The sequence below is a fragment of the Nocardiopsis coralli genome (genome assembly GCF_014892575.1).
GTDB lineage: Bacteria > Actinomycetota > Actinomycetes > Streptosporangiales > Streptosporangiaceae > Nocardiopsis > Nocardiopsis coralli.
On sequence record NZ_JADBGI010000024.1, the window covers coordinates 57,672 to 102,470 of the forward strand.

Below are 44,799 nucleotides of genomic sequence, written 5' to 3' on the forward strand. Positions count from 1 at the left end.
CGTACACCTACGAAGCGATCACCGCGATCGAGGACGCGGGCAAGCAGCCCACGTTCGATCTTGTGCTCCCGGAGACCCACAGCTTCGTGGCCAACGGTGTGCTCTCGCACAACACCACCGTCGCCCTGCACGCGGTCGCCAGTGCCCAGAAGCAGGGCGGTATCGCCGCGTTCGTCGACGCCGAGCACGCCCTCGACCCCACCTACGCCGCCAAGATCGGCGTCAACACCGACGACCTGCTGCTCTCCCAGCCCGACACCGGTGAGCAGGCGCTCGAGATCGTCGACATGCTGATCCGCTCCGGCGCGATCTCCATCATCGTCATCGACTCCGTGGCCGCCCTGGTGCCCCGCGCCGAGATCGAGGGCGAGATGGGCGACAGCCACGTGGGTCTGCAGGCCCGCCTCATGTCGCAGGCGCTGCGCAAGATCGCCGGTGCGCTCAGCTCCACCGGCACCACCGCCGTCTTCATCAACCAGCTGCGCGAGAAGGTCGGCGTCATGTTCGGGAGTCCCGAGACCACCACCGGTGGCCGGGCGCTGAAGTTCTACTCCTCCGTGCGCCTGGACGTGCGCCGCATCGAGACGCTCAAGGACGGCACCGACGCGGTCGGCAACCGCACCCGCGTCAAGGTCGTCAAGAACAAGGTCGCCCCGCCCTTCAAGCAGGCCGAGTTCGACATCCTCTACGGGGTGGGCATCTCCCGCCAGGGCAGCCTCATCGACCTGGGTGTGGAGCACGGCATCGTGCGCAAGTCCGGTGCCTGGTTCACCTACGACGGCACCCAGCTCGGGCAGGGCAAGGAGAACGCCCGCAACTTCCTGCGCGAGAACGAGGACGTCGCCAACGAGGTCGAGAAGAAGATCAAGGAGAAGATGGGCGTGCCCATGCAGGGCGACGACAGCGCCACCGGCGAGGCCCCGCAGGCCGCCGAGGGCGGGTCGGAGACCAAGGCCGCCCCGGCCAAGAGCACGGCCAAGCGCACCACGAAGACCACCAAGGCGCCTTCGACCGATGAGTGACCCGGGCGGCGTCCCTCAGGAGGCCCCCGAACCGGATCCGCCGGGCGGGCAGCACGGTCCGCCCGGCGAGGACCCCGAGGCCAAGGCCCGGGGCCTGTGTCTGCGCATGCTCACCCACAGCCCGCGCACCCGCGCCCAGCTCGAACGCGCCCTCCTGCGCCGCGGGTTCGAGGAGGAGGTCGTGGCCTCGGTCCTGGGCACCTTCAGCGAGGCCGGTCTCATCGACGACCGGCTCTTCGCCGAGGCCTGGGTGTCCTCGCGCCACCACGGGCGGCGGTTGTCCCGCAAAGCCCTGGCGCGTGAACTGCGTACCCGCGGGATCGAGGAGGAGACCGTCCGCGAGGCCGTGGACGAGCTCTCCGACGAGGACGAGGAGGAGGCCGCCCGCGACCTGGCGCGCCGCAGCCTCCGGGGCTCCCGCGGCAAGGAGGAGCAGACCCGCGTGCGGCGGGCGCTCAGCGTCCTGGCCCGCCGCGGTTACTCGGCCGGGCTGTCCTACCGCGTGGTGCGGGAGGAGCTCGAGGCCGAGGGCGTGGACGTCGAACTCCACGACCCCGACCTGTGACCCAGGGGCTCCGCCGGATCAGGTGCGGGTCGGGTCGCTCCCCGGCTGCGGGGAACCCGCGGAGTCCGGTTCCGCGGGCTCGGCGGTAGCCTCCCGGTCGGCCGGTGCCTGTGTGGTCCCGGGGCTCCCGTCCGCAGCGGGCGCGTCGGCGCCGGTCCCGTCGGAAGCCGGCTCCGTTGCGCCCGTCCCCGCACCAGCCGGGGTCTCCGGCGGCGAGGTGGTCAGCTCCAGCGCCGGAACGTCCGCCTCGAAACCGAACACCGCGGCGTAGAAGCCCAGCTCCGCCTCCAGAGCACGTGTGCGGGCCTCGGCACCGGCGAACCCGTGCCCCTCGCCCTCGAACTCCAGCAGCGCGTGCTCCACGCCCCGCTCGCCCAGGCCGCGCGCCATCGCGGTGGCCTGGTCCGGGGTGACGACCTTGTCCTCCAGGCCCTGCAACAGCAGCACCGGGACGTCGATGTCTCCGACCCGGTTCACGGGCGAACGCTCCCGGTGGCTCTCCTCGAACCCGGGCAGCGGACCCACCAGCGTGTCCAGGAACCGCGACTCGAAGTCGTGCGTGCCCTCGGCGAAGCCCAGCAGATCCGTCACCCCGAACAGGGACACCCCGCACGCGAACGTGTCGCCGGCCAGCGCCAGCAGGGCCGTGAACCCGCCCGCGCTCGGACCCCGCACCGCGAGGCGCTCCGGGTCGGCCTCGCCGCCGTCCACCAGCGCCCGGGCCACGGCCGCGCAGTCCTCCACGTCGACGACGCCCCACTGCTTGTGCAGGCGCTTGCGGTAGGACCGCCCGTAGCCCGTCGAACCGCCGTAGTTCACGTCGGCCACACCGATGCCGCGGCTCGTGAAGTAGGCCTTGACCAGGTCGAACTCGGACGTGGAGTGCGAGACCGGGCCGCCGTGCGCCCACACCACGAACGGCGCCGGGCCGTCGGAGTCCACGTCCGGGTTGGTCGGCGGGTGGATCCGCACGTGCACCGGGGCGCCGTAGCGGCCGGTCATGGTCTGCTCCCGGGGCAACGACAGCAGGCCCTGCTCCGGCGGGTCCTGCATGGAACGGTGCAGCACCTCCACGGTCGAGGCCTCCGGGTCGATGCGCACCAGGCACGGGGGCGTGGTGGGGGAGGAGGCCACCGCCACCGCCGTGCGCCCGTCCGAGTGCAGCTGCGACCAGGTGGTCAGCTCGGTGCGCACCGGTTCCAGGTCCAGGGTGTCGGGGTCGTACACGCTCGGGGTCAGGTCGCCCTCGCCGTGCAGCGCCACCACACGCCCGGAGTCCAGCACCTGGAAGGAGCGGTGCCCCAGCCGGGCCGGCGGCGCGTGGAACTCCTCCTCGGCCGGGTACAGCGCGATCGGCTGCCCGGTCAGCCCCGCCTGGTACAGGTTCCAGAACCCGGGCCAGTCGGAGGCCACGTACAGGGTTCCGGCGTCCACCCACGCGGGCGAGACGACCGACTCGTCCACCCCGCCCTTGATCGTGTACTCGTCGCTCAGGGTGCCGCCGGTGAGGGTTCCCACCCGCAGTTCGGTGCCGTCCCAGGGCATACGCGGGTGGTTCCAGCGCACGTACGCCAGGTGCGTGCCGTCCGGCGACGGGGTCGGGGAGGCGTAGAAGTCCGAACCCGACGTGAGCTCGACGATCGAGGTGGGCTCACTGCTGCCGCGCCCGGACAGCGGCACGGTCACGATCGACCGGCGGGGCGCACCGCCGCCGACAGGGTGTTCCTCACACACGCACACGAGGCTCTTGCCGTCGGCGCTCAGCGCGGGATCGGCGTAACGCAGGCCCCGCTCCACCTCGGGCTCGGGTGTGAGCGGGACGGGCGTCCGGGACCCGCGGTCGAGCAGGTACAGGCGCTGGTCGTGGCCGCTCGCGAAGGCCACGCCCATCCGGACGAGGGCCTTGTCGTCGCGGCGGGGGACAGGCAGGTGGGAGCGCCCTCCGTACTCGTGCACGCGTGTGCCCACGCTCCAGGGCGCGGGCAAGAGGTCGGTGACGGTGCCGGTGCCGTCCCTGTGCATCAGGGTGGTGCGGCCGCCCTCCTCGGGGCGGTCCTCCTCCCACCAGACCTCGTCGCCCGCGACGCTGGGGAACGCCATCCGGCGGATCCCCCGTGCGACGTCACCGGCGCTGATGGGTGACGGCCAGGAGCCGTGGGGGTGGGGTAGTTCAGACATGTCCCGCTCAGGATCGGTCGTGGGTTCGTTTCAGGTGACATGTCGACCATAGCCAGCCGCGGACACCTGTGTGCATTGTTGGCCTCCTGTGAGTGGAAACGGCCTCCATGCAGGTGACACGATGGTTCTCGTACGCACACGTCGGGTATCGTTCCCGATTCGTGACGCCTGTGACACAGCCAGGGCACGGGCTGCGGTCTATGCTTTCGCGGATGTCACGTTGGTGACCGCCGGTCATGCAGGGCCTGCGACCCGGGTCGCTCGCCGCCGGCCGTTGTCACCTCACTGCTAGAGAGGATGCCAGCGATGAGCAAGGGACGCAGGATCCGCGCCTCCGTGGCCGTCGCCGCGGCGGGTGCGCTCGCCCTGTCCGCCTGCACGCCCCCCGAAGAGGCGGACGGTCCGGGGAACGAAGCCGACGACACCCAGTTCCTCCGGCTCGCGACGGGCTCCACGGGCGGCACCTACTACCCGCTCGGCGGCGAGATCGCCCAGCTGTGGGGTGAGCACATCGAGGGTGTCCAGGTCGACACGTTCCCGACCGGTGCTTCGGTGCAGAACCTCCGCGCTCTGGAGGGCGAGACCGAGGACGAGGAAGAGGGCCAGATCGACCAGGTCGAGCTCATCATGTCGGTCAACGGCGTGGCGATGCAGGCCAAGGAGAGCGTGGGTCCCTTCGAGGACCAGCCGCTCGAGGACCCCGACGACGTCTTCTTCCTCGGCAACATCTACCCCGAGGTCATGCAGGTCGTCGTGCTCGCCGACTCCGACATCGAGTCGATCGGGGACCTGGACGGCGCCAACGTCGAGATCGGCCCGGCCGGCAGCGGCACCGAGGTCGCCGCGCGGGACATCCTCGATGTCTACGGCATCGACGCCGACGAGGACATCAACACCTTCGACAGCGACTTCGGCGACGCGGCCACCGCGCTCGGCGACGAGCAGGTCGACGCGGCGTTCGGCATCCTCTCGGTCCCGGCCGCCGGCATCGAGGAGATCTCCGCCAACAACGACGTCCGTCTCCTGCCGATCGAGGGCGAGGAGGCCGAGGAGCTCCAGGAGGTCGACGAGAGCTACGACCTCATGGACGTCGAGGGCGGCACCTACAGCGGTCAGGACGAGGACGTCACCACCCTGACCCAGTGGGCCTCGCTGTACAGCACCGGTTCGCTCGACGACGAGACCGCCTACGAGCTGACCCGCGTGATGTACGAGCACGCCGACGAGCTCGGCCACGCCGTCGGTGACCAGGTGCAGCTGGACACGGCCCTGGACGCCCAGGGACCGATGGAGCTGCACCCCGGTGCCCAGCAGTTCTACGAGGACGAGGGCGTTCTGTAGCCACCCGCCCTCGGACGTGCCGTGCGCACGTCTGCCCTGGAACGAGGGACCCCCATCCCATCAGGGCCGCCCGTCGCCAACGGGCGGCCCTGAGCTGTGAGGAGTTCCGGGGCGCACCGCACCCTTCGGCCCGGTGTGACCGCGGGCCTGGGGTGGGAATGTTTGTCTGGATCCGAGAGGGGCCCGCGCGGCCTCTCTCCCGTGGTGAGTGGCGGGCGATCCCCGCCGAGTGAAGGATGGGGCGATGACAACGGATTCCCGACCGCCGGACGGGCCCGACCGTTCCGGTGCGGGAGCGAACACCACTGAGGGTGCGCTCGACGACTCGACGCTGAAGAGTATCGAGGAGGACATCTCCGGTCTCGAGAAGCAGGACCTCGCGGTCGACGACGCCGGTATGGGCAGCCGCCAGGACCTGCGGGCCGTGTGGCGCTGGGCGGTGTTCTTCGGTGCGGTGCTCCTGGCCGTGTTCCACTTGTGGACGGCCATGACGCAGACGCTGCCCCCGCTGCAGCAGCGCTCCCTGCACCTGGGTCTGGGCCTCGGCCTGGTGTTCCTGCTCTACCCGACCAAACCGCGCGCCTCCGGCCCCAAGAGCGGCCTCTACGGCGCGATGATGACGGTCAGCTTCATGCTGCTGGCCTATCTCGTGGTCGGTGTGGTCAGCGGCGACAACATGGGCCTGTACCTGTACCTGCCGCAGGCGGTGTTCGGCGTGCTCGCGGTCGCGGCGGTCGCCGGGACCTGGTGGTGGATCTTCAAGTGGCAGCAGGGTGCCCGAGGGGCCCCCTCCAAGGCGCAGAAGAGCGCCGGTGTGACCCTGTTGGTTCTGGCCGCGCTGATGTCCCTGGACCTGGTGACCAGTGACGCCAACGGCGGGTTCTTCTTCCTGCCGATCCTCGGCCTGGTGCTGGTCGTCCTGAGCCTGCTGCTGGCCGTGGTGCTGCTGCGCTACCCCGGCGCTGTGCCCGCCTGGCTCTGGCCGGTCGTGACCCGCTGGGGCATGACCACCGTCGGTTTCGCGATCCTGCTGTACATGGCCTTCTCCGGCGTGGCCGGTTGGCACGTCATCGGCCCGGCTCTGCTCGTTCTGGCCCTGGTGCAGGCGGCCCGCTACGTGCCCGTGGCGGTCATGGGCCTGCCGTTCGCCGACATTCTGCTCGCCGGACTGGGCGTCCTCGCCGGCATGTACATGTTCTTCAACTACCAGGAGATCCAGAGCACGGTCGGCGTCGTGAACCCGACCTACGTCACGATCGGCACGGTCGGGATCCTGCTCGTCCTGGTGGCGGCCTCGCGCGTGCTCGGGCAGGCGCTGGTCGTGCTGGCCTCGGCGATGCTGGTCTTCTCCTACTTCGGGCAGTACATGCCCGGGTTCCTGCGCCACCGCGGTTCGAGCGTGGACCAGATCGTCACCAACCTCTGGGTCGGTACCGAGGGCGTGTTCGGGACCCCGCTGGGGATCTCGGCGACCTTCATCTTCCTGTTCATGATCTTCGCCGCGATGCTGCAGCGCACGGGCATGGAGAAGTTCTTCACCGACCTGGCGCTGGGCGCGACCGGTTCGGCGATCGGCGGCACCTCGAAGGTCGGCATCGTCACCAGCGCCTTCACCGGCACCATCACCGGCAGCTCGGTGGCGGGCACCGTCTCCAACGGCGCGTTCACGATCCCGATGATGAAGAAGTCCGGCTACAACCGCGAGTACGCGGGTGCGGTCGAGGCCTCCTCCTCCACCGGTGGTCAGATCCTGCCGCCCATCATGGGTGCGGGCGCCTTCATCATGATCGAGTTCACCGGGGCCAGTTACGGTGAGATCCTCGTGGCCGCGGCGATCCCGGCGATGATGTTCTTCGTCGCCCAGTACGTGGTCGTGCACTACGACTCCAAGCGCTTCGGTATCGGCGGCCTGCCCAAGGAGATGCTGCCGAGCGTGCGCCAGGTGATGCTGACGCGCGGCTACCTGCTCATCCCGATCATCGCGATCTTCGCGCTGCTGTCGATGGGCTACTCGCCGATGTTCTCCGCCATGGGCGCGGTCGCCGCGGTCGTGGCCATCAACCTGTTCGTTCAGGTCATCACCATCCCGTGGACCAGGATCGACGGGAACACGCGCCTGCGAGCGGGCGGTGAGATCGCCGGACGTCTCACGCGCCTGGCGCTGCCGCTCGTGGTCGCCGGTGTGGCCGCCTCCGCTCTGGTATGGGCGGCCCAGACGTTCATCACCGGGGTCGACCGCGGTGTGACGGCGCTCATCGCGTCGGCGCTCATCGCGCTGGTGGCCGTGATCGTCGTGCGCCTGTTCCGCAGGTGGGCTGCCCACGACCCGGACCGTCTGGACCTCAACTCGATCCTGGACGGTCTGGTCGGTGCGGCCCGCCTTGCGGTGCCGATCATCATCGCCTGTGCCTCGGCGGGCATCATCGCCGGTGTCATCACCACCACCGACCTGGGGCTCAAGCTCTCCTCGGGTCTGCTGGGCGTGGCCGGCACGATCTCGACCGGGATCGCGGTCGCGCTCGACTGGTTGGCGGCCACCCCGCTGCTGGCCTGGGCGAACCTGGACGCCGGCTTCGGTGCCCAGCTGGTGTCGGACATGCGGCTGGACCTGGCGCTGATCCTGGTCATGTCGATGCTGGCCTGCCTGGTCCTGGGCATCGGCCTGCCGACCACCGCGAACTACGTCATCACCGCGACGCTGGCGGCCCCGGCGATCGTGGCGGTGCTCGCGGGCGAGTTCGACGTGCCGCAGGTGTCCATGCTCCTGATGGCGCACATGTTCGTCTACTACTTCGGTGTGTTGGCGGACATCACACCACCGGTCTGTCTGGCGGCCTACGCGGCCTCGGGCATCTCCGGCGGCGACGCCGTCAAGACTGGTGTGTACTCGGTCCGTATCGCCTGTGCGGCGTTCATCATGCCGTTCATGTTCGTGTTCAACCCTGCCCTGTTGCTGCAGGACGTCACGCTCGCCGAGGGGGTCTTCTCGGTCGTCTCCGGCTTCGTCGGTGCGGTTTTCGTGGCCCTGGGCATGACCGGGTTCATCAGACGGAACCTCCCCTGGCCCTACCGCACCGGCATTCTGGTCGCGGGTCTGCTGGTGGTCTCGCCGGGCATTCCGGTCACTCTCGTCGGTCTGGCGCTGGGCGGGGCCCTGTACGGCCTGGAGCTGTACCGGACCCGGCACCTGCCGGACTTCGTGGTCAACACGGAGGGCATGAAGCCCATGGGGCAGAACAAGAACCGCATCACGGCGTAGGGGCCACCGCCCCACCCGTCACGACGGCCCCGCGTTCGGACACCGCTCCGGTGCGCGGGGCCGTCGGCGTTCCGCGGCTGGACCGAGGGGCCGACACAGCCGATAGCCTGGGGGGCGTGAGCCAGAGTCGTACCTACCAAGTGCGGACCTACGGCTGCCAGATGAACGTCCACGACTCCGAGCGCCTCTCCGGTCTGCTGGAGGACGCGGGGTTCGCGCGCGCAGCCGAGGACACCACCGCCGACATCGTCGTCTTCAACACCTGCGCGGTCCGGGAGAACGCCGACAACCGCCTCTACGGCAACCTCGGGCACCTGCGGCCGGTCAAGGACCGCAACCCCGGGATGCAGATCGCCGTGGGCGGCTGCTTGGCGCAGAAGGACCGCGGCGAGATCGTGCGCCGCGCCCCCTGGGTGGACGTGGTCTTCGGCACGCACAACATCGGGTCCCTGCCTGCCCTCCTCGAGCGCTCGCGCATCGAGAAGGAGGCGCAGGTCGAGATCGCCGAGTCCCTCGAACACTTCCCGTCGACGCTGCCCAGCCGGCGCGAGTCGGCCTACGCGGCGTGGGTGTCGATCTCGGTCGGGTGCAACAACACCTGCACCTTCTGCATCGTGCCGTCGCTGCGCGGCAAGGAGAAGGACCGCCGCCCCGGCGACGTGCTCGCCGAGGTGCGCGCCCTGGTCGAGGAGGGTGTCACCGAGGTGACCCTGCTGGGCCAGAACGTCAACGCCTACGGCAGTGAGTTCGGCGACCGCCAGGCCTTCTCCAAGCTCCTGCGCGCCTGCGGTGAGGTCGAGGGGCTGGAGCGGGTGCGTTTCACCTCGCCCCACCCGCGCGACTTCACCGATGACGTCATCGAGGCCATGGCCGAGACCCCCAACGTCATGCCGCAGCTGCACATGCCGCTGCAGTCGGGCTCGAGCAAGGTGCTCAAGGACATGCGCCGCTCCTACCGGCAGGAGCGCTTCCTCAACATCGTGGAGAAGGTGCGCGCCTCGCTGCCGCACGCCGCGATCAGTACCGACATCATCGTGGGCTTCCCCGGCGAGACCGAGGAGGACTTCCAGGAGACGCTGCACGTGGTGCGTGAGGCCCGGTTCTCCCAGGCCTTCACGTTCCAGTACTCCAAGCGCCCCGGGACCCCCGCCGCCACCATGGACGGCGAGGTCCCCGCCGACGTGGTCAAGGACCGCTACCAGCGCCTGGTCGACCTGCAGGACCAGATCTCCCTGGAGGAGAACCGGAAGATCGTCGGGCGCGAGGTCGAGCTGCTGGTCGCCGAGTCCCAGGGCCGCAAGAGCGACGAGCGCCGCCGCCTGTCGGGGCGCGCGCCCGACAACCGCCTCGTGCACTTCTCCCTGGCCGAGGGCGACGAGGAGCCGCGACCGGGTGACACCGTCACCGTCGAGGTCACCTACGCCGCACCGCACCACCTGGTCGCCGACTCCGGCGTGCGGGCCCTGCGCCGCACCCGCGCCGGTGACGCCTGGGACGCCCGCAACGGGCGCCCGGTGCAGCAGAGCGCGCCGGACGTGCTGCTGGGCATGCCCGCCATCGGCAAGCCGGCCGAGGAGCCGGCCGCGCCCGCGGGGGGCTGCTGCAGCATCGACTGACACCGCTGCCGGGGGTGTTCGGTCCCCGCGCGGCAAGGGTCACGGGCTCGCCGCCCGTGGCCGTACGACGACCGGGGCCGGTCCCACATGAGGGGCCGGCCCCGGTCGTGTGCGTGTTCCCGGCGGGTGCGGCTCGGCGGGTTCAGGTCGCCGACTCAGGGCGCGGGCTTCGGGCCGCAGGCCTCAGGGCGCAGGAGGCCGGGACTCAGGTGCCCAGGCGCACCGGGAGTTCCTCCAGACGCAGCGCGGCCGGCACGACCTGCCTCCGCGGGGGACGCCCGGGCACCAGGGACAGGTCCGGGTAGGCCGACAGCAGGGCGTCGAAGGCCACCTCGCCCTCCGTGCGTGCCAGGGCGGCCCCCAGGCAGTAGTGCATGCCGTGGCTGAACGCCTGGTGCGCCTCGCCCGGCCGGCCGTGGTGCCTGGTGATGTCGAAGCGGTAGGGGTCCTCGTGCACGTCCGGGTCGCGGTTGGCCCCGGCGATGACGGCGATGACGGCCGTCCCCGCGGCGATCTCCGTTCCGCCGATCTCGAGGGGTTCGGCGGCGTAACGCGGGCGGGTCAGCAGCGCCGTGCCGCCTTCGCGCAGCATCTCGTGCACGGCCGCGGGCATGAGGTCCCGGTCCGAGCGGAGCATCTCCCACTGCTCGGGGTGCTCGAGCAGGGCCCGGGTCCCGTTGCCGATGAGGTGGGCCGTGGTCTCGTACCCGGCGATGATCAGGGTGAAGACCAGGGTGATGAGCTCGCTCTCGGTGAGGCGGTCTCCGTCCTCGTCGCGGGTCCGGACCAGGGCGCCCAACAGGTCGTCGTGCTCGGTCTCGCGGCGCTCGGCGATCATGTGCCGGGCGTGCTCGACGGCCGCGCCCATGGCGTCGTTGAGCTGTGAGGGGTCGCTCCGGTCGAAGCCGACCAGCTGGTCGCTCCATGCCCGCCAGCGGGCCCGGTCCGTGGTCGGGACCCCCACCAGGTCGCCGATGACCGTGATCGGCAGCGGGTAGGCGAAGTGCGCGAGGAGGTCGACCGTTCCGTCGGCCTCGGCGTGTTCGGGCAGAGCCGCCAGGAGCTCCTCGGCGGCCCGGCGGATGCGGGGGCGCAGCTCGTTCACCCTGCGGACGGTGAAGGTGCGCGAGACGAGCTTGCGCAGGCGCACGTGGTCGACGCCGTCCTTGTCGAGGATGGTGTCGGTCAGGTAGGAGACCAGGTCCGCACGCACCCCCATCATGCGCATCATCTCCGCCCGCCGGTTCTCGGTGTCCCCGCCGGGAACGTTGTCGGGGTCGACGACGAACCTGCGGTCGGAGAGCACCGCCTGCACCTCCTCGTCGCCGGCCACGAGCAGCACCTCGGACGTGTCGAGGAACCGGCCCCGGACGACGCGTCCCGCCGAACGGATGCGTTCGATCGTGCGGAAGGGGTCCTCGGCGAACTCGGGGTCGGTCAGGTCGATGGGGTCGTGCGTGGTCTGTGGCCGGGTGGCGGTCATGGCCCCTCCAGGGTCATTCGCGTCGGACGTTGCGGTAGCGGTCGATCTCGGCCCGGACCCGCTGGACCGTGTTGTCGAACAGGCCCACGACCTGCGGCCAGGCGGTGCTCAGGGCTTCGGGGTCGTCGGTCTCGCCCAGGGATCGGCTCAGGGCGTCGGCGGCCAGTTGTGTGCGGCGCTCCCTCGTGGGCACGTTGCGCCCCTGGCTCTCGAGCAGGGGCGGGTACATGAGGAAGCCGGTGATGGTCGTGCCGAAGATGTGGAACAGCTCTTCGCGGGCCAGGTCGGTGCGTACCAGGCCGTGCTCGCGCAGCAGGTGGAAGTAGGCCTCGAGGTCGTTCAGGCGCTGATCCGTGACCTCTCCTCCCTCGGCGGCGGCGGTCTCGCTGACCGTGCCGAGCATCCCCGTGTCGGCCATGAAGACCTTCTGCAGTAGCGGGGAGTCCCCGAACGCTTCCAGGGAGGTCGCCCCGACCCTGCTCGGCAGGATCTGGACGGGATCTTCCCCCATCACCCTGACGATGCGCGCCGCGGTCTCGGCCTGGGTGCGCATGAGCACCACCAGGAACAGCACCTCCTTGGTGGGGAAGTGCAGGTAGACCGTTCCCTTGCCGACCCCTGCCCGGCGTGCGACGTCCTCGATGGTGATCTTGGCCGGACCCAGCACGACCATCAGGTCGGCGGCGGCGTCGAGGATGCGGTCGGCACGTTCGGCACGGGCCTGCGGTGAACGTCGGGAACGGGCGGACTGGACCACGCGGTGCTCCTGTGGGTCGGTGGGGCGCGGAAGCGCTGCGGCCTCCGCGGTGTGCAGCGTTGACGACCATATCGCCGCACCCCCTTCCCGTGACTTCGTGACCAGATTTCAAAGTTGGTCACGAAGTCACGATAAGCGGAGGCGGGGGTCCGCGGCAAGGGGAGCGGTGGTGATGGCCGGGGGCGGCCAGGTCGGAGGGGAGCTGGTGGGGGCGGAGGCGCTGGTGGGTCGGGGCGCACAACGACGGAGCCGTCTTGGCGGAGGAAGGGGCGCTGGTGGGGGTGGAACGACGGAGCGCCGCACCCCGGGGCGGGATACGGCGCTCCTGTGGTCGAGGGGTGGGGCGGGCGGTCAGTCCACCCCGAGGCGGCCCGTCGGCAGCAGCGTGGACACGTCCACCAGGGCCTCGCCCGAGGACTCCTCCTCCGCACCCGACAGCGCCTTCTCCACGTGGTGCAGGGCGCGCTCCACGAGGTCCTCGGCGTCATGGGGCAGCCACGTCACACGCGGGTCGCGGCGGAACCACGACTCCTGGCGCCGGGCGAACTTGCGCGTGGCCTGGGCCGTGGCCGCGCGGGCCTCCGACTCCGACATCTCCCCGTCCAACTGGGCCAGGGCCTGCGAGTACCCCAGAGCACGAGAGGCGGTGCGGCCCTCGCGCAGCCCAACCTTGTCGAGTTCGCGGACCTCCTCCACAAGGCCCTGCTCCCACATGCGGTCCACACGCAGGTCGATGCGCTCGTCCAGCTGCTCGCGTGGTGCGGAGACGCCCAACTGCAGGCAGGGGTAGAAGGAGGAGTGGTCCGGAAGGTTCGCGGTGAACGGCTCCCCGGTCAGCTCCACGACCTCGAGCGCGCGCACGATGCGGCGGCCGTTGCCCGGCAGGATCGAACGCGCCGCGGCCGGGTCGACGTCGGCCAGGCGCGCGTGCAGGACCCCGGGGCCGACCTCGTTGAGCTCGGCCTCCAGACGGGCACGCACATCCGGGTCGGTGCCCGGGAAGTTGAGGTGGTCGAGCACCGCACGTACGTACAGGCCCGAGCCGCCCACCAGGATCGGGAGGACGTCCTGGTCGGTGAGTTCCTCGACGCGCTCGCGCGCCATGGTCTGGTAACTGGCGACGTCGGCGGGTTCGGAGACCTCCCACACGTCCAACAGGTGGTGGGGCACCCCGCGGCGCTCGGCCTCGCCGACCTTGGCGGTGCCGATGTCCATGCCCCGGTAGAGCTGCATGGAGTCGGCGTTGATCACCTCTCCGCGCCGACCCACGCGTTCCTCCAGCCGCAGCGCCAGTTCGACGGCGAGGTCCGATTTGCCCACAGCGGTCGGCCCGACGACCGCGATCACCTTGATCATGGCCCCAGCGTAGCCATGCCGACACACTCCCCGCTGCGGGGTCGGCCACACGGGGTCACCGGGGGCGGTGACGGAGGGGCCTGTTGCCGGGCGGGGCGTTCCCCGGGCAGGGCCGTCGGCTTCGGGTGTGCGCCGGGGTGTGGGGCTCGGTGGGTGGGGGTTGTGCGCTCCCCCACGGGCACTCGCTAGGGCTCGCGCCCGAGGCGGAGCGTTTCTGGGGGCGAGCATTCGCGAGGGGGCGGGGCGTCGCCTGGGTGGCGCTGAGTGGTGAGGGGGCGTCTCTTGTGTGGCGGCGTGCCTGAGGGCTTGCTGGCGGGTGAACGTTTGCGGGGGTGTGGGCTTTGCGCTCCGCCACGGGCACTCACCAGCGTTCGCGCCCGAGGCGGAGCGTTCCTGTGTGGCGGTGTGTGGTTGGGGCGGAGCGTCCTGGGGTGGTGCTGGCGCGTGATCTAAGGCGTTCCTGGGGTGCGGGTGGGTGAAGGGGTGGTGGGTGTCTGGGGTTGCTGTGGAGGTGCGGGTTGGTGGGGGTGCGGGTTTTGCGCTCCGCCACGGGCACTCGCTAGGGCTCGCGCCCGAGGCGGAGCGTTCCTGTGGTGGCGGCGTGCGGGAGGCGAAGCGCTCCTGTGGTGGCGGTGTGCGGTTGGGGTGGAGCGTCCTGGGGTGGTGCTGGCGCGTGATCTAAGGCGTTCCTGGGGTGCGGGTGGGTGAAGGGGTTGTGGGTGTCTGGGGTTGCTGTGGAGGTGCGGGTTGGTGGGGGTGCGGGTTTTGCGCTCCGCCACGGGCACTCGCTAGGGCTCGCGCCCGAGGCGGAGCGTTCCTGTGGTGGCGGCGTGCGGGAGGCGAAGCGCTCTTGTGGTGGCGGTGTGCGGTTGGGGTGGAGCGTCCTGGGGTGGTGCTGGCGCGTGATCTAAGGCGTTCCTGGGGTGCGGGTGGGTGAAGGGGGGGTGGGTGTCTGGGGTTGCTGTGGAGGTGCGGGTTGGGGGGGGTGCGGGTTTTGCGCTCCGCCACGGGCACTCGCTAGGGCTCGCGCCCGAGGCGGAGCGTTCTGATGGTGGCGCTCGCGCCCGAGGCGGAGCGTTTCTTGGGGGCGGTGCGCAGTTGGGGTGGAGCGTCCTGTGGTGGCGGTGTGCGGTTAGGGCGAAGCGTTTCCTGGGTGGCCGGTGAGTGGTGAGGGCGGGGCGTTGTGGGGGTGTCCTTGCGCGGGAGGCGGAGCGTCCCGGTGGTGCCGGTTCCTGGGCGAACCAGGGGACCCGACGTGCGCCCTAGTATTGAAGGCATGCGATTCGCCAAGGGCCACGGAACAGAGAACGACTTCGTGATCCTCCCCGACCCCGACGGGGAGCTGGAACTCACGGAGGAGACCGTCCGTCTGCTGTGCGACCGACGCGCCGGCCTGGGCGCGGACGGGATCCTGCGCGTGGTGCGCACCAACGCCCTGGGCGAGGCACTGGCACCGGCCGCACGCACGGGCGAGCGTCCCCAGTGGTTCATGGACTACCGCAACGCCGACGGCTCGGTCGCCGAGATGTGCGGCAACGGGGTCCGGGTCTTCGCGCGCTACCTCCTGCACGCCGGCCTGGTCTCCGAGGACCGCTTCGAGGTCGGCACCCGCGACGGGGCCAAGCAGGTCTCGATCGAGGAGGACGGCCAGGTCACGGCCGACATGGGCCGCGTCGAGATGCAGGGTTCCTCCTCGGCGAAGCTGGCCCGCCAGGCGGTGCACGGCGCCCAGATCTCGGTCGGCAACCCCCACCTGGCGTGCGAGGTGACCGGTCCGGTCGCCGACGTGGACCTGAGCGAACCGCCCGTCCTGGACTCCGAGGCGTTCCCCGAGGGCGCCAACGTCGAGGTCTACGCCCGGACCGGCCCCGGATCCCTGGAGATGCGGGTCTTCGAACGCGGTTCCGGCGAGACCCGTTCCTGCGGCACCGGCATCGTGGCCGCCGCGTCCGCCGCCACCCCCAGCGGGGAGAGCGCGACGTGGAAGGTGCGAGTGCCCGGCGGCGAGTGCACCGTCCTGCTCGACGCCTCCGGCGCACGGCTGCGCGGCCCCGCGGTCATCGTCGCCGAGGGCGAGACCTACCTGGCCTGACCCCCGGCTCCGACACCGGCCCCGGCCGGGCGGGGGCTGAGCAGTCACCCGGCCCGCTACGGGCCCAGCAGCACCTCGGTACCCAGACCGCGCAACGACGCGTCCAGCACACGCGCGGTGTGGGCCACCGGCATCGGCGTCCCCGCGCGTTCCAGGGCCGAACCGATCTGCATCGAACACCCCGGGTTGCCCGAGACCAGCACCTGCGCCCCCGTGGCCGCCGCGTCCTGGCCCTTGCGGTCGCCCAGCTCCGCGGCCGGCTCCGGGTTGAACAGGTTGTACACCCCCGCCGACCCGCAGCAGATCTCCTTGTTCGGGAGGTCGGAGACGGTCAGCTCGGGGATCCGCGCCAACAGTTCCCGCGGCGCCGACGTCACCCCCTGGCCGTGCGACAGGTGGCAGGCGTCGTGGTAGGCCGCGTGCACCGGCAGCGGGTGGCGTTCGGCCTGCGGCCCCAGGTCGGCCAGGAACTCGGTGAGGTCGACGACCTTCTCCGAGGCCGCACGGGCACGGCGCACCCACGCCGGGTCGGCACCGGCCTCCTCCAGGGTCCGGTCCATGTGCTTCATGCTCGACCCGCACCCGGCCGAGTTCACCACGACGCGCTCCACATCGGCGCGTTCGAAGACCTCCACGAGGGCGCGCGTGAACCGGGCCGCTTCGTCCAGGCGCCCCGAGTGGCCGGACAGCGCCCCGCAGCAGCCCTGGGAACGCGGGATCACCACGTCGCATCCCTCCAACGCCAGGATCCGGGCCGTGGCCGTGTTGACCTCGGGGAAGAACGCCCCCTGCACGCACCCCACGAGCATGCCCACCCGCGCCCGGCGGCTGCCCACAGCGGGCACGAACTCCGGCAGGGGCGGCGGAGGTGACGACAGCGGCGGGGCGATGCGTTCCATCGTCGCGAGGGTGGGGGAGATGCGGTCCAGCACCCCGCTCTTGCGCAGCGCCCGGCCCACACCCGTGGCCTGGTAGGCGCGCAAGGGTCCCCGCATCATCCGGAGCCGGGCGCGGTACGGGAACAGCGAGAAGACCGCGCCCCGCAGCGCACGCTCGGGCACGGGGCGTTCGTGCTGCTCCTCGACCTTGTGGCGCGTGTGGTCGATCAGCGCGTCGTAGGCCACCCCCGACGGGCACGCGGACACACACGCCAGGCAACCCAGGCAGTTGTCGAAGTGGCCGACCGCCGCCTGGGTGAGGACGTCGTCCTCGTGCATCTGCTCCATGAGGTGGATCCGGCCGCGCGGGGAGTCCATCTCCTGCCCCCACAGCACGTGGGTCGGGCACGTGGGGAGGCAGAACCCGCAGTGCACGCAGTCGTCGAGGAGCTCGCTGAAACGCTGGTCGGTGTCACCGGAGATCGGCTCGGTCATGTGGGCTCCCTCGTCGGGTGGGGCTCGCTCGGGGCTCGGGTCAGGGCTCGGATCGGGGCACGTGGACCGTTGTTGTGTGGCGGTCCCGCCCGGGTGCTCAGGGCGCCGGGGGCGGGAGGGGACCATGGAACGGGTGCGTACGTCGGACGCCGGGGAGAGGGCGGTCCCCCGGCCCCTGCCGGTGACGGGTGGGACCGAGGCAGGCGGGGCCCGGCCCCGACCGCACCCGGGCTCATGTCCCGCCGGGCCCGCGTCCGGGCGCGAACCGGTGGTCGGGGTCGAAGGAGTCCTTGACCGCGCGCATCAACGCCAGGCCGGGCACCTCGCCCCATCGGTCCACCGCCTCGTCCGTCCCCGGATCGGCGCGGACCAGGGTCGCCGCCCACTCCGGGCGTGCGCGCGCCTCCTCCAGCACCGACGCCACCTCCGCGGGCGGGGTCCCCTCCGGCCAGGACAGGTGCAGCGCGCCCCGCGGTGCACACCCCTCCACCCCGACACGGCGGCCCAGCAGCGCGGCGGCCTCCACCGACTCCGCGGGCGGGACCGACAGCCACGCCAGCGGACCGGATGTGGGCCGCAGCCCCCACCCCGACGGCAGGCCCTCGTGCACCTGCGCGTGCTGACCCATCGCCTGCACGGCCCGGTCGGCGCGCGGGCGCAGGCCGTCCGGGGTGCCCTCCAGCACCGCCTTCAGGGAGAAGGGGGTTCCGGGGGCTGCGGAGAGCTCCACCGCCGAGGGCACGACCGGGCTCTCCCGCACCTGAGCCAGCGCCCGCTCGGCCCCGGCACGGTCCTCGAACTCGGCCTCGACCAGGCGCAACGCCGCCGGTTCGGGCTGGAGCCGGAAGGCTACCGAGGCCACCGCCCCCAGGGTTCCGTGTCCGCCGGTGTGGAGCTTGGCCAGGTCGTAGCCGGCCACGTTCTTGACCACCCGTCCGCCGCTGCGCGCCACCACACCGTCCGGGCGCACGACCGTCATCCCGATCACCAGGTCGCGCAGGGCCCCGTGCAGCAGGCGCCGGGGCCCGCTCGCCCCGGTGGCCACCGCCCCGCCGACGGTCCCGCCCGCGCGGACGGGGTCGTACGACAGGCGCTGGCCCTCCTTGGCCAGGTGGGCGTACAGGTCGGCGACGGGGGTGCCCGCGCCCACCTCGACGACCAGGTCGCCGGGGTCGTGGTCGATCCAGGACAGGCGGGAGGTGTCGACGAGCAGGTCGAGCGAGCGCGGGGGCGGGCCCCAGTCCTGTGCGGTGCCGCCTCCCCGCAGGGTGACGGCGCGGCCCTCGCCGGCGGCCTCGGTCAGGGTCCGGGAGAGCTCTTCGGTGCTCGACGGTTCGGCGACCCGCGCGGGTGCGAGTCCGCCGACCGTGTCCTGCGGTGTGCCGTCCCGCACGACCGGGATGGGGGTCCGGGAGGATCCAGCCATGTCACGTTCCGTTCCGTGGTCGTCGGTCCGGCGGGTCAGAACTGCTCGGCGTGCCCGGAGGCCACCAGTGGATGCACGTCCCGCTGCACACCCGGCTGTTCCCCGCACAGGCGCGGGGTGGGCAGGAGCTTCTCGGGGTTGGCGGTGCCGTCCGGGTCGAGGGACCGCCGGAAGAGGTCGAAGGTCTCCAGGTCGTCGGGCCCGTACATGCGCGGCATCTTGCAGGCCTTGTCCACACCCACGCCGTGCTCGCCGGTGATGGAACCCCCGTGCTCGACACACAGGTCCAGGATCTGCGCGGAGACCTCCTCGGCCCGCTCCCACGCGCCCTGTTCGGCGTCGTCGAAGAGCACCAGGGGATGCAGGTTCCCGTCGCCCGCGTGGAAGACGTTGGCGACCCGGATGCCGGAGTCGGCGGAGAGCTCGGTGATCCGGCGCAGGACCTCGGGCAGGGCGGTACGCGGGACCACGCCGTCCTGGACGATGTAGGCGGGGCTGATGCGGCCCACGGCGGCGAACGCGGACTTGCGGCCCTTCCAGATGAGCGCGCGTTCCTCGGCGCTGCTGGCCGTGCGGGTCTCGAAGGAACCGGCCTGCGCGCACAGGTGCTCGACCTGCGCGACCTGGGCGTCGACCTCCTCGGTGGGGCCGTCCAGCTCGACCACCAGGACCGCGGCCGCGCCCTCGGGGTAGTCGCAGGCCACCGCCGCCTCGGCCGCCTCGATCGCGAGCGCGTCCATCATCTCGATCGCGGAGGGGAGCACGCCCTCGCCGATGATCGAGCTGACCGCGCGCCCGCCGGCGTCCATGCTGTCGAAGGCGGACAGGAGCGTCACGGTCTTCTCCGGCGTACGGGTCAGGTTCACCACGACGCGGGTGGCCACGCCCAAGGTGCCCTCGGAACCCACGAACGCGCCGATGAGGTCGTACCCCGGGGCGTCGGCGGCCTTGCCCCCGAGGCGGACCAGGTCGCCGGCGGGGGTGACCACGTCCAGGCCGCGCACGTGGTTGACGGTGAACCCGTACTTGAGGCAGTGCGCGCCGCCGGAGTTCTCCGCGACGTTGCCGCCCACCGAACACACCTGCTGGCTGGAGGGGTCGGGGGCGTAGTAGTAGCCGTGCGGGGCGGCGGCGCGGGTGATGTCGAGGTTGGCGACGCCGGGTTCGACGACCGCGCACTCGTTGGCGATGTCGATCTCGAGGATGCGGCGCATGCGGGAGGTGACCAGCAGGACCCCGTCGGAGTGGGGGAGGGCGCCGGCGGAGAGCCCGGTTCCGGCGCCGCGTGGGACGAAGGGGACGCCGTGTTCGTGGCAGAGGCGGACCACCGCGGCGACCTGGTCGGCGGAGGTCGGGAGGGCCACGACCCCGGGGACCTCGCGGTGGTGGGTGAGCCCGTCGCTCTCGTAGGTGCGGCGTTGGGAGCGGTCGGTGAGGAGCCCGTCCTCGCCCAGGATCGCGCGCAGGTGGGGGACGAGGTCGGCCACGGCCGCGGCGCGGGGCGATGCGGTCGCGGGGCGTTGGGCGCTCGCGGTTCCCGCGTCGTCCGCGGTTGCTGCGCGGCCCGTGTTTCCCGCGTTCTCGTGCTCGGCCAGGGACATGGGGAGCCTCCGCCTCGGGTCAGGCGCGGGTGAGGTGGATCACCCGGCATGGGACCTGCTTGGACCGTAGGCCGCGGGAGGTGCGGAGTGCAAGGGGTTCCCGAGCTTCGGCGGAAATCGGGTTCCGTCTCTTGGAATCGGGCGGGGTGGTCTTGCACGGGTCGTGGTGGACCGGTTCTGGGGTCCGCAGGGATGCTTCGTCCGGCCGTGCCGGACGGGGGCGCCTCGCCCAGGGCGCTTGGTGCAACGTGCAGCGCTTCTGGGAGCGCGCCCAGGGGGTGCGTCGTGTGGTGTGCGAGCGCCGACGGGTGCCCGAGACGGAACGTCCTTCGGGGCGGGCTCGCTCCAGGGGTGAACGTTCCTGGGGTCGGGCTCGCGCGCATGGCGCGGGTGGAGCGAGGTCCGGCGTGGTGCAGTGTTTTGGGGCGAGCACCCCGAGGACGCTTCGTGTGGTGTGCGAGCGCCGGCGAGTGCGCCACACGAAGGGGGTGCGGGCGTGTGGGTCTGTGGTGGTGCGCGTCTTCTGGGCGCCGACGTGTTTCGTGGGCGCTCCGTCCTGGGCGCTCGCTTGTGCTCGCGCCCAGGACGGAGCGGGTCGGGGCGCTGGGCCGCGCTCGCGCGCACAGCGCGAGGCGGAACGGCCCCGAGTACCTGGGTCCTATGCCCTGGGGCCGGGCGACCCGGGCGACCTACGGCATGCGCTCGTAGGCGGGCAGGGTCAGGAAGTCGACGTACTCGTCGGCCAGCGCGACCTCGGAGAACAGCTCCTTGGCCTGCTGGTACAGCTTCTCGTCGAACGCCTCGCCCAGCGCCTCACGGATCGTGACGAGCTCCTCGTCGATGATCGTGCGCACCAGGTCGGCGGTGACCTTCGGGCCGTCCTCGAGCGTGACGTCGTTGTGCAGCCACTGCCAGATCTGCGAACGCGAGATCTCGGCGGTCGCTGCGTCCTCCATCAGGTTGTGGATCGCGACCGCGCCGTTGCCGCCCATCCACGTCGCCAGGTACTGCAGGGCGACGTTGATGTTGGCGCGCAGACCGGCGGTGCTGATCCCGCCCGGGGTCTGGTCGACCGCGAGCAGGTCGGCGGCGGACACGTCCACGTCCGGGCGCTGCTTGGAGATCTGGTTCGGGTTCTCGCCGAGGACCCCGTCGAAGATCTCCTTGGCCACCGGGACCAGGTCCGGGTGGGCGACCCAGGACCCGTCGAAGCCGTCGCCCGACTCGCGGGACTTGTCGTCGCGGACCTTGGCGAAGGCGTTCTTGTTGACCTCCTCGTCCTTGCGGGACGGGATGAACGCCGCCATGCCGCCGATCGCGTGCGCACCGCGCTTGTGGCAGGTCTTGACCAGCAGCTCGGTGTAGGCGCGCATCATCGGCGCGGTCATGCCCACGGAGTTGCGCTCGGGCAGCAGGAACTTGCGACCGCGGGTGCGGTGCACCTTGATGATGCTGAACAGGTAGTCCCAGCGGCCCGCGTTCAGGCCCGCGGAGTGCTCGCGCAGCTCGTAGAGGATCTCCTCCATCTCGAACGCGGCCGGGATGGTCTCGATCAGGCACGTGGCGCGGATGGTGCCGCGCGGGATGCCCACACGCTCCTGGGCGAGGACGAAGATGTCGTTCCAGAGGCGGGCCTCCAGGTGGCTCTCCATCTTCGGCAGGTAGAAGTAGGGGCCCTTGCCCTTGGCGATCTGCCGCTTCGCGCTGTGGAAGAAGTAGAACGCGAAGTCGACGATGCCGCCGCTGACCCGCTCACCGTCGACGAGGATGTGCTTCTCGTCCAGGTGCCAGCCGCGCGGGCGCACGACGATGGAGGCGAGCTCCTCGTCGGCCTTGAGCGCGTAGGTCTTGCCCTGGGGTGAGGTGAAGTCGACCTTGCGGTCGAGGGCGTCGCGCAGGTTGAGCTGGCCCTCGATCATGTTCTCCCACAGCGGGGTGTTGGCGTCCTCGAAGTCGGCCAGCCACACCTTCGCGCCGGAGTTGAGCGCGTTGATCGTCATCTTGCGGTCGGTCGGACCGGTGATCTCCACGCGGCGGTCGGTGATGCCCGGCGCGGGGTCGGCGACCTTCCAGCTGTCGTCCTCGCGGATGTGCTTGGTCTCGGGGAGGAAGTCGAGGTCCTCCCCGGCCGAGATGCGGTCCTGGCGCTCCTTGCGGGCGCGCAGCAGCTCCTGCCGGCGCGGCTCGAAGGTGCGGTGGAGCTCGGCGACGAGGGCGAGGGCGTCCTCGGTGAGGATCTCGTCGTACCGGTCGTTCCGGGGGCCGGTGATCTCGACCCCTTGTGTGGCGCCCATGTCAAACCTTCCACGATCCGAAAAAAACTTTTGATATGTGGAAATCAAGATATCGGGGGTCGACCCGCGTGGTCAACGTCGCGCGTGAGGCAGAAGACTGGAAAGTTTCCGGCTCAGTGAAGCCCATGCAAACTTCTGAACGAACTTTTGCTGTTCTTCGGCTGTGGCGGTGAAGGGATCGTCTCACGTCCTGGCGCGACCGGGTGGCACGCGTCACCCACCGGGTAAAAACCCGTGTGCTCCGCGGTGGATCCGGTGAGACCATCGAGAGACCACCGCACGGATCGGTGACCGGAAGAATCCCGGCGGTGGCGACGTTGACCCACCTGGAGGGATATGAATACAACTGACACCCGCGGAAGCGCTCTCGAGGGCAGCCTGCCCCAGGAGGACGCCGTCCGCGAGGCGATCACCGTCGGGGACGGGGTCAACGCAGAGGCGCCGACCACGGAGACCGGCGGCGAACGCTACGACGACCGCACGACCGCCCCCGACCAGGGCGAGATGGAACTCGCCGAGCGCAACGCGCTCCGCCGCGTCCAGGGGCTGTCGACCGAACTCACCGACGTCACCGAGGTCGAGAACCGCAGCCTGCGCCTGGAGCGCGTCGTGCTCATCGGTGTCTGGACCAGCGGGACCCAGGCCGACGCCGACACCTCGCTCACCGAGCTCGCGGCCCTGGCCGAGACCGCCGGTGCAGCGGTCCTGGAAGGCCTCACCCAGCGCCGCCCCAAGCCCGACGCCGCCACCTACATCGGTAAGGGCAAGGCGGCCGAGCTCGCCGACGTCGTCGCCTCGACCGGGGCCGACACCGTCATCTGCGACGGCGAACTCACCCCCGGCCAGCTGATCCAGCTCGAGGACGTCGTCAAGGTCAAGGTCATCGACCGCACCGCACTGATCCTCGACATCTTCGCCCAGCACGCCCGCAGCAGCGAGGGCAAGGCCCAGATCGAACTGGCCCAGCTCAACTACCTGCTGCCGCGGCTCCGCGGCTGGGGCCACACCCTGTCCCGCCAGGCCGGCGGCGCCGGTGGCGGCGGAGGCGGCGGTGTGGGTCTGCGCGGTCCCGGTGAGACCAAGATCGAGACCGACCGCCGACGCATCAACGACAAGATCGCCAAGCTGCGCCGCCGGCTCGCGCACATGCGCACGGCCCGCGACGTCAAGCGTTCCGTGCGCCGCACGCGTGAGGTCCCGGCGGTGGCCATCGCCGGATACACCAACGCCGGCAAGTCCAGCCTGCTCAACCGGCTCACCGGGGCCGGGGTCCTGGTGGAGAACGCCCTGTTCGCCACCCTCGACCCCACCGTGCGCCAGGCGCGCACCCCCGACGGCCGGGCGTTCACGCTCAGCGACACCGTCGGGTTCGTCCGGCACCTGCCGCACCAGCTGGTGGAGGCGTTCCGCTCCACGCTGGAGGAGGTCGCCGACGCGGACCTGGTCGTCCACGTGGTCGACGGTTCCCACCCCGACCCCGAGGAACAGATCCGGGCCGTGCACGAGGTCTTCGCCGACATCGACGCGACCGACGTGCCCGAGATCGTCGTGGTCAACAAGGTCGACGCCGCCGACCCCGACACGCTCAAGGCCCTGCGCACGCGTTACCCCGATGTCGTCGAGGTCTCCGCGCGCACCGGCCAGGGCGTTCCGGACCTGGTCACCCGGCTGGCCGAGTCGCTGCCCGAGCTCGCCCACGAGATCAGGGCGCTCGTGCCCTACTCGCGCGGCGACCTGGTCGCCAAGGCCTACGAGGAGGGGCGTGTCCTCAAGGAGGAGCACACCCAGGACGGCACCGACATCCACGCGTTCGTGCCCGAGCTCCTGGCCACCAAGCTCGGCGAGTACACGCTGACGACCGCCTGAGCCGCGCGCCGCACACGCGGCGGTGCGCACGTGCACACGGGCCCGGGATTCCGCCCCGGGCCCGTTCGTGTGTCCGGAACCGGTCCTGACCCAGGTCACACGGGACGGACACGGCCGTGTTCACCGGACAATTGTGCGAAGGATGCCCCGGTACGCTCGCCTTTCGGTCCACAGGGAGGTGTACACGGGCTCGGCGGATGGACTACGGTTTTGGCCACCGGTCGGCGCCCGCCCGACACGGCCCCGGAAGACGGCCCCCGCCGGAACCGGGTCCGTCGGCCCGCCCCCAGACACCCGGACCACTCCCAGACAACGAGGTCGCCATGCCCGCCCGCGTTCCGCTCGCCGCCCACATGACCATCGGTGTCCGGGGCTGAGCGGAGAGCACATGTCGGTCATCCTCCTCACCAACATCGGACGGCTCTGGACCGGGACGGAGATGCTCACCAAGGCGGCGATCCTGCTCAAGGACGACCGCATCGCCTGGGTCGGCCCCGCCGCCGAGCTCCCGCAGCAGGTCCCCGGGGTCGTCGAGGACCTCACCGACGTCGACGAGGTCGTCAACATCGGCGGCGGGCTCGTCACCCCCGGGCTCATCGACGCCCACTGCCACCCCGTCTACGCCGGCGACCGGTACGCCGAGGTCACCATGTGGGCCAAGGGTGCGTCGCGGGGCGACATCTTCGCGGCCGGCGGGGGTGTGTCCACGACCGTCACCATCACCCGCGGGACCGACCCCTGGACCCTGTGCAACGCGGTCCGCGAACGCCTGCGGCACTGGGTACTCACCGGGGCCACGACCGTGGAGGCCAAGACCGGGTACCACCTGACCCGCGACGGTGAACTCGCCGACGTGCGGCTGTTGCGCTCCCTGGAGGAGGAGCCCGGCATGCCGCGCATCCACGCGACCTTCTTCCCCGCGCACGGGGTTCCGCCGGAGTTCTTCGGCCGGCCCAAGGAGTACGTCGCCGCGGCCGCCTCCTGGCTCGCCGACGCCGCCACCGCCGGGGCCGACGGCGTCGACGTCTACTGCGACAACCAGCAGTTCACCACCGAGGACGCGCACATGCTGCTCGGCGTCGGCCAGTCGGTGGGCCTGCGCACCACGCTGCACGCCTGCTCGCGGCCGCGCCACGGTGCCGTGCGGATGGCCACGGAACTGGGGTGCTCGTCCGTCGACCTGCTCCACGAGACCGACGAGCAGGACATCCTCGCGCTCGCCGGCGCCCGTACCCCCGTCGTCGCCTGCCCCACCACGTCGTTGCGCGAACGCCGGATGCCTCCGGTGCGCACCCTGCTCGACCACGGGGTGCCCGTGGGCCTGGGCACCGACCACAACCCCGGGCAGACCGGGGCGACGTCGATGCCGCTGGTGATGTCGCTGGCGATCTCCATGTTCGAGGTGACCGTGCAGGAAGCGCTCACCGCCGCCACCCTCGGCAGCGCGCACGCCCTGGGGCTGACCGACCGGGGTGTGCTCGCACCCGGGTGCCTGGCCGACCTCGTGCAGTGGGACGCCGACCACGAGGGCGCGTTCGGGTGGTCGATGGGCCTGCAGACGCTGCGCGTGTGGCAGGGCGGGCGCACGATCCGCTGACCCGGGCGGGGCCGATCGGCCCCGCCTCGATGCGGGCGCAACCATTCTGGCGCGGAACGGCTGCCACAGGCGGAGAGAGGACCTTCGTCCGTCGGGGCGCGCTCGAGGGGACACCCGGGGTGCGTGCGCAACCGTCGTGTGGCGGGGCCATGTCCGGCGCCCGGTCCAGGGCGCCCGTAGGCGCGGGGGTGTGCGGCCCAGGACTTCGGCCCGGTGAGTGGGCCGGGCGGGAGACGCGGGGTGTGCGGTATGGCGGGCAGGCGGCGGGCGTGTTCGGTGCCGGTGCGCAGCCGCCTTCCGCGCCGGTCGCGCCGGGGATCAGTTCTGGGCGCCGCCGCGGGCGCGTGCGATCTCGATGACCGCGCGCTCCAACGCGTACTCGGGGTCGCGGCCCGCACCCTTGATGAGCGCGTCCGTCTCGGCCACGACCTCCATCGCCCGCGTGACACCGGCCGCGCTCCAGCCCCGTGCCTGCTGGCGGAGCGTACGCAGCTTCCACGGCGGGACCTTGGCGCGCTTGGCCAACTCGGCCTCGCCGACCCCGCGCGCGGGCTGGGCGACCACCGCGATGCCGCGGACCGCGCCCGCCAGCGCGCTGTTGATCAGCACCGGGGCGGTGCCCACAGCCAGGGACCAGCGCAACTGTTCCAAGGCCTCGGGCAGGCGGCCTTCCACGGCGCGGTCGGCGACCGTGAAACCCGACGCCTCCGCCTTGCCGGAGTGGTAACGCGCCACGGTCTCGGCGTCGACGCGGCCCTCGGTGTCGGCCATGAGCTGGGTGCAGGCCGCGGCGATCTCGCGGAGCTCGCTGCCCACGGAGTCGACCAGGGACTGCGCGGCGTCCGGGGTGATCTGGCGTCCGCCCGAGGAGAACTCCTTCTTGACGAACGCCACCCGCTCGGCCGGCTTGGTGGGGCCCTTGCAGTCGATCCGCTGCGCACCCGCCTTCGACGCCGCCTGGAGGAGCGCCTTGCCCTTGTTGCCGCCCGCGTGCGTGAGGACCATCGTGACGTCGTCGGCCGGGTTCGCGAGGTAGTCGGTGACCGTCGTCGCGATCTCCTTGTTGAGGTCCTGCGAGGAACGCAGCACGACGACGCGGCTGTCGCCGAACAGCGAGGGGGAGGTCACCTCGACCAGGGTGGTCGGGCCCACCTGGGCGGGCACGAGGTCGTGGACGTCCGCGTCGGGCTCGGCCTCGCGGGCGGCGGCCACGACGGAGGCGACGGCGCGGTCCACGAGGAGTTCCTCGTCGCCGACGATGACCGTGAGCAGGGGCGGTGCAGGCATACCCCGAGCATGCCACGCCCCGCGGACAGTTCCGTCCGTCGTCCCCCCACGGGATGCGGTTCCCGCGCACCGCGCAGCAACTCGGGCCGGGTGGGATGTCGGATGACCGAGGAGGTGGCTCGAGCTGCGCGGTGCGCGGTGGCTCCGTGCCGAGGTGGGGAGGCGGTGCCCTCGTGCACGGAGTGAGGGTGTCATGGCCCGGTTCTCCCAGGGCTCGGCGGTGTGTGCCGGGTTCCTCGGTAGAAGTGTCCTGGCCGTGGCACGGGGTGCAGCGCGGACGCTCGGGGCCTGGTTGCCCGTGGGGGTGGGCCCTCGCGGAGTGCGGGCCTCGGGCGTGGGGCGCTCATGCGGAGGTTCACGCGTCGCGGTCGGGGTCGGGCCCGCGGGCGGCCCCGCGCGGAGGCCCGCTGCCGTCGCCGGGCAGCACCGCGACCGGGCCGTCCCGGTCGGTGCGCAGGTTCACCGGGGACACCTCCTCCAACAACCGCCACGTGAACGGCGCGGGGTGGCCGTAAGGGTTGTCCGCCCCGACGGACGTGAGCGACACGTCCGGCGACGTGGCCCTCAGGAACTCCGGCACCGTCGTCCCGGCGCCGTGGTGCGGTGTGGTCAGCACGCTCACCGACAGCAGCTCGGCCTCGGGCAGGGCGAGTAGGCGTTCCTGCGCCCCCTCCTCCACGTCCCCGGTCAGCAGCACCGACACCGGACCGTCCGCGCGCACCACCAGCGACCGGTCGTTCAGCGTTCCCTCGAAGCCGGGGTCGGGCCACAGCACCCGCAGGGTCCAGGGCCCCACGGTCACCTCGGCCCCGCGTTCGCCGACCCACGTGCGCACGTCCTCGTCGGCCAGCTCGCGTCCGACGGGGGTGTCGTGGAAGTCGGCGGGAACCAGCGCTGTCGGGACCGTCCGGTGCCGCAGGACCCCCGGGGCCCCGTCCACGTGGTCGGCGTGGTCGTGGCTGAGCATCAACAGGGGAACCGTGGACACCCCGAGCTCCGTGAGGCAGTCGTCGACCGGTTCCGGTTCCATGCCCGTGTCGAAGACCATCGCCGAGCCCGGACCGACGGACAGCACGAACGCGTCGCCCTGACCGACGTCGCACGCCACCACCGCCCACCCCGCCGGCGGCCACCCGCCCGGCAGGCACCGCGCGGCCAACGCCAGGATCAGCACCGCCACGACGCCGGCGGACACCACACGCAACCAGCGGCGGGTCCGCGCCAGCACCAACAGCGCGAGCAGCACCGCGAGCGCCAGCGCCCCAGCCACGTCCCCGCGCCACGGGAACGCCCCGTACGGGACCCGCGCCCCGTGCTCGGCGACCGCGGCGATCCACGACACCCCCAACCCCGGGACCTGCACCAGCGCGGCCACCCCCGAGCCCCACGTGTCGGCGAGCCAGGGCACACCCGCGACGAACGGCGCCGCCCCGAGCGAGGCGAGCGTGGCGACCACGGCCCCGAGCACGGTCACCGTGGCCACCACCGGCGCGGCCAGCACGTTCGCCGGAACCGCCACCCACGAGACCTCGCCCGACAGGAGCACGAGCACGGGCGAGACCGCCAGCTGTGCGGCCAGGGCCACCGCGCACGCCTCCGCCACCACACGCGGGACACGGTGCTGCCAGGCCCGCGACCACGCCGGGACCAGCAGCAGGATCCCCGCCGTGGCCAGCACCGACAGCGCGAACCCGTAGGAGGAGGCCAGGTCCGGTGCCACGAACAGCACCCCCACCACCGTCGCGCTCAACGCCCCGAGCCCGGCGTGCGTGCGGCCGGTCGCCAGCGCGAGCAGGGCGATCGAGCCCATGAACGCCGCCCGGACCACGCTCGGTTCCGGACGGCACACCAGCACGAACAGCCAGATCATCGCCGCCCCGCCCACCACCGAGAACCAGGTCGGTGCGCGGGCCACGCGGGCCACGGCCAGCACGAAGCCGGTGAGGATCGCGAGGTTCGCCCCGCTTACCGTGAGTAAGTGCGTCATTCCGGTGGCCCGGAAGTCCTCCGCGGTCCGGGGCTCGACCTCGGACACGTCGCCGACGATCAGCGCCGGCAGGAGCCCGCGCTCGGGCTGGGGCAGGACCGCGGTCGCCTCCCGCAGCCGTTCCCGCACGTCCCCGGCGAAGCTCTGCAGGCCGGAGGGTTCGCCGATCCCCTCGGGAGGGCCGCGGACCGCGACGAGCGCGGCGGTCATCGGGTCCTCCTCCTCGTCGAGGAACGCGCCCCGCGCCCGCACCTGTTGCCCGGGCAGCAGCGTGCCCCACTCCGGCCCGGACGCCAACAGGACCACCGGGGCGCGCCCGCGGGTCTCCAGGTTCCAGGCGGTGATTACCCACTCGGCCCGACCCGGACGCGGGTGGCCCGCCCGCGCCCGCGGATCGGTGCGTACCTGGGCGACGAACTCGACCTCCCCGGGGCGTTCGGTGGCGGCCGTCGCTGCACTGTGCGCGACCCGGTGCACATGGAGCCCGGTGACCGCAGCGACCGTGGCCGAGCACGCCAGCGTCGCGGCCACGCCGAGCGCCATCGCCTCGGTGGATGCGCGGGCCAGGACCAGCACGGCGAGCGCGAGACCGGCCATGACCGCGGCGAACACCCACGACACCCACGGGGAGACCGCGAGCGTTCCGAGCGCGGTCAGCCAGGTCGCGACGGCCGGTGCGGCCAGGCGCAGGTCGGGAGGGCGACCCACCGAGAGGCCGTCGGTGCCCAGCCAGCTCACCACGGGGCATCGGGTCCTTTCGTCGCGCGTGCGGGTGTGGACGAGGTTCGCGGGGGCTGCGTCGGCCTGTGGTTGGGCACGGCGCGTGTGTGAGGGGCCGGAAGGTGCCTTGGCCAGGTCGGGTGGTCGGGTTCGGAACGTGCGGGTGAGAGACCGAAAGTGGCCGGGGTCGGTCCGGGGCCGGAGGCGCCCCGGGATGCGGCGCGTGGGACAAGGGCGCACGCGGCCCGTGCGGGACACGGTTCGGGGTGGGACGGACGTCGGTGGGCCCAGGGCCAGGCCCCCGGGTCAGAGCGTCACGTGGTCCTCCAGGTTGTCGAACGTGCTCTGCCCGATCCCGGAGACGTCGAGCAGGTCCTCCACGCTGGAGAACGAACCCCCGAGGGACTCGCGGTGCTCCAGGATCGCGCCGGCCTTGGCCTCACCGATGCCCGGTAACGCCTCCAACGCCGACTGGTCGGCCTGGTTGAGGCTCACGCGCTCCGCATCCCCGCCCTCCGCGGCCTCGGCAGCTTCGGGATCCCCTTCGGCGCCCAGCAGGATGCGTTCGCCGTCGACCACGGGCCGGGCCAGGTTGACCATGTCGAGATCGGCATCGGGCAGGGCGCCGCCGGCCTCCTCGACCGCGTCCAGGACCCGGGACCCGGGCGGGAGCGTGTACAGGCCGGGGTCCTCGACGTCGCCGCCGATGTGCACGACCACGTCCTCGCCGGAACCGTCCTCGGTGCCGGCATCCGAGGCGTCGCCCGAACCTTCTGCGGCATCGCCGTCGCCCCCGGAACCCTCGGCGCCGTTACCGTTCCCGTTCTCGCCGTCGGGCGCGGACTGGGGCACCATCTCGGGCACGTCGGTCTCCGCCGGCTCCCGGCGCAGGAAGAACAGGGCCGCGACGACCGCGGCCGCGCCCAGGACGAAGAGCGCGATGACCGCCCGCTTCGACAGGGTGGCGTTGGGCCCCCACATCCGGGCGAGGCGGGTGACGGGCGCGTCGGCGGGGTCGCGGGGGTCGAACTCCACGTAACCGGAGGGCGGGCGGCGTTCCTTGAGGAGCTCCTCGTCGTCGGGGTCCAGCCACGGGGAGTCCGGGGGCGGGGGGATGTGGATGCCGGGGTCGCCGTCGTCGTCGCCGTGGTTGGCCGGGCTACCGGGGACGGTCACGGAGTCGTCCGGGTCGCGCTCGGGCCAGGCGTCGAACGAAGGGTTCCAGGGGCCGTCGGGCGTAGGGTCGTCGGCCGGGTGGTGCTCGGACGCACGGTCGTGGGACGTGGAACCGGACGCCGGGTCGGACCGTGGGTCGGATGGCGGATCGGCCGGCCAGGAGGGGCGCCGGTACTCCCGCGGCTGCTCGCTCAGGGGGCGGTGCCCCACCCATTTGCGGGTGGTGGGCGTGCGCGGGGTGGTGGGCCGTCGGTCGGGTGTGTCCGGCGGGTCCGGCGGGTGCTGGTGGTCCGGACGATGTGGTCGGCTCTGCCGGTCCTGCCGGTCGTATTGGTCCTGTGGGTCGTGCCGGCCTTGCGGGCCCAGGGACGTTGCCGGTGAACCTGCCGGGCCCCGCCGGGCGCCCGAGGCGGGGATGCGCACGGTGGATTCGTCGGGCGAGCGGCCGGAGACGGCCGGGTGGATCGAGGCGTCCGAAGGGGCTGAGGTGTTCGAATTGCCTCCACTGCCTGCACCGCTCGAGTGGCCGGAGAGGGCCGAGGTGTGCGCGCGGACCGAGGCGTCCGCGAACCCCTGGTCTGCGGGGCCCGGGAACCGGGGTCCGGGGAACATGTCGTCGAAGGTGGCCGCGGGGCGGTTCGCCGCTCGGAACGCGGAAGAGACGGTGCCGTAAGACCTGGCTGCGCGGGAAGCGGGACCACTGGGCCGGCGATCCCCTGACCCGGCCGGGGGCGTTCCGTGCGCCGAGTCTCCCTCGTACGCGGGGGAGGGGAAGGCGGCCCCTGAACCGGAACCGGCCCCGGAACCGTTGCGGGGACGCAGGCGCACGGTGCCGCCGCCTTCGAGGAGCTCGTCGGGGCCGTCGAGGTCGTCTGCTCCGTCGAGCGTTCCATCGAGTGCTCCGCCGAGCAGCTCGTCCTGCTCCGAGCGTGTGGACGGAGGGGTGCCTGCGCCGGTTCCGAGCTGGGACGCGCCGGCGGTGGTGCCGGTGGTCGCGGCGTTCGCGGGGGATGCGGAGGTTCCGATCCCGGGGAGGCCGGTCGGGCCCGTAGCAGCGATCGCGTCCGGGGTCACGGACAACCCAGGCATCCCGAACGCCCCGTGTGCCCGGTTGGGGTCGAAGTTCTTGGCACTCTCGGAGACCCGGTCGACCCCGGACGCCTGGTCGACCCCGGAAGGTGCGTCGAGGCCGAACGGGTTGGAGCCGTGGGGGCCGGGCGCCGCGCTCCCCGGGTTGCCGAACGGAACGGTCCCGGGGACACCGGACGGCAGGGTGTCCGGCGTGAGATCGAGGTGGTGGCGCAGGACCTGGGCGCTGATCGGCGGTTCGTTCCATAGGCGGGGGTCGAGGGAGAGATCGGGGGAGCGGTCGTGAGAACGCTCGGACCCGCTCTCGGACTCGCGCCCGGGCTTGCCGCCTGAACCCCGTTCGGGCCTGCTGCCGGACCCGTGCACGGATCCACGCCCGGTCCCGCGCCCGACCCCGCGGTCGGTTCCGTGGCCGGGCACGGGTTCGGAACGTGCGCCCTGACCCGCGGAAGGTGCCGACGTGCCTGCGCTTTCCCGGAGCCACGAACCGGATGCCGTGTTGCTGTGGCCCCGGCCCGTTCCGTCGGACGGTGCATGGTCCGACGTGCGGGGCACGGGGACCCGGGCCGGACGCAGACGGGTGGTGTCGTGGTCGTCGACCAGGTCATCGAGGCCACCGAGGTCGTCGAGCTCATCGGGGTCGGAGACGGAGGGTCGAGGCCGTCCGACGCCGGGGTCGGAATCGTGCGCGGTACCCGGATCGAAGCCGTGATCGCTGCCGGGGACCTCACCGGTACGGGCGTTCCTGTGGGCGCCCCTGTCGAAGTCCGTACCTGCCCTCGCGCCGTCGTCGTGGGCTGCCGGATCTGGGGCGAAGCCCCCGGTCACGTGGGCGGAGGACGGGCCGTCCACGTGACCGGGGTGTACTGGGCGCCCGTCGCCGTCGGGCGCGGGCCCGTGCGTTCCGGGTGCTGGTGGTCCATGGGCCGGGCGCGTGTAGGGCGCGGGCCGGCGAGGGTCGTGGGCGTGTGTGTCCGCGGAACGTTTTCGGTCAGCATTGAGCGATCCGGGCGTGGGCGGGCGAGGGTGGTGCGTGTGTGCGCCGTCGGAGCGCGTGCCGGACATCGGTGGAGGGCCTGGCGCGGGTATGGCGTTCCGGCCTGCTGCGAGGCCCGACCGTCCGGCGAGGAATTCGCTCGCGCTCGACGGGCGCGTGCGGGCACCCGCACGCGCAGGTGGTGGGAGGCGCTCGGTGTCGGACTCCTCCAGGAACTCGGTCAGCGGGGTGCTCTCCTCGGAGCCCGAGACAGCCGGGGACCCGCGGTCAGGAACCCGGTCGGAGACAGGGGACGACACGTCGTCGGGCGAGGGGGCGGAACCGGCCCAGGGTTCGGGCCTGCGGGCGGAGGAACCTTGGCGCGCACGCGTGTCGGCCGGTCCCTCGGTCCCCGCGTTCCCCGGCTTCGCGCCGGAGCCGCCCTTGACGTGCCCACGGTTCGCACCGATCCCCACCTGTATCGGACCGGGATGCGTACCCGGGCGGGAGGCCGTCGTGGGGGAGGGGGCGTCCGGCGTCACGGTGTGTTCCGCGTGCTCTCCCTGCTTCCCGTGGCCCCCGCGCTCTCGGGGTTCCCCACGATCCCGCGGGTCCCCGATCCCTCGGCGCTCGCGCCCCGTGCCCGCGCTGGGCCCTGCTCGCTCATGGTCCGCACTCATGCCCTGGCGAGATGCGGGCGCCCCGAAGGCTCCTTCCTCCGCGGGAAAGCTCGTGCCCGGGGCCGCGCCGGCCGCGTTCGCTCCGCCGACCGGGCTCGACCCGCCCACCGGGCCGGGCGACGCCGCCGCGTTAGAGGCGCCGGTGCCGTGTGCTTCCGCCGCGCTTTGCGGGGCATCCGCTTCCGTCCCCTCCGGCGCGTCCCCGACCAGGCCGGACACGGCGTGGTGGCGCGGGGTGGGCACGGACGAACGCCGGTGGGCGGGCGAGGCCATGTTGCGCGCGACCTGCGGGCGGTACTCCGTGCCGTCCTCGTCCACCGCGTACGGGGCGGCAGGCACGGGTGAGTCGGCCAACGGCGGGCGCGGGATGCGGGAACGCAGGCGCCGGGCCGCGGGCGACTCGTGCAACGGACGCGGACCGTCGGCGGGGTCGAGGCCGAGGGAGCGGAGGCGTTCGTGCTGACGGGAGCGAGGGGTCATACCTCAACGCTAGGGAGGGGGTTGCCGAGTGTCAGCAGGCAATTTCAGCCTGTGGACAACTCTGGCAGGTCCCCTGGAAGCCCCGGAATGCACGGGGATCCCGTGACCCTCCGGGGCCGGCGAAACCGCCCCGGACGCACGAAGGCCCGGTCCCGGCGCACCCGGGACCGGGCCTCAGAGAACCCGGGGGTCTCAGGCGGCCTGGAGCTCGTCCAGACGCTTGGCGATCGCGCTCTTGCGGTTCGCGGCCTGGTTCTTGTGGATGACGCCCTTGCTGGCGGCCTTGTCCAGCGCGCGGGCGGCCTTGCGCTGCTCGGTCACGGCCAGCTCGACGTTCCCGGCCTCGGCGGCCTCACGGAAGCGCCGGATGGCGGTCTTCAGGGAAGAGCGCACCGCCTGGTTGCGGACACGAGCCTGCTCGTTCTGCCGAATGCGCTTCTTCTGCGACTTGATGTTCGCCATGCGAAAACGTGCTCCAGTTGATCTGTTGCTGTGCGCCGGTCGAACAGGCCGTCCTACTCGCGTGCAGCCGTTCCGTGAGTGGCGTGCGTGGGCGCCGGCGCGGGGTGTGTGAGTCCACAGGGCTCGAAACCGAGCGTGGAAGTCCGAGACACGGACCTCCAGTATGCCAAACGTGCACACTGGTTCGTGCACGCGGGCAGGGCGGCGTCCGGCACACCTCCCGCGCATCCACGGGAACGTCCCCCGCAGGCCCGGCGGCGACCGGCAGGCCCGCTCCGGGCACACCCCGCATCACCCGTTGCCGAGCCACTCCGAGACGTAGGCCTGCAGGTCCTCGGCGTCGGCCTCGTCGGCCACGTACAGCGCCACCCCGGTGTCGGTGTCCGCCCCAGGATCGGTGTCGGTCAGCCCCAGGCGCACACCCCGCAACGCGGTCAGCGCCTCCTCGGTCGAGTGTTGGGGCGCCCAGTCCTCGCCCGAGTGCACCGGGATCCCGAACCGCACGCTCAGGTCCTCCTGCCGGTTCAGCGCGTCCAGCGTCTGCGTGACCTGGCGCGCCATGAACCCGCCGTACATCGCCTCGACGGGCATCCCGGCGTCCACACCCGGCAGCACGACGTCGTCGGCCGGCTCGGTGACCCGCTCCAGGTACCCCTTCGACCAGTACTTCTCCCCGCTGCCGAACACGAACGAGGGCATCCGTCCGCCCGGGACCAGCTCCACGTGGTGGGCGCGCACCGACAGCACCGGGTCCTCGCCGAGCTCTTCGCGCAGCTCCTCCACGAGCGCCGGGTAGGAAGGGTCGTTGACCGTCACCGGCGCCACGTCCAGGTGCACACCGTCGAACCCGTCGGCGATCCGCCCGGCGGCCGGCACCAGTTCCCCGCGCTGCCCCGAACGGAACCGGTCCTCCACCAGCGAGGAACCGTCCGCGGTGTGCCGCAGCCACGCCAGCGCCTGCACGTCGGGGTAGTGCTCACCGAGCCAGGACACCAGCTTGTCGGTGTCCTCCACGGGTGTGACCGAACCGTCGTCGGCGATCTGCCCGGCGTGCACGTACACGGTGTCGATTCCGCCCGTGTCCAGCGCGGCCTCCAGGCTGTCGGTGTCCTCCCAGGAGCCCACCCAGGCCGCGTCCGTCCCGGCGCCGCCCACCTGCGCGTCCGGTTCACCCGAGTACTGGTGGGCCAGGAGCGCACTCGCAGCCACCGCCAGGACCGCCACCGCAGCCACCCCGGCGAGCAACCGTGTCAACAGCCACTTCACCCGACCGCTCCTTCCAGGACCCGCTCCCGGGCCACGCCGTTCGCCCCCGCGGGGCCCGCCCCGTCGTGTCCCGGGCCGCCGACCGCGCAGGCGGGCGGGGTCCGGGAGCTGACATAATCTGGACAGTACCTCCCGCACCCACGGGCCCGACCGCCTCCTGCCCCCGCCGGGCGCACGCCGTCGCCGTGGGAAGATGTCAGACGCCGCAGACGCACCCCGCGGCAGGTCGGCGCCCTCCCAGGGCACGCACGACCAGCACCCAACCTGTTGAACGGAGCACGGTGGCACAGCCGAACTGGACCGATCCCGCGCTGATCCGGAACTTCTGCATCATCGCGCACATCGACCATGGCAAGTCGACGCTGGCCGACCGGATGCTCCAGATCACCGGGGTGGTCAAGGAACGCCAGATGCGCGCCCAGTACCTCGACCGCATGGACATCGAGCGCGAGCGCGGCATCACCATCAAGTCGCAGGCGGTGCGCATCCCCTTCACCGCGCTCGACGACCGGGAGTACACGCTCGACCTCATCGACACCCCCGGCCACGTCGACTTCACCTACGAGGTCTCCCGTTCGCTGGCCGCCTGCGAGGGCGCGATCCTGCTGGTGGACGCCGCGCAGGGCATCGAGGCGCAGACCCTCGCGAACCTGTACATGGCGCTGGAGAACGACCTCGTCATCATCCCGGTGCTCAACAAGATCGACCTCCCGGCCGCCCAGCCGGAGAAGTACGCAGAGGAGCTCGCCGGCATCATCGGCTGCGAGGCCTCCGACGTGCTCAAGGTCAGCGCCAAGACCGGTGACGGCGTCGAGGAGCTCCTCAACGAGATCGTCAACCAGATCCCCGCGCCGGTCGGCGAGGCCGATGCCCCGGCCCGCGCGATGATCTTCGACTCGGTCTACGACACCTACCGCGGTGTGGTCACCTACGTGCGTGTGGTCGACGGCCGCCTCGCCCCGCGCGAGCGCATCCAGATGATGTCGACCAAGGCCTCCCACGAGATCCTCGAGATCGGCGTGAGCTCACCCGAGCCGCGCAAGACCGAGGGCCTGGGCGTGGGCGAGGTCGGCTACATCATCACCGGCGTGAAGGACGTGCGCCAGTCGAAGGTCGGTGACACCATCACCGCCTTCAAGAAGCCCGCCGACGAGATGCTGCCGGGTTACCAGGAACCCAAGCCGATGGTGTTCTCGGGCCTCTACCCGATCGACGGCACCGACTACCCGGTCCTGCGCGACGCCCTCGAGAAGCTGCAGCTCAACGACGCCTCGCTGGAGTTCGAGCCGGAGACCTCCGCCGCCCTGGGCTTCGGTTTCCGCTGCGGGTTCCTGGGCCTGCTCCACCTGGAGATCACCCGCGCACGCCTGGAGCGCGAGTACAACCTCGACCTCATCTCCACCGCCCCGAACGTGATCTACCGGGTCGACATGGAGGACGGCGAGGAACACGTCGTCACCAACCCGAGCGAGTTCCCCGGCGGCAAGATCGACAAGATCTACGAGCCCATGGTCAAGGGCACGCTGCTCACCCCGGCGGACTACATCGGCCAGATCATGGAGCTGTGCCAGGACCGGCGCGGCACCCTGCACGGCATGGACTACCTGTCCGAGGACCGTGTGGAGATGCGTTACACCCTGCCGCTGGCCGAGATCGTGTTCGACTTCTTCGACCAGCTCAAGTCCCGCACCAAGGGGTACGCCTCACTCGACTACGACCCCACCGGCGAGCAGGAGTCCGACCTGGTCAAGGTCGACATCCTGCTGCAGGGCGAGGCCGTGGACGCCTTCTCCGCAATCGTGCACAAGGACAAGGCCTACTCCTACGGCGTGGAGATGACCAAGAAGCTGCGCGAGCTCATCCCGCGGCAGCAGTTCGAGGTCCCGATCCAGGCGGCCATCGGGTCGCGCATCATCGCCCGCGAGAACATCCGCGCGATCCGCAAGGACGTGCTCTCCAAGTGCTACGGCGGCGACATCAGCCGTAAGCGCAAGCTGCTGGAGAAGCAGAAGGAGGGCAAGAAGCGCATGAAGATGGTCGGCCGGGTCGAGGTGCCCCAGGAGGCCTTCATCTCGGCGCTGTCCACCGACGGCGGCGACGAGAACAAGGACGACAAGAAAAAGAAGAAGTAGTCGTTCCTGCGAGCGGGGGCGGGACCGGTGCGATCCGGTCCCGCCCCCGCTGCGTCGTGGGCCCCGACCGGGACCGCCAGGCCTCAGAGGCGGTACTCCTCCAGCAGCCGCCGGCCGATGATCATGCGCTGGATGTCGGCGGTGCCCTCACCGATGAGCAGCATCGGCGCCTCCCGGTAGAGGCGCTCGATCTCGTACTCGGTCGAGTAGCCGTACCCGCCGTGGATGCGGAACGCGTCCTCCACGACCTCGCGGCAGTACTCCGAGGCCAGGTACTTGGCCATGCCCGACTCCAGGTCGTTGCGTTCGCCGGAGTCCTTCTTGCGGGCGGCGTTGACGACCAGCGCGTGCCCGGCCTCGACCTTGGTGCCCATCTCCGCGATCCGGAACTGGACCGCCTGGTGCTGGGCGATGGGCCTGCCGAAGGTCTCGCGCTCCTGGGCGTAGGCCACACCCAGCTCGAAGGCCCGGTGCGCGACCCCGACGGCGCGGGCGGCGACGTTGACGCGCCCCACCTCGACACCGTCCATCATCTGGTAGAAACCCCGCCCGGGGGCCTCGCCGAGCACCCGGTCTGCGGCCACCCGGTGGTCGTCGAGCAGGAGCTCGGTGGTGTCGACGCCCTTATAACCCATCTTGTCGATCTTGCCCGGAACGGTGAGCCCCGGCGCCGTCTCCCCGAACCCCGTCCCCTTCTCCAACAGGAACGTGGTCAGGTTGCGGTGGGGTGCCTCGGCGCCCTCGTCGGTGCGGGCGAGGAGTGCGACGAGGTTGGCGGAGCCGCCGTTGGTCAGCCACATCTTGCGCCCGGTGACCGAGTACCCGCCGTCCCCGGTGCGGGAGGCCTTGGTCGAGATCGCGGCGACGTCCGAGCCCAGTTCCGGTTCGGACATGGAGAACGCCCCGCGCAGCTCACCGGCGGCCATGCGCGGAAGGTACCGGCGGCGCTGCTCCTCCGTGCCGTGGCGCAGCACCATGTAGGCGACGATGAAGTGGGTGTTGACCACGCCGGACACGCTCATCCAGCCGCGGGAGAGCTCCTCCACGACCAGCGCGTAGGTCAGCAGGGACTCCCCGAGGCCGCCGTACTCCTCGGGGATGGTCAGCCCGAAGATGCCGAGCTCCTTGAGCCCCTCCACGATCTCGGTCGGGTACTCGTCGCGGCGTTCGAGTTCGCCGGCCACGGGCAGGATCTCGCGGTCGACGAACCTCCGCACGAGCTCGATGATCTGCTGCTGGTCGCCGGTCAGGCCTTCGGTGGTGGCGAGGCGGCCCATCGCGGGCCCTCCTTCTGCGTTCGGGGACGGACGGGGGACGGGCCGGTGTGTCAGTTCGCCGACTCGAAGACGGCGGCCAGCCCCTGACCGCCGCCGATGCACATCGTGGCCAGCCCGTACCGGCCGCCGCTGCGGTCCAGCTCGCGGGCGAGCGTGCCGACCATGCGCGTTCCGGTCGCGCCGACCGGGTGGCCGAGGGAGATCCCGGAGCCGTGCACGTTGGTGCGCTCGCGGTCCTCCTCCGTGAAGCCCCACTCGCGCATCACGGCCAGCGCCTGGGCGGCGAAGGCCTCGTTGAGCTCGATGCGGTCCATGTCGGCCAGGGTCAGGCCGGCCCGCTCCAGGGCGCGTGCGGAGGCGGGCACCGGGCCGATGCCCATGACCTTCGGCTGTACGCCGGCCACCGCCCAGGTCACCAAGCGCACCAGCGGGCGCAGCCCCAGTTCCTCGGCCTTGTCGCGGGTGGTGACCACACACAGGGCGGCGGCATCGTTCTGCCCGCTCGCGTTGCCCGCGGTCACGGTCGCGTCCGGGTCCTGGGAGCGCATGATCGGCTTGAGCCCGGACAGGGTCTCCACGCTCGTGTCGGCGCGCGGGTGCTCGTCGGTGTCGATCACCGTCTCGCTCCTGCGGCTGCGCACGGTCACCGGGACGATCTCCTCGGCGTACACCCCCGACTTCTGGGCGGCCACCGCTCGCGCGTGCGACTCCACGGACAGCTCGTCCTGCTCCAGGCGGGAGATGCCGTACTCCGCGCGCAGGTTCTCGGCGGTCTCGATCATCCCGCCCGGAACCGGGTAGTGCCGGCCGCCCGCAGTCTCACGCGCGCGCACCAGTCCGTCGTGCACCGTGACCCCGCTGCGGGCCCCGCCCCAGCGCATGTCGGTGGAGTAGAAGACCGCGTTGCTCATCGACTCCACACCGCCGGCCACCACCAGGTCCTGGGCGCCGCTGAGCACGCCCATGACCGCGTTGACCACCGACTGCAGGCCCGAACCGCACCGGCGGTCCAGGTGCTGCCCGGGTACCGAGACCGGCAGGCCCGCGTCCAGGGCCACCACACGCCCGATCGCGGGCGCCTCGCTGTTGCCGTTGCAGTGCCCCAGGATCACGTCGTCGACCTCGGCCGGGTCCAGACCGGTGCGCTCCAGGAGCCCCGTCAGCGCCTGGGCGCCCAGGTCGACCGCGGTCACGTTCTTGAACATGCCGCCGTACCGGCCGATGGGGGTACGCACGGGCTCGCAGATGACGACCTCACGCATGGGGCACGCCTTTCTTCGTGGTGGGGGTGGGGTGTGCGGCCCCGGCCGGTTCGTCGTGCCCGGCCAGGCCGAGTTCTGCCAGGATCGCCTCGGTGTGCTCGCCCAGAGCGGGCACCGGGTCCATCCGCAGTTCGACGTCGTCGAAGGTCATCGGGGGCAGGACCGCGTCGATCCCGCCCTTCTCGGTGCCGACGGTGCGCCAGCGGTCGCGCTCGGACAGCTGCGGGTGCTCGACCACGTCGGAGAGCCGGTTGAGCCGGGCCGCGGGGATGCCCGCCCGGGCCAGGCGCTCGTCGAGCTCGGCGGTCTCCCACTGCCGTGTCCGGCCCGCCACGTAGGTGTCGCACTCCGCACGGTTGGCGACACGGTCGACGTTGGTGCGGAACCGGGGGTCCTCGGCCGCCCCGGGGTCGCCGAAGACCTCGCCGACCAGTGCGGCCCACCCCCGGTCGTTCTGCACACCGACGAGGATCTCCCCGTCCCGGGTCGGAAAGGCGTCGTAGGGCGCGATGGAGGCGTGGCTCAGGCCCATGCGGGGGATCTGCCGGCCGGCGTACATCTGCATGTACATCGCGTGGCCCATCCACTCCACCGCCGAGTCGAACATCGACACCTCGACGGTGGCGCCGCGGCCCGAACGGGTGCGCCGCAGCAGTGCGGAGAGCACCGACATCGCCGAGTACAGGCCCGCGGCGATGTCGGCGTTGGGCACCCCCGTCTTCGTGGGGGTCTCCGGGGTGCCGGTCACCGAGATCATCCCGGACTCCGCCTGCACCAGCATGTCGTAGGCCTTGCGCGCGGACCTCGGGCCCGTGCTGCCGTACCCGGACAGGTTCACCACGACCAGCCCCGGGTTGCGCTCGCGCAGCGCCTCCGCTCCCAACCCGAGCCTTTCGGCCGCACCGGGCGCGGAGTTCTGCACGAACACGTCGGCGCGGGAGACGAGTTCCTGGGCGACGCGGCGGCCGTGCTCCGACTTCAGGTCGACGGCCAGGGACTCCTTGGACCGGTTGAGCCACACGAAGTGGGAGGCCAGCCCGTCGACGGCGCCGTCGTAGTTGCGTGCGAAGTCGCCCTCGCCGGGGCGTTCCAGTTTGATGACCCGGGCGCCCAGGTCGGCCAGGTGGCGGGTGGCGATGGGTGCGGCCACCGCCTGCTCGAGGGAGACCACGAGCGTGCCCTCCAGGGGCAGGGCGCCCTGCTCGTCGTCGTTGTTCACGAGTTCCCCGCCCTCTCCCGGCGTACCAGGCCGCCGCCGACGATGAGCCGCTGGATCTCGCTGGTGCCCTCGTACAGGCGCAGGAGCCGCACGTCGCGGTAGATGCGTTCCACGGCCACGCCGCGCATGTACCCGGAACCGCCGTGCACCTGTACCGCGAGGTCGGCGACGTTCGCGGCCATCTCGGTGCAGTGCAGCTTCACCGCCGAGGGCATGATGCGCCGGTCCTGGCCGCTCACGTACTGGGCGGCGGCCTCACGCACGAGCGCACGCCCGGAGACCACACCCGTGTACTGGTCGGCGAGCATCGCCTGCACGAGCTGGTGCTCACCGACGGGGACCCCGCCCTGGGTGTTGGAGGCGGCGTAGGAGACCGACTCGTCCAGCGCACGCTGGGCGGAACCCACGGCGAGCGCGGAGATGTGCACCCGGCCGCGTGCGAGGGAGGTCATCGCGGCCTTGTAACCGACCTTCTCCTCGCCGCCGACCAGGGCGTCGGCGCCCACACGCACCGAGTCGAACGTGACGTCGGAGGTCCAGGCGCCCTCCTGGCCCATCTTGGCGTCCTTGGGGCCCACGGTCACCCCGGGGGCGTCGGCCGGGACCAGGAAGACGGCGATCCCGTTCCCCTGCGGCCCGGGGTCGGCGGTGCGCGCGAAGACCACGAACAGCCCGGCCATCGGGGCGTTGGTGATGAACTGCTTGTGGCCGTCGATGACCCACTCCGAACCCTCGCGCACGGCCTTGGTGCGCAGGCCCGCGGGGTTGGAACCGGCGCCCGGCTCGGTGAGGGCGAAGGAGGCCACGACCTCGCCGGAGGCCAGCGCCTCCAGCCACCGCTCGCGCTGGGCGTCGGTGCCGTAACCGACCAGGACCTGCCCGGCGATGCCGTTGTTGGTGCCGAAGAGCGAGCGCAGGGCCAGGGAGGTGTAACCGAGTTCCATCGCCAGTTCGACGTCCTGGGCCAGGTCCAGCCCGAGACCGCCCCAACGCTGGGGGATCGCGTACCCGAACAGGCCCATGTCGGCGGCGGCGCGGCGCAGGTCGTCGGGGACGGCGTCGGCGTCCAGGGTCTCGTTCTCGCGGGGGACCACGGCCGTGCGCACGAAGTCGCGCACCTGGTCGCGGATCTGGGTGAAGTCTTCTGCTGTGACCTCGGTCTCGGAGCTCATGGCCCCGATCATCGCGACCCCGCCCATACGTGTCCAATACTCGATGGCGGCACATTGATACCCTCAGCGCAATAATCCGGGTGGGGTGCCTCTGACGTGCACCGGAGTCACCCTCAGGCGCCCCGACCCCCGTGGCGTAGGTTGCCGACCATGAACCTGCACCACCTGGACGCCTTCCTCGCGGTCGCCGAGGAGCTCCACTTCGGCCGCGCCGCCGAACGCCTCCACATGGCCCAGCCCCCGCTCACCCGCACCATCAAACAGCTCGAACGCGACCTCGGGGCCGACCTGTTCGTGCGCACCACCCGCACGGTCCACCTGACCACCGCGGGCCAGGCGCTCATCGGGCCCGCCCGGGAGGTGTTGGAGGGCTGCCGGGCCGCGCGCAGTGCAGTGCGCGCGGCGGGGGAGGGCCAGACCGGGCTGGTGCGCCTGGGGTTCGCCGGCCCCTCCTCGTACCTGCTCGTGGGCGACCTGAGCCGCCTGGTGCGCCAGCGCCGCCCCGGCATCGAGCTCCGGCTGCACAGCACCACCTACGCCAACGAGGCCCTGCGCTCGGTCATCGACGGCGACCTGGACCTGGCGATCGTGCGCTGGGGTGTGCAGCCCCCGGAGATCGCCCAGCGGGTGGTGGCCGAGGAGCACCATGTCCTCGCCGTGCCCGAGGGCCACCGCCTGGCCGACCGTGAGGTGGTCAGCCTCGCAGAGTGCCGCGACGAACCCTTCGTCGCCCTGGCCGCCGACCCCGGATCGACCGTGCGCGACACCTTCATCCGCGCCTCCTACGACGCCGGGTTCTCCCCGGACATCGTCCAGGTCGCCTCCGACTCCTGGACCCTCATGGCGCTCGTGGGCGCCGGGGTCGGGCTGACCTTCACCCTGGACACCGCGGTCGCCAACGTCCCGCGCGAACGGATCCGGGTGGTGCGGCTGGCCGAGGAGATCAGCCCCTCCCACGCACGCCTGGCCTGGCGGCGCGACGGAGAGAGCCCAGCCCTGCGCGAGGTGCTGCGGGCGTCGGAGGAGGCCCTGCCCACGCCCGAGCACCTGGTCGGTGTCGACCTGCCCTGAACGCCGTTGGGGCCGCGGGCTCGTTTGGGTGAGGGCAGCTTGTTGTTGGGGTTGCCGGATAAGCGGCCCTGTGGGGAGTGGGGTGTGGGGGTGTTCTGTGGTGTTGCCTCGGTGGTGGTGGTTCGTCGGGGCCGGATCTTAGCCCGGCCGGGCCCTCACGCAACCCACGTCGGCGCCACCCCCTGATTTCCGGGGTCGGAGTGGATGTGTCGGCGTTGTGCGTGTTGATCGCGGCGCCTCGGGGTGTGCGCTCCGGCCCTGTTCGCCGGGCTGTCCCGACCCGCATCGACGAACCACCCGCTCCCCCGAGGCCCCCGCCCGCAGCCAAAAGAACGGGTCCAAGAGCAACGGCAACGACACACCCCCTCTGGTGACCCCATTGCGGCCAACGGTCGGGGTGTGCGGGTGGTGGCTCGCTCCCGCGGAAGCACAGGCAACGGCAACGGCAACGGCTCAGGCGCGCCCCGCGCACTCCCGGCCGCGCATTGAGTCCCAGGGGTAGCGGGTGTGCGGGATCCTCCCGCCGAGGATCTTGCTACCAGAGCAGACTTCAGCGCTGAACCCTGCTCCAGTAGCAAGATCCCCGCACCCCCGCCCCAGAATCCCCGAAGAAAAGCACCCCGTGGAGTTATCCACAGGCTGGTTTTTCGGGGAATGCGGGCGCCCGGAAATAGGGACAGCGGGCGGCCATGAGACCGTAAAGAGTAAGGGTTCTAT

27 protein-coding genes (1 of these 27 cut by a window edge) are annotated in these 44,799 nt (G+C 71.8%); 10 read left to right on the plus strand and 17 right to left on the minus strand.

Annotation, left to right across the window (positions count from 1 at the left end; genetic code table 11):
* On the plus strand, positions 1 to 1,022 hold the end of the coding sequence (gene recA / locus IDM40_RS22420; protein ID WP_407940038.1) for a recombinase RecA. Its footprint begins 1,213 nt before the window's first position; the window shows 1,022 of its 2,235 coding nt (coding positions 1,214–2,235); the start codon falls outside the window, past its left edge; it ends in the stop codon at positions 1,020 to 1,022.
* Positions 1,015 to 1,587, plus strand: a complete 573-nt coding sequence (locus IDM40_RS22425) for a regulatory protein RecX (RefSeq protein ID WP_193124025.1) — start codon at positions 1,015 to 1,017, stop codon at positions 1,585 to 1,587. The genes recA and IDM40_RS22425 overlap by 8 nt, the downstream gene beginning before the upstream one ends.
* An 18-nt stretch (positions 1,588 to 1,605) precedes the next feature.
* Here the strand turns inward: IDM40_RS22425 and IDM40_RS22430 are convergent, their stop codons facing one another.
* On the minus strand, positions 1,606 to 3,765 hold the full coding sequence (locus tag IDM40_RS22430) for a prolyl oligopeptidase family serine peptidase (RefSeq protein WP_193124026.1): 2,160 nt from the start codon (positions 3,763 to 3,765) through the stop codon (positions 1,606 to 1,608).
* A gap of 306 nt (positions 3,766 to 4,071) precedes the next feature.
* On the opposite strand from IDM40_RS22430, the gene IDM40_RS22435 reads away from it, so the two are divergent.
* From IDM40_RS22435 to miaB, 3 genes are all read left to right on the plus strand, one after another.
* Positions 4,072 to 5,106 (plus strand): TAXI family TRAP transporter solute-binding subunit, encoded by a 1,035-nt coding sequence (locus tag IDM40_RS22435; protein WP_193124027.1) that lies wholly within the window; start codon positions 4,072 to 4,074, stop codon positions 5,104 to 5,106.
* A 244-nt stretch (positions 5,107 to 5,350) separates the two neighbouring features.
* Positions 5,351 to 8,365: a TRAP transporter permease gene (locus IDM40_RS22440; RefSeq protein WP_193124028.1), complete on the plus strand. Its 3,015-nt coding sequence runs from the start codon at positions 5,351 to 5,353 to the stop codon at positions 8,363 to 8,365.
* A gap of 140 nt (positions 8,366 to 8,505) precedes the next feature.
* Entirely contained in the window at positions 8,506 to 9,981 is a 1,476-nt protein-coding gene (gene miaB, locus IDM40_RS22445; RefSeq protein WP_328807101.1) for a tRNA (N6-isopentenyl adenosine(37)-C2)-methylthiotransferase MiaB, read from the plus strand.
* A gap of 205 nt (positions 9,982 to 10,186) precedes the next feature.
* On the opposite strand, the gene IDM40_RS22450 is transcribed toward miaB, so the two are convergent.
* The 3 genes from IDM40_RS22450 to miaA form a co-directional block, all read right to left on the minus strand.
* On the minus strand, positions 10,187 to 11,464 hold the full coding sequence (locus IDM40_RS22450; protein WP_193124030.1) for a cytochrome P450 family protein: 1,278 nt from the start codon (positions 11,462 to 11,464) through the stop codon (positions 10,187 to 10,189).
* A 13-nt stretch (positions 11,465 to 11,477) separates the two neighbouring features.
* On the minus strand, positions 11,478 to 12,221 hold the full coding sequence (locus tag IDM40_RS22455; RefSeq protein WP_193124031.1) for a TetR/AcrR family transcriptional regulator: 744 nt from the start codon (positions 12,219 to 12,221) through the stop codon (positions 11,478 to 11,480).
* Between the two features lie 351 nt (positions 12,222 to 12,572).
* The gene (miaA, locus tag IDM40_RS22460) at positions 12,573 to 13,577 is read right to left on the minus strand and encodes a tRNA (adenosine(37)-N6)-dimethylallyltransferase MiaA (RefSeq protein ID WP_193124032.1); all 1,005 of its coding nucleotides are present in this window, start codon (positions 13,575 to 13,577) and stop codon (positions 12,573 to 12,575) included.
* A gap of 1,276 nt (positions 13,578 to 14,853) precedes the next feature.
* On the opposite strand from miaA, the gene dapF reads away from it, so the two are divergent.
* Complete coding sequence (dapF, locus tag IDM40_RS22465; protein ID WP_193124033.1) at positions 14,854 to 15,669, plus strand: diaminopimelate epimerase; 816 nt, start codon at positions 14,854 to 14,856, stop codon at positions 15,667 to 15,669.
* 56 nt (positions 15,670 to 15,725) lie between these two features.
* Here dapF and IDM40_RS22470 read toward each other — a convergent pair whose 3' ends face one another.
* From IDM40_RS22470 to aceB, 4 genes are all read right to left on the minus strand, one after another.
* A complete protein-coding gene (locus tag IDM40_RS22470) occupies positions 15,726 to 17,042 on the minus strand; it encodes a (Fe-S)-binding protein (protein WP_193124034.1) in 1,317 nt (438 codons plus the stop codon).
* 232 nt (positions 17,043 to 17,274) lie between these two features.
* Positions 17,275 to 18,468 carry an FAD-binding oxidoreductase gene (locus tag IDM40_RS22475; RefSeq protein WP_193124035.1) on the minus strand — a complete coding sequence of 398 codons (1,194 nt, stop codon included), beginning with the start codon at positions 18,466 to 18,468 and terminating at the stop codon, positions 17,275 to 17,277.
* A 35-nt stretch (positions 18,469 to 18,503) separates the two neighbouring features.
* Positions 18,504 to 20,069 (minus strand): FAD-linked oxidase C-terminal domain-containing protein, encoded by a 1,566-nt coding sequence (locus IDM40_RS22480; RefSeq protein WP_235997847.1) that lies wholly within the window; start codon positions 20,067 to 20,069, stop codon positions 18,504 to 18,506.
* Positions 20,070 to 20,758: 689 nt separating this feature from the next.
* A complete protein-coding gene (gene aceB, locus IDM40_RS22485) occupies positions 20,759 to 22,363 on the minus strand; it encodes a malate synthase A (RefSeq protein ID WP_193124036.1) in 1,605 nt (534 codons plus the stop codon).
* A 336-nt stretch (positions 22,364 to 22,699) separates the two neighbouring features.
* Here aceB and hflX point away from each other — a divergent pair, with 336 nt between their 5' ends.
* Together hflX and IDM40_RS22495 are read left to right on the plus strand one after the other, a co-directional pair.
* On the plus strand, positions 22,700 to 24,229 hold the full coding sequence (hflX, locus tag IDM40_RS22490; protein WP_193124037.1) for a GTPase HflX: 1,530 nt from the start codon (positions 22,700 to 22,702) through the stop codon (positions 24,227 to 24,229).
* 388 nt (positions 24,230 to 24,617) lie between these two features.
* Positions 24,618 to 25,826: an amidohydrolase family protein gene (locus IDM40_RS22495; protein ID WP_193124038.1), complete on the plus strand. Its 1,209-nt coding sequence runs from the start codon at positions 24,618 to 24,620 to the stop codon at positions 25,824 to 25,826.
* Between the two features lie 318 nt (positions 25,827 to 26,144).
* Here the strand turns inward: IDM40_RS22495 and holA are convergent, their stop codons facing one another.
* From holA to IDM40_RS22520, 5 genes are all read right to left on the minus strand, one after another.
* The gene (gene holA / locus IDM40_RS22500; protein ID WP_193124039.1) at positions 26,145 to 27,113 is read right to left on the minus strand and encodes a DNA polymerase III subunit delta; all 969 of its coding nucleotides are present in this window, start codon (positions 27,111 to 27,113) and stop codon (positions 26,145 to 26,147) included.
* Positions 27,114 to 27,468: 355 nt separating this feature from the next.
* On the minus strand, positions 27,469 to 29,841 hold the full coding sequence (locus IDM40_RS22505; protein ID WP_193124040.1) for a ComEC/Rec2 family competence protein: 2,373 nt from the start codon (positions 29,839 to 29,841) through the stop codon (positions 27,469 to 27,471).
* A 285-nt stretch (positions 29,842 to 30,126) separates the two neighbouring features.
* On the minus strand, positions 30,127 to 32,505 hold the full coding sequence (locus IDM40_RS28890) for a helix-hairpin-helix domain-containing protein (RefSeq protein WP_328807099.1): 2,379 nt from the start codon (positions 32,503 to 32,505) through the stop codon (positions 30,127 to 30,129).
* A 1,908-nt stretch (positions 32,506 to 34,413) separates the two neighbouring features.
* Positions 34,414 to 34,683 carry a 30S ribosomal protein S20 gene (rpsT, locus tag IDM40_RS22515; RefSeq protein ID WP_193124041.1) on the minus strand — a complete coding sequence of 90 codons (270 nt, stop codon included), beginning with the start codon at positions 34,681 to 34,683 and terminating at the stop codon, positions 34,414 to 34,416.
* A 291-nt stretch (positions 34,684 to 34,974) separates the two neighbouring features.
* Positions 34,975 to 35,949 (minus strand): hypothetical protein, encoded by a 975-nt coding sequence (locus IDM40_RS22520; RefSeq protein ID WP_193124042.1) that lies wholly within the window; start codon positions 35,947 to 35,949, stop codon positions 34,975 to 34,977.
* A 281-nt stretch (positions 35,950 to 36,230) separates the two neighbouring features.
* Between IDM40_RS22520 and lepA the strand changes: the two genes are divergently transcribed.
* Positions 36,231 to 38,081: a translation elongation factor 4 gene (lepA, locus tag IDM40_RS22525; protein WP_193124043.1), complete on the plus strand. Its 1,851-nt coding sequence runs from the start codon at positions 36,231 to 36,233 to the stop codon at positions 38,079 to 38,081.
* An 83-nt stretch (positions 38,082 to 38,164) separates the two neighbouring features.
* Here the strand turns inward: lepA and IDM40_RS22530 are convergent, their stop codons facing one another.
* Genes IDM40_RS22530 through IDM40_RS22545 form a run of 4 tightly spaced genes read right to left on the minus strand, consistent with a single transcriptional unit; the run spans position 38,165 to position 43,011 of the window.
* Positions 38,165 to 39,358 carry an acyl-CoA dehydrogenase family protein gene (locus IDM40_RS22530; protein ID WP_193124044.1) on the minus strand — a complete coding sequence of 398 codons (1,194 nt, stop codon included), beginning with the start codon at positions 39,356 to 39,358 and terminating at the stop codon, positions 38,165 to 38,167.
* Between the two features lie 50 nt (positions 39,359 to 39,408).
* Positions 39,409 to 40,620 (minus strand): acetyl-CoA C-acetyltransferase, encoded by a 1,212-nt coding sequence (locus tag IDM40_RS22535; protein ID WP_193124045.1) that lies wholly within the window; start codon positions 40,618 to 40,620, stop codon positions 39,409 to 39,411.
* Complete coding sequence (locus IDM40_RS22540) at positions 40,613 to 41,839, minus strand: CaiB/BaiF CoA transferase family protein (RefSeq protein WP_193124046.1); 1,227 nt, start codon at positions 41,837 to 41,839, stop codon at positions 40,613 to 40,615. Before IDM40_RS22540 ends, IDM40_RS22535 begins: the two co-directional genes overlap by 8 nt.
* A complete protein-coding gene (locus IDM40_RS22545) occupies positions 41,836 to 43,011 on the minus strand; it encodes an acyl-CoA dehydrogenase family protein (RefSeq protein ID WP_193124047.1) in 1,176 nt (391 codons plus the stop codon). Before IDM40_RS22545 ends, IDM40_RS22540 begins: the two co-directional genes overlap by 4 nt.
* A gap of 150 nt (positions 43,012 to 43,161) precedes the next feature.
* Between IDM40_RS22545 and IDM40_RS22550 the strand changes: the two genes are divergently transcribed.
* Positions 43,162 to 44,082, plus strand: coding sequence for a LysR family transcriptional regulator (locus IDM40_RS22550; RefSeq protein WP_193124048.1), 921 nt, complete (start codon positions 43,162 to 43,164; stop codon positions 44,080 to 44,082).
* The last annotated feature ends 717 nt before the right edge of the window (positions 44,083 to 44,799 follow it).

What these genes read in the sequence shown, in the direction of transcription:
- IDM40_RS22425 (WP_193124025.1), top strand. Translation starts at nt 1,015, where the DNA reads ATGAGTGACCCGGGCGGCGTCCCTCAGGAGGCCCCCGAACCGGATCCG.
- IDM40_RS22430 (WP_193124026.1), bottom strand. Translation starts at nt 3,765, where the DNA reads ATGTCTGAACTACCCCACCCCCACGGCTCCTGGCCGTCACCCATCAGC.
- IDM40_RS22435 (WP_193124027.1), top strand. Translation starts at nt 4,072, where the DNA reads ATGAGCAAGGGACGCAGGATCCGCGCCTCCGTGGCCGTCGCCGCGGCG.
- IDM40_RS22440 (WP_193124028.1), top strand. Translation starts at nt 5,351, where the DNA reads ATGACAACGGATTCCCGACCGCCGGACGGGCCCGACCGTTCCGGTGCG.
- IDM40_RS22450 (WP_193124030.1), bottom strand. Translation starts at nt 11,464, where the DNA reads ATGACCGCCACCCGGCCACAGACCACGCACGACCCCATCGACCTGACC.
- miaA (WP_193124032.1), bottom strand. Translation starts at nt 13,577, where the DNA reads ATGATCAAGGTGATCGCGGTCGTCGGGCCGACCGCTGTGGGCAAATCG.
- dapF (WP_193124033.1), top strand. Translation starts at nt 14,854, where the DNA reads ATGCGATTCGCCAAGGGCCACGGAACAGAGAACGACTTCGTGATCCTC.
- IDM40_RS22470 (WP_193124034.1), bottom strand. Translation starts at nt 17,042, where the DNA reads ATGACCGAGCCGATCTCCGGTGACACCGACCAGCGTTTCAGCGAGCTC.
- IDM40_RS22475 (WP_193124035.1), bottom strand. Translation starts at nt 18,468, where the DNA reads ATGGCTGGATCCTCCCGGACCCCCATCCCGGTCGTGCGGGACGGCACA.
- IDM40_RS22480 (WP_235997847.1), bottom strand. Translation starts at nt 20,069, where the DNA reads ATGTCCCTGGCCGAGCACGAGAACGCGGGAAACACGGGCCGCGCAGCA.
- aceB (WP_193124036.1), bottom strand. Translation starts at nt 22,363, where the DNA reads ATGGGCGCCACACAAGGGGTCGAGATCACCGGCCCCCGGAACGACCGG.
- hflX (WP_193124037.1), top strand. Translation starts at nt 22,700, where the DNA reads ATGAATACAACTGACACCCGCGGAAGCGCTCTCGAGGGCAGCCTGCCC.
- IDM40_RS22495 (WP_193124038.1), top strand. Translation starts at nt 24,618, where the DNA reads ATGTCGGTCATCCTCCTCACCAACATCGGACGGCTCTGGACCGGGACG.
- holA (WP_193124039.1), bottom strand. Translation starts at nt 27,113, where the DNA reads ATGCCTGCACCGCCCCTGCTCACGGTCATCGTCGGCGACGAGGAACTC.
- rpsT (WP_193124041.1), bottom strand. Translation starts at nt 34,683, where the DNA reads ATGGCGAACATCAAGTCGCAGAAGAAGCGCATTCGGCAGAACGAGCAG.
- IDM40_RS22530 (WP_193124044.1), bottom strand. Translation starts at nt 39,358, where the DNA reads ATGGGCCGCCTCGCCACCACCGAAGGCCTGACCGGCGACCAGCAGCAG.
- IDM40_RS22535 (WP_193124045.1), bottom strand. Translation starts at nt 40,620, where the DNA reads ATGCGTGAGGTCGTCATCTGCGAGCCCGTGCGTACCCCCATCGGCCGG.
- IDM40_RS22545 (WP_193124047.1), bottom strand. Translation starts at nt 43,011, where the DNA reads ATGAGCTCCGAGACCGAGGTCACAGCAGAAGACTTCACCCAGATCCGC.
- IDM40_RS22550 (WP_193124048.1), top strand. Translation starts at nt 43,162, where the DNA reads ATGAACCTGCACCACCTGGACGCCTTCCTCGCGGTCGCCGAGGAGCTC.